Below are 40,568 nucleotides of genomic sequence, written 5' to 3'. Positions count from 1 at the left end.
GCGCACCTCGCTGGCCACCACGGCAAAGCCCCGGCCCTGCTCGCCCGCGCGCGCCGCCTCCACGGCGGCGTTGAGCGCCAGGATGTTGGTCTGGAAGGCAATGCCGTCGATCACGCCGATGATGTCGGCGATCTTGCTGCTGGCGTTGCTGATGCCCTTCATGGTCTCGACCACCTGGCCCACCACCTCGCCGCCCTGCTGCGCCACGCTGGAGGCGTTCACGGCGAGCTGGTTGGCCTGGCGCGCGTTGTCGGCGTTCTGGCGCACGGTGGAGCCGAGCTGCTCCATGGAGGCCGAGGTCTGCTGCAGCGCGCTGGCCTGCTGCTCGGTGCGCGCCGAGAGGTCGTGGTTGCCCTGGGCGATCTCGGCGCTGGCCGTGGCCACGCCTTCGGCGCTGTGGCGCACTTCGCTCACGATGGCGGCCAGCCGCGACTGCATGTCGGCCAGCGCCTGCAGCAACTGGCCGGTCTCGTCGCGCGCCGTGGTCTCCAGCGGCTGGGTGAGGTCGCCGCCCGCGATCTTCTCGGCCGCCTGGATGCCCTGGCGCAGCGGCGCGACGATGGAGCGCGTCACCATCCAGGCCATGAGGGCGCCCAGCGCCAGGGCCACGCAGGCACCGACGCCCAGCAGCACCTGGCTGGCCTCGGCCATGGCCACGCTGTCCTGCTGGCCCGCGGTCAATTGCGTGGCCATGTAGGTGCGCAGCGCATCGAGGGCCTGCAGGTACTTGTCGGCCAGCGGGCGCAACTGCTCGTCCACCAGGGTGGGCACGGCGGGCTCGCCGTTGCGGTGCAGTTCACGGATTTCGGCGAGCTTGGTCTGGTAGGCATCGCGCGTGGCGGTGATGGCGGCCAGCAGCGCCTTGCCCTGGCTGTCCTGCACCAGGGTTTCGATGCGCTGGACCTTGCCCTCGCTGGCGGCGGCCGTGGCCTGGGAGTCGGCCGTGAGCTTTTCCATGTAGGCCGTGTCGATGGCCTTGAGGAAGGCCTCGGTGCGCACCCAGTTCAGGCGCACGTCGGCGGCCCAGTCCTCCACCAGGGAGCGTTTCTCGATCTCGCGCGTGGCGACACGCTCGCCCGCCTCCTTGAGCGCGCCGATGCGCCAGATGCCCGAGAGCGCGAGCACGGCCGTGATGAGGAGGATGACGCCAAAGCCCAGGCCCAGGCGGAGTCCGACGCGGAGCTTGTTGATATTCATGTGGATCAGTACCTTGCGAAGCGATGGAGGAATGCGCAGATGCCTATGCCCTGGGCGGCAGCCGCCCCAGCGCCCGGTGCAGCAGCAAGGCTATGCCTGAACGCGGCGGGGCGCTGTCGGCCAGGCGACAGCGCGCCAGCGCAAAAAAAACCTGCCCCGAGGACAGGTTTTCAGAGGCGGATGCACTGCGTTCCATGGGCCTGCTACTTGATGCCCAGCAGCTCTTCCTTGAGCTTCCAGTCGGCCGGGCTCTGGCCGAACCAGATGGACATCAGCGCGCGGAAGAAGGCCGGATCCTGGAAGGGCTCGGACTGCAGCTTGCCCTTGGCCCAGATGCTCAGGCCCTTGGCCGGGTCCCATTCGAGGGCGCAGACGTCGCCCGGCGCGAAGGCCTTGTTGGCGGCGAAGATGTCGCCCATCTTGATCATGCCCGGGATGATCTTGGAGAGCTCCTGGCGGCTGACGTTGTCCTCGATGCCGCGCGTGAGCAGCTTGCCGAACTCCCCGGAATTGATTTCGCGCACGAAGGTCATGCTCAGGCGCTTGGGCCCGGGGGCGGCGATCAGTTCGTCGAGCGACTTGACCGGGCGCGTGGTGTAGAGGTCGCCCACGTAGACCTTGAACGGGCCCTTGTAGCGGATGCCCGCGCCATTGAGCTGGAGCTTGGTCCCGCCGACGGTGATGGTGTCCTCCACCTTGACGCCGGCAATCTCTACGGCCGCGTGCGCTGCGCCCGTCCAGCACAGGGCTGCAACCAGGGAAAGAAGGGGTAGTACCTTGCGCATAGGGAACCTCACAATAAAAGCACGATCGTGCACTTTCTGCAACCAATTGTGCCGGCTTGCGGCGGCAGGCGCATCAGGGTTTCCCAGGGGGAACGGCCGCGCCGGCGCTGCTGCGGCCGGGCGCATTTGCTACACTGCGCCCATGTTCATCCACCGCGTGTGCATCACAGGTCGCAGCGACCGGGGAGCCTGGCCCTGGCGCAAGCCTGCCTGCCTGAATCGCTGACAGCACGCGGGACACCCCGGCGTGCGCCCCTGGCCCCTGGCGGGCCTGCCCCATGAACTGCGGTGCGCCCTTGTTCCCTTGCGGCGGTGCACCGCTCCCCAGCAGGGAGTCCTCCCCCCGTGATCACCGAACTCGAATTCCAGAGCCTGGCGCGCGAAGGCTATAACCGCATTCCGCTCATCGCCGAGGCCTTTGCCGACCTCGAAACCCCGCTGTCGCTGTACCTCAAGCTCGCCCATGCCCAGGGCGACGGGCGCAACAGCTTTCTGCTCGAATCCGTCGTGGGCGGCGAGCGCTTCGGGCGCTACAGCTTCATCGGCCTGCCGGCGCGCACCCTGCTGCGCGCCAGCGGCTTTGGCAGCGCCGCGCGCACCGAGGTCGTGACCGACGGCCAGGTGGTGGAGTCGCACGCGGGCAACCCGCTGGACTTCATTGCTGCCTACCAGAAGCGCTTCCAGGTGGCGCTGCGCCCGGGCCTGCCGCGCTTTTGCGGCGGCCTGGCGGGCTATTTCGGCTACGACGCGGTGCGCTACATCGAGAAGAAGCTCGAAGCCACCTGCCCGCCCGACACCCTGGGCTGCCCCGACATCCTGCTGCTGCAGTGCGAGGAGCTGGCGGTCATCGACAACCTCTCGGGCAAGCTCTACCTCATCGTCTACGCCAACCCGGCCGAGCCCGAGGCCTATGCGCGCGGCAAGAAGCGCCTGCGTGCGCTCAAGGACCAGCTCAGGTACTCGGTGAGCGCGCCCGTGGTCAAGCCCAGCGAGCACCACCCGGCGCAGCGCAGCTTCGCCAAGCAGGATTACCTGGCCGCCGTGGAGCAGGCCAAGGAGCTGATCGCCGCGGGCGACTTCATGCAGGTGCAGGTGGGCCAGCGCATCCACAAGCGCTATACCGAGAGCCCGCTGTCGCTGTACCGCGCGCTGCGCTCGCTCAACCCCTCGCCCTACATGTACTACTACCACTTCGGCGACTTCCAGGTGGTGGGCGCCAGCCCCGAGATCCTGGTGCGTCAGGAGCACACGGAGCAGGGGCAGAAGATCACCATCCGCCCGCTGGCGGGCACGCGGCCGCGCGGCGCCACGCCCGAGAAGGACAAGGCGGCCGAGCAGGAGCTGGTGAACGACCCCAAGGAGCGCGCCGAGCACGTGATGCTCATCGACCTGGCGCGCAACGACATCGGCCGCATCGCCAAGACGGGCAGCGTGAAGGTGACCGAGGCCTTCGTCGTCGAGCGCTACAGCCACGTGATGCACATCGTGAGCAACGTCGAGGGCATCCTGCAGGACGGCATGACCAGCATGGACGTGCTCAAGGCCACCTTCCCGGCGGGCACACTCACGGGCGCGCCCAAGGTGCACGCCATGGAGCTCATCGACCGGCTCGAGCCGACCAAGCGCGGCCTGTACGGCGGCGCCTGCGGCTACCTGAGCTATGCGGGCGACATGGACGTGGCCATCGCCATCCGCACGGGCATCATCAAGGACGGCATGCTCTACGTGCAGGCCGCCGCCGGGGTGGTGGCCGATTCCGTGCCCGAGATGGAGTGGCGCGAGACCGAACACAAGGCCCGCGCCCTGCTGCGCGCGGCCGAACTGGTGGAGGAAGGACTGGAATGAGCCGCGCCATTGAACACACCCAGCATTGCGCCACCATGGAGGACGTGCGCCGCCGCATCGACGCGCTGGACGACGTGCTCGTGCCCCTGCTGGTCACGCGCGGCGGCTACATGACGCAGGCCGCGCGCATCAAGCAGGCGGCCTCCCAGGTGCGCGACGAGGAGCGCATCGAGGCCATCGTGGCGCGCGTGCGTGCGCGCGCCGAACGCGAAGGCGGCGAGCCGGACGTCATCGAAGCCATCTACCGCAGCATGATGGAGGCCTACATCGCCTTCGAGCACCGCGAGTTCGCGCGCCTGCGCGCCACGGCCACTGTTTCGGACGGGAGCGAGCCATGAAGCTCTTGATGATCGACAACTACGACAGCTTCACCTACAACATCGTGCAGTACTTCGGCGAGCTGGGTGCCGAGGTCGAGGTGTTCCGCAACGACGAGATCACGCTGGAGGGCATCGCCGCGCGCGCGCCCGAGCGCCTGGTGATCTCGCCCGGCCCGTGCTCGCCGCTGGAAGCCGGCATCTCGGTGGCGGCGATCCAGCACTTTGCCGGCAGGCTCCCCATCCTGGGCGTGTGCCTGGGCCACCAGAGCATCGGCGCGGCCTACGGCGGGCGCATCGTGCGGGCGCAGCAGCTCATGCACGGCAAGACCAGCCTGATCACCACCACACAGACCGGCGTGTTCGCGGGCCTGCCGCGGCAGTTCACCGTGAACCGCTACCACTCGCTGGCCATCGAGCGCGCGAGCTGCCCCGCAGTGCTGGAGGTGACGGCCTGGACGGACGATGGCGAGATCATGGGCGTGCGCCACCGCGAGCTGCCCATCGAGGGCGTGCAGTTCCACCCGGAGAGCATTCTCACCGAGCACGGCCACGCCATGCTCAAGAACTTCCTCGATCAAAAATAATAGCTGCCAGCGCTTGCTCCATCAGCGTTTCAGCATAAAAACAGGCTGAAACCGTTGCAGAGCAAGCGCCAGCAGCTATCCCATTGCAAGGTATCTCCATGACCCCCATCACCCCCCAGGAAGCGCTGCAGCGCACCATCGAGCACCGCGAGATCTTCCACGACGAGATGCTGCACCTCATGCGCATGATCATGGGCGGCGAGCTCTCGCCCGTCATGACCGCGGCCATCGTCACCGGCCTGCGCGTGAAGAAGGAGACCATCGGCGAGATCACCGCCGCCGCGCAGGTGATGCGCGAGTTCTCGCACAAGGTGCACGTGCAGGATGCCACGCACCTCGTGGACATCGTGGGCACGGGCGGCGACGGCGCGGGCACCTTCAACATCTCCACCTGCGCCACCTTCGTGATCGCCGCCGCGGGCGGCAAGGTCAGCAAGCACGGCGGGCGCAGCGTCAGCAGCAAGAGCGGCAGCGCCGACGCCATGGAGGCGCTGGGCGTGAACATCATGCTGCAGCCCGCGCAGATCGCCGACTGCATCCGCGACGTGGGCATAGGCTTCATGTTCGCGCCCAACCACCACCCCGCCATGAAGAACGTGGCGCCGGTGCGCAAGGAGCTGGGCGTGCGCACCATCTTCAACATCCTGGGGCCGCTGACCAACCCGGCCGGCGCGCCCAACATCCTCATGGGCGTGTTCCACGAGGACCTGGTGGGCATCCAGGTGCGCGCCCTGCAGCGCCTGGGCGCCGAGCACGCGCTGGTGGTCTACGGCCGTGACGGTCTGGACGAGATCAGCCTGGGCGCCGGCACGCTGGTGGGCGAACTCAAGGACGGCGTGGTGCGCGAGTACGAGATCCACCCCGAGGACTTCGGCCTGCGCATGGCGGGCACGCGCGCGCTGCGCGTGGACAACCCCGAAGAATCCAAGGCCATGCTCTTGAAAGTGCTGCAGGGCGAGGAAGGCCCGGCGCGCGACATCGTCTGCCTGAACGCCGGCGCCGCCCTGTATGCGGCCAACGTGGCCGGCTCGCTGGAGGACGGCCTGCGCCGCGCGCAGCAGGCCCTGGCCAGCGGTGCGGCCCTGGCCAAGCTGCACGAGCTGGTGGTCTACACCCAGAAGTTCGCGGCCTGAGCGCACCCGCCATGGGCCTGCTGGACGCCCCCATCTGGAACGACCCCGGCACCTGGATCGCGCTGGGCGTCTCGCTGCTGTTCATCGTCGTGGGCATCGTGATGCACCGCATCGTCATGAAGGTGCTCCGGGGGCCGGCCTCTGCCGCCACGCCCACCGAGGGCCAGGCGCCCAGCGCGCGCCGTGAACCTTGACGCTCCCCCGGGAGCAAGAAAGCAAGCATGTCTGACATCCTGAAAAAAATCTGCGACGTGAAGGTCGAGGAAGTGGCCGCCGCGCAAAAGCGCGTGTCCTTCGCCGACATGCGCCGCGACGCCGAGAGCCGCGTGCTCACGCGCGACTTCGTGGGTGCGTTGCGCGCCAAGATCGCCACCGGCCAGGCCGGCGTGATCGCCGAAATCAAGAAGGCCAGCCCCAGCAAGGGCGTGATCCGCGCGGACTTCGTGCCCGCCGACATCGCGCAGAGCTACGCCGCGGGCGACGGCGCGGTCAGCGCGGCCTGCCTGTCGGTGCTGACCGACCGCCAGTTCTTCCAGGGCCAGCCCGACTACCTCAAGCAGGCGCGCGCGAGCTGCCCGCTGCCGGTGCTGCGCAAGGATTTCATGGTCGACCCGTACCAGATCTACGAATCGCGCTCCATGGGCGCCGACTGCGTGCTGCTGATCGCCGCCTGCCTGGAGGACGGCCTGATGGCCGAGATGGAGCAGATCGCCCGCAGCCTGGACATGGCCGTGCTGGTCGAGGTGCACGACGGGCATGAGCTCGAGCGCGCGCTCAGGCTCAAGACGCCGCTGGTGGGCATCAACAACCGCAACCTGCGCACCTTCGAGGTCAGCCTGCAGACCACGCTGGACCTGCGCCAGGAGGTGCCAGCCGACCGCCTGCTGGTGACCGAGTCCGGCATCCTCGGCCCGGACGATGTGCACACGCTGCGCGACGCGGGCATCCACGCCTTCCTCGTGGGCGAGGCCTTCATGCGCGCGCCCGACCCCGGCCTGGCGCTGGCACGGCTGTTCGCCTGAGGCGCACAGGCCCCGCGGCGGCGCCGCCGCCGCGTACTATCATGAAAGCGGCTCGCGCAACGCGGGGGCGGAGCCCGGGGCGCAGCGTGGCCGCTCCGTCGTGTGCAGCCAGCGTGAGGAGCCACTTTTGCGCCCAAGTCCCACAACGCCCAACCCGCGGTTGCGCCGCGAATGGGCCTGGCTCGCCGCCCTGTGGCTGGCTCTGGGGGCCATGGTGTGCGCCGCCCTGGTGCTGGAGCACCGCGACACCGAGGCGGGCGAGCGCCAGCAGATCACGCACCAGGCCCACATCGTCCACGAGAACCTGTACCGGCAGATCGACGCCGTCAACCACGCCCTGCTGAGCCTGCGCCAGGACGTGGTGCAGTGGCGCGCCCAGGTGCAGGGGCCGCGCTGGCTCGGCGAGCGGCTGCAGGCCTTCAGCGACGCCATGACCAGCGTGCGCACCTTGAACGTGCTCGACGCCCAGGGCACGGTGATCGCCTCCAACCGCAACGAGCTGCTGGGCGAGAACTTTGCCAGCCGCGACTATTTCCGGGCGGCGCTGCGCGTGGCCGGCACGCCGGACAACCCGCTGATCGTCAGCCCCCCGTTTCGCACGCGGCTGGGCGCCTGGTCCATCAACCTGGCGCGCGTGGTGCGCGCGCCCGACGGCAGCCTGGCCGCCGTGGTGGCGGCCACGCTGGACCCGGAGGAGTTCAAGACCCTGCTGGAGTCCGTGCGCTATGCGCCCGACGTGGTCGCCACCCTGGCGCATGGCGACGGCCTGCGCTTTCTCAGCGCGCCCGCCGACGCGCAGCAGCTCGGCGTGGACCTGGCGCAGCCCGGCACGCTGTTCCAGCGGCACCGCGACAGCGGCCTGCCCGAGAGCCTGTTCGTCGGCCCGCTGGAGCCCGGGCAGGCGCCGCGGCTGACGGCCATGCACACCATCCACCCCGCCGACCTGCAGATGGACAAGCCGCTGGTGGTGACCGTGGGGCGCGACTGGCACCAGATGCTCGCCCCCTGGCGCGCCCGCGCCTGGACGCTGGGCGGCACCTGGCTGCTGGCCGGCCTGGCCCTGGCCCTGGGCCTGGGTTTCACCCAGCGGCGCCGCCGCCAGCTCTGGCGGCGCGAACAGGCGCTGGCGGCGCAGACGGCCACGCTGCAGGCGCGCTGGCAGGCCGTGCTGCAGGCCACGCAGCAGGGCGTGTGGGACTGGGACGTGGCCGCGGGCACGGTGTACTTCTCGCCCGTGTGGAAATCCATGCTGGGCTATGGCGACAACGACATCGGCAACGGCCTGCAGGAGTGGCAAAGCCGCGTCCACCCCGATGACCTGGAGCGCGTGATGGACGATGTGGAGCGCCATCTGCGCGGCGAGACGGCGTACTACGAGAACGTGCACCGCCTGCGCTGCAAGGATGGCAGCTACAAGTGGGTGCAGGACCGCGGGCAGGCCATGGAGCGCGACGCCAGCGGCCGACCGCTGCGCCTCATCGGCACGCACACGGACGTCACCGCGCAGCGCCAGCACCAGGAGACGCTGGACCGGCTCGCCGAGAACGTGCCCGGCGCGCTCTACCAGTACCAGCGCGAGCCCGACGGACGCAGCCACTTCCCCTACGCCAGCCGCGGCGTGGAGGACATCTACGGCCTGCCGCCGCAGGTGCTGCGCGCGGACGCAGCGCAGGTGTTCGAGCGCATCCACCCCGACGACCTGCCGGCGCTCAACGACAGCGTGCTGCAGTCGGCGCAGACGCTGCAGCTGTGGCGCTGCGAATACCGCGTGCGCGTGCCGGGCCGCGGCGAGCGCTGGATCAGCGGGCAGGCACGGCCGGCGCGCACGGCCTCGGGAGCGGTGCTGTGGCATGGCTACATCCACGACGTGACGCAGGCCAAGCAGCAGTCGCTGCAGTTGCAGGAGACCGAGCGCCTGCTCAAGCACCTGATGCAGGAGATGCCCATCGGCCTGTGCATGGTCGATGCTGCCGGGGCCATCTACTTCCGCAACCGGCGTTTCCAGGACTTGTTCGGCTTCGCCGACGACGAGGTGCCCACGCTGGCGCAGTGGTGGCTGCGCGCCTACCCCGAGCCGCAGTACCGCGAACAGGTCATCACCACCTGGAACGCGGCCCTGGCCCAGGCCGGCGCCCAGGGCGGAGAGATCGCGGACCAGGAATACCGCGTCACCGACCGCGACGGGCGCCTGCACACCATGGTCATCGGCGGGCTGGCGTTCGGCGACCACTTCATGGCCACCTTTGTGGACCAGACCGAGCAGCGCGCGCAGCAGGAGCTGCTGCGCAAGCTGGCCTTCATGGACGGGTTGACCGGCCTGGCCAACCGCCGCCAGTTCGACCGCAGCCTGCAGGCCGAATGGCGCCGCTGCCGCCGCAGCAGCAAGCCGCTGGCGCTGGCGATGATCGACATCGACCACTTCAAGCAGTACAACGACCTCTATGGCCACCAGCAGGGCGACGCCTGCCTGCGCGCCGTGGCCGAGGTGCTGCGCGCGGGGCTGGGGCGTTCGCACGACCTGGTGGCCCGCTACGGCGGGGAAGAATTTGTCTGCCTGCTGCCCGAATGCGACCTGGACGGCGCGCGCGCCAAGGCCCAGGCGCTGTGCCGGGCGGTGCAGGCGCGGGGCCTGGCGCACGCCGGCTCGCAGGTGGTGCCGGTGGTCACCGTCAGCATCGGCGTGGCCAGCGAGGTGCCGCACGCGGGCACCACCCCCGAGCAGTTGCTGGCGCGCGCCGACGCGCACCTCTACCGCGCCAAGGCCGCCGGCCGCAACCGGGTGGACGATGGCACGGATACGCTATCATAAAATGAGCTTCCAGCGCTTGCTGGATAAGCGCCAGAGCCCATTTTGACTATGAATTCCACCCCCCCGCCCCGCGCCACCCAGTTGCAAAGCGCCGACCCGGCCGGCTGGCCCGTGGCGCCCGGCTGGCAGCCGCTGGTCGATGGCTTTTTCGCCAGCACGCGCGGCCAGGCGCTGCGCGCCTTTCTGCAGGCGCGCCTGGACGCAGGCGCCACCATCTTCCCCCCCGAGCCGCTGCGCGCGCTGGCGCTCACGCCGCCCGAGGCCGTGCGCGTGGTCATCCTGGGCCAGGACCCGTACCACGGGCGCGGCCAGGCCGAGGGGCTGGCGTTTTCCGTGGCGCCGGGCGTGGCGCTGCCGCCCTCGCTGCGCAACATCTTCAAGGAGCTGCAGCGCGACCTGGGCACGCCGCCGCCCGCCTGGCCTGCGCCCGGCGGCAGCCTGGTGAAGTGGGCCGAAAACGGCGTGCTGCTGCTCAACACCTGCCTGACGGTGGAGGAAGGCCAGCCCGCCAGCCACGCAGGCCAGGGCTGGGAGCAGCTCACCGACGCCGTCATCCGCCAGGTGGCGCAGGGCCCGCGCCCCGTGGTGTTCATGCTCTGGGGCAGCCACGCGCAGTCCAAGCGCGCGCTCATCCCTGCGGAGCGGGGGCATCTGGTGCTGTGCGCCAACCACCCCTCGCCGCTGTCGGCGCTGCGCCCGCCCGTGCCCTTCATCGGCTGCGGGCATTTCGGCCAGGCGCGCGCCTTTAAAGCGCAGCAGGCGGCGGCGGGCGCGGCGCCGCCGGCCGCCCCCGCCCTCAGGCCAGCAGGGCGTTGACGCGCTTGACGTAGGCGGCCGGGTCTTCGGGCAGGCCGCCTTCGGCCAGCAGGGCCTGGTCGAACAGGATGTGCGCCAGGTCGTGGAAGTGCATGCTGCCGTCGAGCTTCTTCACCAGCGCGTGCTCGGGGTTCACCTCCAGCACGGGCTTGGCGTCCGGCGCCTTCTGGCCGGCTTGCTTGAGCAGGCGCGCGAGCTGCGTGCTCATGCCGCCGTCCTGCACCACCAGGCAGGCCGGTGAATCGACCAGGCGCGTGGTCACGCGCACGTCTTCGGCCTTGTCCTTGAGGGCCTCCTTGAGCTGGGCCAGTACGGGCTTGAAGGCTTCGGCGGCTTCATCAAAGGCCTTCTTCTCGGCCTCGTCCTGCAGCTTGCCCAGGTCCACGGCGCCCTTGGCCACGGACTGCAGCGGCGTGCCGTCGAAGTCCTGCAGGTAGTTCAGCGCCCACTCGTCCACGCGGTCGGTCATGAGCAGCACCTCGATGCCCTTCTTCTTGAAGACTTCGAGCTGCGGGCTGTTCTTGGCCGCCGCCAGGGTGTCGGCGGTGATGTAGTAGATGGCCTCCTGGCCTTCCTTCATGCGCGCCTTGTAGTCGGCGAAGGACACGCTGGGCGCGTCGGAGCTGGTGGAGGCAAAGCGCAGCAGCTTGGCGATGCGCTCGCGGTTGCCGAAGTCCTCGCCCAGGCCTTCCTTGAGCACGGCGCCGAACTCGGCGTAGAACTGCGTGTACTTGCCTTCCTTGGCCTTGTCTTCCTCGCTCACCACGTCGGTCACGCCGTCGGCGCCCTCGGCGGGGGCGTCGTGCCGGTCATGCTTGGCCAGGTCTTCGAGCATGGAGAGCACGCGCTTGACCGAGCCGTCGCGGATCAGGCGCACGTCGCGGCTTTCCTGCAGCAGCTCGCGGCTGACGTTGAGCGGCAGGTCGGCCGAGTCGATCACGCCGCGCACGAAGCGCAGGTACTGCGGCATGAGGCTTTCCGCGTCGTCCATGATGAACACGCGCTTGACGTAGAGCTTGACGCCCGCGTGCTTGCCCTGCTGGTACAGGTCGAACGGCGCCTTGGCCGGGATGTAGAGCAACTGCGTGTACTCGGTGTTGCCCTCGACGCGGTTGTGGCTCCAGCTCAGGGGGTTCTCGTGGTCGTGGCTGATGGCCTTGTAGAACTCCTGGTACTGCTCGTCGGTGATGTCCTTCTTGGGGCGCGTCCACAGGGCGCTGGCCTTGTTCACGGTCTCCCATTCGCCGGTCTTGACCATGGCGCCGGGCTCGCCTTCCTTCTCGCTGTCCTTCCATTCCTCTTTTTCCATGAGGATGGGCAGGCTGATGTGGTCGGAGTACTTGGCGATGACCTGCTTGAGCTTCCAGGCGTTGAGGAACTCCTCGGCGTCCTCGCGCAGGTGCAGGATGACGCTGGTGCCGCGCGCGGCGCGCGTGAGGGACTCGACCTCGAAGTCGCCCGTGCCGCCGCTCGTCCAGCGCACGCCTTCCTCGGGCTTCATGCCCGCGCGGCGCGACTCGACGGTGATCCTGTCGGCCACGATGAAGCCGGAGTAGAAGCCCACGCCGAACTGGCCGATGAGCTGGGCGTCCGCCTTCTGGTCGCCCGAGAGCTTGCTCATGAAGTCCTTGGTGCCGCTCTTGGCAATGGTGCCCAGGTGGTCTATGGCCTCCTGCGCGCTCATGCCGATGCCATTGTCCTGGATGGTGAGCGTCCGGGCGGCCTTGTCGAAGCTCACGCGCACTTCGAGCTGGGGCGCGTCTTCGTACAGGGCGGCGTTGTTCAGCGCCTCAAAGCGCAGCTTGTCGCAGGCGTCCGAGGCGTTGGAGATGAGCTCGCGCACGAAGATCTCGGGGTGGGAGTACAGCGAGTGCGTGACCAGGTGCAGCAATTGCGCCACTTCGGCCTGGAAGGAATGGGTTTGTTTGCTCATGGGAAGAAGGGGTGAAAACCAGTACGACAGGGCGCCGCAGCACGAGCGACGCACGCCCGCGTACAGGTAGGGGCGATGCGCAGCGTTTCAAGCACCCGCCGGGCCCACTTGCGCCGCCGCGCCGGTTTTTATCAAAAAGAATAGCTGCCAGCGCTTGTCCGGCAAGCGCTGGAGCCCTTTTCAGCCATCCGCGTTGATGCGCTGGATCAGGGTGCGCAGCACGCCGTCGGCCTTGTCGTTGGCGATCTGACAGGTGCCGGCCGCCGCATGGCCGCCGCCGCCGTATTCGAGCATGAGGTTGCCCACATGGGTCTTGCTGCTGCGGTCCAGGATGGACTTGCCCGTGGCGAACACCGTGTTCTGCTTCTGTACGCCCCACATCACGTGGATGGAGATGTTGGCCGTGGGGAACAGCGCATAAATCATGAAGCGGTTGACGGCCCAGATGGTCTCCTCCTGGCGCAGGTCCAGCACCACGAGGTTGCCGATCTGCATGGCGCAGTGCAGGATTTGCTCCTTGGCGCGCGCGGCGTGCTCGAAGTAGAGCTGCACGCGCTCCTGCACATCGGGCAGTTGCAGGATCTGCGCAATCGTGTGGTCGCGGCAGTAGTCGATCAGGGCCATCATCAACTGGTAGTTGCTGATGCGGAACTCCCGGAAGCGCCCCAACCCGGTGCGCGAGTCCATGAGGTAGTTGAGCAGCACCCAGCCCTGGGGGTCGAGGATGTCCGTGCGCGAATACTGGGCCGAGTCGGCCTGGTCGACCGCCACCATCATCTCGTCGGAGATGCGCGCAAAGCGCGCCTTGCCGCCGTAGTGGTTGTAGACCACGCGCGCCGCCGAGGGCGCATGCGCCTCGATGATGTGGTTGGGCCGCTCGCCCTGGTTGCGCACGGTTTCGGACTCGTGGTGGTCGAACACCAGGTGCGCGCCCGGCACATAGGGCAGGTTGGTGGTGATGTCGCGGCCGGTGATCTCGATCTTGCCGTCCTGCATGTCCTTGGGGTGGACGAAGAGGATCTCGTCGATCAGGTCCAGCTCCTTGAGCAGCACGGCGCACACCAGACCGTCGAAATCGCTGCGGGTCACCAGACGGAATTTGCGCTCGCTCATGGGGATTTCCTTGTTACTGTGAGTTACCAGCGCGCATGGTAGCAAGCGCCGGACCGCCTGCCGGCGGCTGCAGCCACTGCACCAACTGGCGCGCCACGGCGGGGCTGCTGAGCAGGTCCAGGTGTCCCGTCTTCCAGACCACCTGCTGGTGGCTGGGGGCAAAGCCCAGGCAGTGCGCCGGATCGGCGTGCTGGCCCAGCGCACTGCGCAGGGGCACCAGCCCATCGCCCACCAGGCGCTCGGCCGCCGTGCTGCGGCGCGCCGCCAGGGCCGCAGCGACGGTGAAGCACGCCACCCCGGCGGGCAAGGGCGTGGGCGGGCGGGCGTCGGCCAGGCCCTGCGCGGGCGCGTGGGGCGCGCGCACCTGGCCGTGGCGCAGGTCGGTGATGCCGGCGCTGCGCAGGCGCGCCAGGCGCACGAAGGGGCGGCTGTAGGGGGTGCTGCCCAGCAGCACCTGCACCCACTGGCCCGCGCGCTCGAGCGGCGCGCCGTGGTGCGGCGTGCCCAGGCACACCAGGTGGCGCAAATGGCCCAGCCAGCGCTGGCCCGCCTGCGCGCCGTGGTGGCAGGCGGCCCGCGCCACCAGGCCGCCCATGCTGTGCCCCAGCACGCTCAAATCCTGCACGGGCACGGGCCAGGCGGCCAGCAGCGCTTCCAGCGCCTCGGCCAGGCGGTGCCCGTTGTCGGCAATGTGCAGGCCGGTGTTGTAGAAGACGTAGACCGGCGTGTAGCCCAGCGCCTGCGCCAGGTGGGCGCCATGGTCGTGGCCGGCGCGCAGCCATTGCCGGTCGTTCATGCACAGGCCGTGCACCAGGACCAGCACCTTGCCCGTGGCCGCGCCGGCCGCGTGCAGCGCCGCCAGGTCCAGCGCCTGCCCGGCCTGGCGCAGTTGCAGGGGCAGCGCCAGGGGGTTGGCCTCGGCCGCCAGGCGGTCGCCCATGACGCCGTTGAGCGCGGCCAGCACGGCGTCGCGCCGCGCGCTGGAGACTTCGGCGCCCGCCGCCGCGGGCTCGAGCAGGTGCAGCGCGGTCTGCACGCCCGCATCGACCCAGCGCGTCACGCCATGGATGCTGCGGTACACCAGGCCCGTGATGCCGCGCGTGCGCCCGGGCGCGGCAGCGCCCGGCAGGCCCATGCTGCCGAGCACGGACTGGTGCACGCCCTCGACGATGCGCACCACGCCCGCCGTGGCCTCGGTGGCCAGGCGCGCGGCGCCGCGCAGGTCGGCCGTGCGCCAGGAAAACCGGGGACCGAAGGGGGGACGGGACATGGCGGGGGCTGGGGTTTCAGAAGCGTTCATCCGGCCCCAGGTAGCGCCACTGCCCCACAGGCAGGCGCCCCAGCAGCACCCGGCCGATGCGGATGCGCTTCAAGCCCACCACCTTCAGGCCCACGAGCTCGCACATGCGCCGGATCTGGCGCTTCTTGCCCTCGGTGAGCACGAAGCGCAGCTGCTCGGGGTTTTGCCATTCCACCTGCGCGGGCTTGAGCGGCTGGCCGTCCAGGCTCAGGCCGTGGCGCAGACGCGCGAGCTGCTGCGCCGGAAAGGCCGCCTGCACATCCGCGGCCACGCTGCCGTACTGCACGCGCACCAGGTATTCCTTGTCGATGCCGGAGTCCTCGCCGATGAGCTGGCGCGCCACGCGCCCGTCCTGCGTGAGCACCAGCAGGCCGACGGAGTCGATGTCCAGCCGCCCGGCGGGCGCCAGCCCCTTGAGCTGGGCCGGCGTGAAGCGCTGGCCGCTGGCGTCGCCGCTCCAGTGGCTGCGCTGGGAGATGAGCGTGGCGGCGGGCGGATGGCCGTCCTCGGCCTGGCCCGAGACATAGCCCACGGGCTTGTGCAGGAGGATGGTGACCTGCCCCGCCTGCTGGCGGCGCGCCGCCTGCTGCACCGTGACGCGGTCCTGCGGCAGCACCTTGCTGCCCATGGCGGCCACCTGGCCGTTGACCAGCACCCAGCCGCGCGCAATCCATTCGTCGGCCTCGCGGCGCGAGCACAGGCCCAGGTCGGCCAGGCGCTTGTTCAGGCGCACGGGCGCCGCGCCGTCGGCAGCGGCGGCAGGGCCGGGGGCGGCGCGCACGGCGGCGCGCCCGGAAGCGGGGGGCATATTCGGTGGCATGCGCGCATTGTCTCAGCACGCCCGGGGGGCCAGCACGCTGCTGCGCAGGGCGGGCAGGTCCAGCACGCGCAGGCCGCCGTATTCGACACGGATGACGCCCAGGTCCTGCAGGCTGGCCAGCGCCTCGTTGACGCGCTGGCGCGACAGGCCCACCAGGTACGCCAGCTCCTGCTGGGTGATGCGCAGCACCTGCCCGACGCCCGGGTAGAGCACGGGGTTGAACAGCGCGGCCAGGCTGCGCGCCACGCGCGCATCGGGGCTGCCCAAGCGGTCGATCTCGCGTGCGGCGATGAACTGGCCCAGGCGCTCGTTGAGCTGATTCATCACGAAGCGGTTGAAGCCCAGCGAGTGGTCCAGCAGCCAGTGGAAGGTGTCGATCGGCAGGCCTGCGACCACGCTCTTGCGCAGCGCCAGCACGTTGTAGCGGTAGGGCTCGCGCTTGATGGCCGTGCCCTCGCCGAACCAGCCCCCGGGCGGCAGGCCCGCAAAGGTCATGGTGCCGCCGTCGGCGTCGTCGTTGTTCATCTTGAGCAGGCCCTCGACCACGCCAAACCAGTAGGTGACGGGGCGGCCCACGCGGCACACGTAGTCGCCGGCACGCGCATCGCCCACGAGCAACTCCTCCTCGGCGCGCAGGCGCTCGCCGGGCTGCAGCAGGCCCAGCCAGGGAATGCCGGCCAGCTCGTCGGCCGTGGGCTTGCGCCGGCGCCGGTGCAGGGACAGTTCGTCGCTCATGCGAACACCTTATGCGGGAATACCACGAAGCCAAATGTCGTCATAAGGACAAAAAATTTCCAATTCAGGCGACAAGATGGCAACCATACAGGAAGCGCCGCCCCTGTGCGTAGCGCCCCCTGTCCATTCGGAGACTGCGATGCACGAGCTTTCCCCCCCAGCCGCCCTGAGCCGCCGCCGCCTGCTGGCCGGCGCCGCGCTGGCCCTTCCCGCCCTGGCCGCGCCGCCGGCGGCACGCGCCCAGGAGGCGGCGCTGCGGCTGTGCCAGTCCACCGCCCTGACCGGCCCGCTGGGCGACCTGGGCTCGGCCATGCACCAGGGCGCCCAGGCGGCCTTTGCCGCCATCAACGCACGCGGCGGCATCCACGGGCGCCAGATCGAGCTGCAGACGCTGGACGACGGCTACGAGGTGCCGCGCGCGCTCGCCAACCTCGATACCTTTCTGGCCGAGAGCGACTGCTTTGCCCTGTTCAACTGCATGGGCACGCCCATGGTCGAGGCCATGCTGCCCAAGGTGAAGGACAGCGGCATCCCCTTCTTCGCCCCGTTCACGGGCGGGCAGCTCAGCCGCATTCCCGGCGCGCGCCAGGTGTTCAACATCCGCGCCAGCTACGCCGAGGAGGCGGCGAAATGCGTGCAGCACCTGGCGACGCTGGGCATGCAGCGCATCGCCGTGGTCTACCAGAACAACACCTTCGGCCAGGAGGTGTTCGAGGGCGCGCGCAAGGCCATGGAGCAGGCCGGGCTGCCCGCAGCGCGCACCGCCACGGTGGAGAACAACGCCGCCGACGCCGCCGCCGCGGCCCAGAAGATGGCCGACGCCAACGCCGAAGCCGTGCTCGTGGGGCTGGCGGGCAAGCCGGCGCTGGAGTTCATCAAGGCCTTCCGCCCGCTGCGCCCGGGGGTGACGCCGTATGCGCTCTCGGTGCTGGGCACCACGGCCAACGTCAAGGCCCTGGGCAGCCAGGCCAAGGGCCTGGTGGTCTCGCAGGTCATGCCCCTGCCGACCAACACCATCATCCCCGTGGTGCGCGACTTCCAGGCCGCCTGGAAGGCCGCCGGCCAGCAGGCCGAGCCCTCCCACCTGGCGCTGGAGGGCTACATCAACGCCCGCGTGTTCTCCGAGGCCCTGCAGCGCGCCGGCAAGAACCCCACGCGCGCCGCCTTCATCGACGCCACCTGGACACTGCGCAAGATGGACCTGGGGGGCTTCGAGATCAACGCCAGCGTGCCCGAGCGCAACGCCTCGCGCTTCGTCGAGCTCACGCTGGTGAACCGCGAGGGCCGCTTCGTGCGCTGAAAACGGCAGGCCCACGGGTTCCTCCTGTCAGTATTTACCCTGGAATTGTCATTGCAAAGACAAGAGGACGTCAAACTGACTCCTACCATGCCATGCAAGTCTCCACGGCGACACCCGGGCATGCTGTCCCGCGCCAGCCGCCTGCAGAAACCATCATAGGACCCGGAATGAAGACCACGTTCCCGCAACTGCTGCTCAAACACGCCGCCGAACGCCCGGCCGACGCGGCCATCCGTGAAAAAGAGTACGGCATCTGGCAAACCTGGAGCTGGAAGGATGCCGCCACCAGCGTGCAGCAACTGGCCTGCGGCCTGCTGGCCCTGGGCTTTCGCCGGGGGCAGAACCTGGCGCTGATCGGCGACAACCGCCCGCACCTGTACATGGGCATGGTGGCCGTGCAATGCGTGGGCGGCGTGCCCATTCCGCTCTACCAGGACGCCGTGGCCTCGGAGATGGCCTTCGTCATCGAGGACGCCGAGGTCCAGTTCTTCTTTGCCGAAAACCAGGAGCAGGTGGACAAGCTGCTGGAGGTGCGCGAGACCGTGCCCAGCATCGCCCACATCATCTACGACGACCCGCGCGGCCTGCGCAATTACGACCAGCCGGGCCTCATCAGCACGGCGCAGCTCATGGCCCTGGGCGCCGAATGGGCGGCCAAGCACCCGGATGCGCTGTCCAAGGAGATGGCGCAGATCCGCCCCGACGACATCTCGGTGATCCTCTACACCTCGGGCACCACGGGCAAGCCCAAGGGCGTGTGCCTCACGCACTCGGCCTTCATCGCCTCGGCCCAGGGCGGGGTGGAAGTCGATCGCCTGGGCCCCAGCGACAACATCATCTCCTACCTGCCGCCGGCCTGGGTGGGCGACCACCTGTTCTCCGTCGCGCAGTGGCTGGTGGCGGGCTTCACCATCAACTGCCCCGAGTCGGCCAGCACGGTGTCCATCGACCTGCGCGAGATCGGCCCGACCTACTACTTCGCGCCGCCGCGCGTGTTCGAGGGCATGCTCACCTCCGTCTCCATCCGCATGGAAGACGCCGCCCCCTTCAAGCGCTGGCTCTATGCCAAGGCCATGGCGCATGCGCGCCGCGTGGGTTCGAACATCCTCGACGGCAAGAGCGTGGGCGCCCTCGACCGCCTGCTGTACCAGTGGTACAGCCTGGTCATCTACGGCCCGCTGCGCAACGTGCTGGGTCTGTCGCGCATCCGCGTGGCCTATACCGCGGGTGCGGCCATCGGGCCGGACCTGTTCCGCTTCTACCGCTCCATCGGCATCAACCTCAAGCAGCTCTACGGCCAGACCGAGACCTGCGCCTACGTCTGCCTGCAGCGCGACGGCCAGGTGGACTTGAACAGCGTGGGCCATCCGGCGCCGGGCATCGAGCTCAAGATCGCCGACAGCGGCGAGGTGCTGGTCAAGGGCGTGTCCGTGCTCAAGGAGTACTACAAGCGCCCCGACGCGACGGCCGAGGTCATCGACGCGCAGGGCTACTTCCACACCGGCGATGCCGGCCTGATCGACGCCAGCGGCCAGCTGCGCATCATCGACCGCGCCAAGGACGTGGGCAAGCTCAAGGGCGGCGCCATGTTCGCGCCCAACTACATCGAGAACAAGCTCAAGTTCTTCCCGCAGGTCAAGGAGGCCGTGTGCTTCGGCCACGACCGTGACCAGGTGTGCGCCTTCATCAACATCGACTTCGAGGCCGTGGGCAACTGGGCCGAGCGCCAGGGCCTGCCCTACGGCGGCTACGTGGACCTGGCCTCCAAGCCGCAGGTGCTGCAGCTCATTGCCGACTGCGTGGGCCAGGTCAACGCCGACCTCGCCGGCGAGCCCGGCATGGCCGACACGCAGGTGGCGCGCTTTCTCGTGCTGCACAAGGAGCTGGACCCCGACGACGACGAGCTCACGCGCACGCGCAAGGTGCGCCGCGGCTTCATCGCGCAGAAGTACGCCGTGCTCGTGGACGCGCTCTACGCCGGCCGCAAGGAGCAGTACATCGAAACCCAGGTCAAGTTCGAGGACGGCCGCACCGGCAGCGTGAGCGCCACGCTGCAAATCCTCGACGCCAAGATCCATGCGTCCGTGAAGGCCGCGGCCTGAGACACCGGAAAGCACCCCATGACTCAGAAAAAGATCGGCGACGTCATCCTCGACGTCAAGAACATCAGCCTGCGCTTTGGCGGCGTCAAGGCCTTGACGGACATCTCGTTCAACGTGCGCGAGCACGAGATCCGCTCCATCATCGGCCCCAACGGCGCCGGCAAGAGCTCCATGCTCAACTGCATCAACGGCGTCTACACGCCTTCCGAGGGCTCGATCACCTTCCGCGGCCAGACCTTCAGCCACATGAACAGCCGCCAGGTGGCGGAGATGGGCATTGCGCGCACCTTCCAGAACCTGGCCCTGTTCAAGGGCATGAGCGTGATCGACAACATCATGACCGGGCGCAACCTCAAGATCAAAAGCGGCCTGCTGATGCAGGCGCTGCGCTGGGGCCCGGCCGAGCGCGAGGAGATCGCGCACCGCGAGAAGGTCGAGCACATCATCGACTTCCTGGAGATCCAGGCGCACCGCAAGACCCCCGTGGGCCAGTTGCCCTACGGCCTGCAAAAGCGCGTGGACCTGGGCCGTGCCCTGGCCATGGAGCCGCAGGTGCTGCTGCTCGACGAGCCCATGGCCGGCATGAACGTGGAGGAGAAGCAGGACATGTGCCGCTTCATCCTGGACGTGAACGACGAATTCGGCACCACCATCGTGCTCATCGAGCACGACATGGGCGTGGTCATGGACATCTCCGACCGCGTCGTGGTGCTGGACTACGGCAAGAAGATCGGCGACGGCGCGCCCGACGAGGTGCGCAACAACGAAGACGTGATCCGTGCCTACCTGGGCACCAGCCACTGAAAGACACGCACATGGCATTCTTTCTCGAAACCCTGATCGGCGGCCTGATGGCCGGCATGCTTTACGCGCTGGTGGCACTCGGCTTCGTGCTGATCTTCAAGGCCTCGGGCGTGTTCAACTTCGCGCAAGGCGCCATGGTGCTGTTCGCGGCCCTGGCCATGGCGCGCTTTGCCGAGTGGATTCCGCAGTGGACCGGCATGGACAACATGGTCGTGGCCAACATCGCCGCCTTCCTGATCGCCGGGGTGTGCATGTTCGCCGTGGCCTGGTTCATCGAGCGGCTGGTGCTGCGCCACCTGGTGAACCAGGAAGGCGCCACGCTGCTCATGGCCACGCTGGGCATCACCTACTTCCTGGAGGGCCTGGGCCAGACCTTCTTCGGCAGCGACATCTACAAGATCGACGTGGGCATGCCCAAGGACCCGGTGTTCCTGCTCGAATCCATGTTCGAGGGCGGCGTGCTGGTGAACAAGGAGGACGTGATCGCCGCCGGCATCGCCGCCGCGCTGGTGCTGCTGCTGAGCATCTTCTTCCAGAAGACCAAGACCGGCCGCGCCCTGCGCGCCGTGGCCGACGACCACCAGGCGGCCCAGTCCATCGGCATCCCGCTCAACCGCATCTGGGTCATCGTCTGGTGCGTGGCCGGCGTCGTGGCCCTGGTGGCCGGGATGATCTGGGGCTCCAAGCTCGGCGTGCAGTTCTCGCTCACCACGGTGGCGCTGCGCGCGCTGCCGGTGGTGATCCTGGGCGGCCTGACCTCGGTGCCCGGCGCCATCATCGGCGGCCTGATCATCGGCGTGGGCGAGAAGCTCTCCGAGGTGTACCTCGGCCCCTTCGTGGGCGGCGGCATCGAGATCTGGTTCGCCTACGTGCTGGCCCTCGTGTTCCTGCTGTTCCGCCCGCAGGGCCTGTTTGGCGAAAAAATCATCGACCGCGTGTAAGAGAGGAATCCAACCATGTTCTACCGCGAAAACGGCCAGTTCAAGACGACGTACCAGGCCGACCAGCAGATCTTCCCCATCACCCAGGACCGCATCGCCGTCCTGCTGCTGCTGGCCGTGGCCTTCATCGCCGTGCCGCTGCTGGCCTCGGACTACTTCTACCGCGCCATCCTGATCCCGCTGGTCATCATGTCCATGGCCGCCCTGGGCGTGAACATCCTCGTGGGCTACTGCGGCCAGATCTCGCTCGGCTCGGGCGCCTTCATGGCCGTGGGGGCCTACGGGGCGTTCAACTTCTTCGTGCGCTTTCCCGGCATGCCGCTGGTGCCGGCGCTGATCCTGGGCGGGCTGTGCGCCACCTTCTTCGGCATCCTGTTCGGCCTGCCCAGCCTGCGCGTCAAGGGCCTGTACCTGGCCGTGGCCACGCTGGCGGCGCAGTTCTTCAGCGACTGGATGTTCCTGCGCATCAAGTGGTTCACCAACAACTCCGACTCCGGCTCGGTCTCGGTGAACAACCTGCAGGTCTTCGGCCTGCCCATCGACAGCGCCGTGAGCAAGTACCTGTTCTGCCTCACGCTGCTCGTCGTCGTGGCCCTGCTGGCCAAGAACCTGGTGCGCAGCGCCATCGGCCGCGAGTGGATGGCCATCCGCGACATGGACGTGGCCGCCGCCGTGATCGGCATCCGCCCCATGTACGCCAAGCTCTCGGCGTTTGCCGTGAGCTCCTTCATCGTCGGCATGGCCGGCGCGCTGTGGGCCTTCGTGCACCTGGGCTCGTGGGAGCCGGCGGCGTTCTCGGTGGAAGTGTCGTTCCGCCTGCTGTTCATGGTCATCATCGGCGGCATGGGCTCCATCATGGGCGCCTTCTTCGGCGCGGCCTTCATCGTGGTGCTGCCCATCTTCCTCAACCAGTTCCTGCCCGCACTGTTCGGCCTGTTCGGCGTGGAGATCTCCACCGCCGGCGTATCGCACGCCGAGCTGATGATCTTCGGCGCGCTCATCGTCTGGTTCCTCATCGTCGAGCCCCACGGCCTGGCCAAGCTCTGGTCCATCGGCAAGCAAAAGCTGCGCCTGTGGCCCTTCCCGCACTGAGCCTGCGCCTCCCCCTTTCCCCCCGCGCTTCGTCAACCAACCACCACAAGGAGACATCCATGAAGCTATCCAAAATCGTGCTGGCCGCCGCCGTACTGGCCGCCGGAGCCTCGACGCTGAGCACCAGCGCCCTGGCGCAGGCCAAGGAGCAGTTCTTCCCGCTGCTGTCCTACCGCACCGGCCCCTACGCGCCCAACGGCACCCCCTGGGCCAACGGCAAGCAGGACTACATCAAGATGATCAACGCCCGCGACGGCGGCATCAACGGCGTGAAGCTGACCTTCGAGGAGTGCGAGACGGGCTACGCCACGGACCGCGGCGTGGAATGCTACGAGCGCCTCAAGAGCCGCCCCGGCGTGACGCTGTTCGACCCGCAGGCCACCGGCATCACCTTCGCGCTGACCGAGAAGGCGCCCGTGGACAAGATCCCGCTGATGACCCTGGGCTACGGCCTGTCGGTGGCGCAGGACGGCATGGCCTTCAAGTGGAACTTCCCCTACATGGGCAGCTACTGGACGGGCGCCGACATCCTGATCCAGCACATCGGCAAGCAGGCCGGCGGCCTGGACAAGCTCAAGGGCAAGAAGATCGCGCTGGTCTACCACGACAGCCCGTTCGGCAAGGAGCCCATCCCGCTCTTGCAGGAACGCTCCAAGATGCACGGCTTCGAGCTGCAGATGCTGCCCGTGACGGCGCCCGGCGTGGAGCAGAAGGCCACCTGGCTGCAGGTGCGCCAGAGCCGCCCCGACTACGTGCTGCTGTGGGGCTGGGGCGTGATGAACTCCACCGCCCTCAAGGAAGCCCAGGCCACCGGCTACCCGCGCGACAAGATGTACGGCGTGTGGTGGGCCGGCGCCGAGCCCGACGTGCGCGACGTGGGCGACGGTGCCAAGGGCTACCACGCCCTGGCGCTCAACGGCCACGGCACGCAGTCCAAGGTCATCCAGGACATCCTCAAGCACGTGCACGACAAGGGCCAGGGCACGGGTCCCAAGGATGAAGTGGGCTCGGTGCTCTACACGCGCGGCGTGATCATCCAGATGCTGGCCGTCGAGGCCGTGCGCCGTGCGCAGGAGCGCTTCGGCAAGGGCAAGGTCATGACCGGCGAGCAGGTGCGCTGGGGCATGGAAAACCTCAACCTCGACCAGAAGCGGCTCGACGCGCTGGGCTTCAACGACGTGATGCGCCCCATCTCCACGAGCTGCGCCGACCACATGGGCTCGACCTGGGCGCGCGTGCACACCTGGGACGGCAAGAAGTGGAACTTCTCCTCGGACTGGTACCAGGCCGACGAGCAGATCTTGAAGCCCATGGTCAAGTCCGGTGCGGACAAGTACCTGGCCGACAAGAAGATGACGCGCCGCGACCCGGCCGACTGCAGTTCTTGATGGTTGGAGCCCCCTTGCGCAGACACGCAAGGGGGGCTGACGGCTGCATGCAGCAGCCGCCAGCCGCGAGGGTTGCCGTGCAGCCCTCCCGATTGGCAAAGGCGAAGGCAACACCATGGATTCGAAAAACATCGTTCTCAACGTCAACGGCATCGAGGTCATCTACAACCACGTGATCCTGGTGCTCAAGGGCGTGTCGCTGCAGGTGCCCGAGGGCGGCATCGTCGCCATCCTGGGCGGCAACGGTGCGGGCAAGACGACCACGCTGCGTGCCATCTCCAACCTGCTCAAGGGCGAGCGCGGCGAGGTCACCAAGGGCACGATCGAGCTGCGCGGCGAGCGCATCGAGAACCTCTCGCCCGCCGACCTGGTCAAGCGCGGCGTGGTGCAGGTCATGGAGGGGCGCCACTGCTTTGCCCACCTGACCATCGAGGAAAACCTGCTCACCGGCAGCTATACCCGCACCAGCAAGGGCGAGATCGCGGCCAACCTGGAGAAGGTCTACAACTACTTCCCGCGCCTGAAGACGCGGCGCACCAGCCAGGCGGCCTACACCTCGGGCGGCGAGCAGCAGATGTGCGCCATCGGCCGCGCCATCATGGCCAACCCCAGCATCGTGCTGCTCGACGAGCCCTCCATGGGCCTGGCGCCGCAGATCGTCGAGGAGGTGTTCAACATCGTGCAAGACCTCAACAAGAAGGAAAAAGTCACCTTCGTGCTGGCCGAGCAGAACACCAACATGGCGCTCAAATACTCCGACTACGGCTACATCATGGAAAGCGGCCGCATCGTCATGGACGGCGCGGCCGACTACCTGGCGAGCAACGAGGACGTCAAGGAGTTCTATCTGGGCGTCGGCGGCGGCGAGAGAAAGAGCTTCAAGGACGTCAAGAGCTACAAGCGGCGCAAGCGCTGGCTGGCCTGATCACTATTCTTTTGATAGCTGCTGGCGCTTACCCTGTCTGCGTCGGGGCCTTTTTCGACCCAAAAATCCCACACGCCAAGGAGACCCTGGCATGAGCAAGCACTACGACGCCCTGGAAACCCGCACCCCCGCAGAGCGCGAGGCCGCCCTGCTGGCCGCCCTGCCGCAGCAGATCGCCCACGCCCAGCAGGCCAGCACGGCCTTCGCCGACATCCTGGCGGGCGTGGATGCCCGCACCATCACCAGCCGCGCGGCGCTGGCCCGCCTGCCCGTCACGCGCAAGCACGAGCTGCTCGAGCGCCAGCAGGCCCGGCGCGCCAGCACGCCCTTCGGCGGCTTTGCCGCCACTGGCTTCGGCGCGCAGATGCCGCGCGTGTTCGCCAGCCCCGGCCCGATCTACGAGCCCGAGGGCACGCGGCGCGACTACTGGCGCATGGCGCGCGCCATCCACGCCGCAGGCTTTCGCGCGGGCGAGCTGATCCACAACTGCTTTTCCTACCACTTCGTGCCGGCGGGCTCCATGATGGAGACCGGCGCGCACGCGCTGGGCTGCACGGTGTTTCCCGGCGGCACGGGCCAGACGGAGCAGCAGGTGCAGGCCATGGCCGAGCTGCGCCCCGCGGGCTACATCGGCACGCCCAGCTTTCTCAAGATCATCGTGGAGAAAGCGGCAGAAATGGGCGTGCCCCTGCCCAGCGTGACCAAGGCCCTGCTCTCGGCCGAGGCCTTCCCGCCCTCGCTGCGCGACTGGTTCCTGGAGCGCGGCATCGCGGGCTACCAGTGCTACGCCACCGCCGACCTGGGCCTGATCGCCTACGAGACCGCGGCGCGCGAAGGCCTGGTGCTCGATGAGCATGTGATCGTCGAAATCGTGCGCCCCGGCACCGGCGACCCCGTGCCCGAGGGCGAGGTGGGCGAGCTCGTGGTCACCACGCTCAATACCGACTACCCGCTGATCCGCTTTGGCACCGGCGACCTCTCCGCCGTGCTGCCCGGCGCCTGCCCCACGGGCCGCACGGCCACGCGCATCAAGGGCTGGATGGGCCGGGCGGACCAGACCACCAAGGTGCGCGGCATGTTCGTGCACCCGGGCCAGGTCGCGGCCATCGTCAAGCGCTTTCCACAGGTGCAGCGCGCACGCCTGGTCGTCAGCGGCGCGATGGCCAATGACCAGATGGTGCTGCAGGTGGAAACCACCGAAACCTCGGGTGGCCTGGCCCTGCAGTTGCAGGACGCCGTGCGCGAGGTGACCAAGCTGCGCGGCGAGGTCCAGATGGTCGCCCCGGGCAGCCTGCCCAACGACGGCAAGGTCATCGAGGACGCGCGCAGTTACCAGTGACATCCCCCTGAGGCGCTGACGCGCCTTCCCCCTTCTCTCTCCGCGCTGCGCGCTACGGGAAGGGGGACGCCGCCAGTGGCCGGGCCAAGCCCGCTCCACGGCGTCTGCCGATCTGAAGCCCGCCAGCATCCCGTGCGATTGGACGGCGCACGGTGCTGAAATGCTCCTCTATTGATAGCTGCTTGCGCTTACCCAGCGGGCGACAGAAGGCGTTTTGAACAAAAAATCACCAGGTCACTTCGCGCTCGGCGGCGGCGCTGCGGCGCAGCATGTCGAGCAGGGGCGCCGCGCGCTGGCGCAGGTGCACGGGCTCGGGGCGTTCGAGCACGCCTTCGCCCTCACTCTCCTGCTCAGCCTGGGCCAGGGCACGCTCTTCGGCGGCAATGGCGGCCTCGATGGCGGCAATGGCGGCCGGGATCTGCTCCACGGTGACGATGCCGCTCGCGCCCGGCTCCTTGCCCATGATCTGCACGAGCTGGCGGCCGTTGGGTTCGAGCATGATCACGTCGGCCGTGGCACGGGACTTGAATTTGTAGAGCATGGCGCCTCCTGGGAATACATGTAGTCGCGGGTGAAAGGATAGTCCGATTGTGCGCCCCGCTGCGCCGCGCCGTCGGGCCGCGACGCGAGGATCTGGTGCAGCGCCAGCCAGCCGCGCTCGAAACCCAGCGCACTGCCCGCCAGGTACAGGCGGTAGGCGCGCAGCGCCTTGCCGGCCTGCTCGGGGCCGGACTGCTCCGCAAGGATCGCGTGCGCCCGCGGCAGCACGGCCTCCAGCGCGTCGGACCAGGCCCACAGCGTGCGCGCGTAGTGGGGGCGCAGGTTCTCGGTGTCCACCATCTCCAGGCCCGCGCGTGCCAGCGCATGCAGCGCCGCGCTCACATGCAGCAGCTCGCCGCCGGGGAAGATGTACTCCTCGATGAACTCGCCCATCCCCGCTCCGAGCTCGGTGTTGTCCACGCCCGCGGCGGTGATGCCGTGGTTCAGCAGCAGGCCGCCGGGCCGCAGCAGGCCGCGCAGGGTCTCGAAGTAGCGCCCCATGTGCGCACGCCCCACGTGCTCGAACATGCCGACCGAGGCGATGCGGTCGAACGGCTGCGGCTCCTGCAGCGTGCGGTAGTCGCACAGCAGCATGCGCACGCGCCCCTGCAGGCCGAGCTCGGCGATCCGGCCTTGCACATGCGCGTGCTGGTTGCGCGACAGGGTGATGCCCGTGGCCTGCACCCCATAGTGCTGGGCCGCCCACAGCAGCAGACCGCCCCAGCCTGCGCCCACATCGAGCAGGCGGTCGCCGGGAGCCAGGCGCAGCTTACGGCAGATGTGGTCGAGCTTGGCCTGCTGCGCCTGCGCCAGCGTCAGGCCGGGCGTGCGGAAGTAGGCGCACGAGTACACGCGCAGCGGGTCCAGCCACAGGGCGAAGAATGCGTCCGACAGGTCGTAGTGGAACTGCACGTGGCGCGCATCGCGCACCACCGTGTGCACCAGCAGCGAGCGCGCGCGCGCCAGGGCGCGCGTCCACCAGCCGGTATGGTCCTGCGCCGGGTCGTGCGCCAGCAGCCCGGCGGCGGCGGCCATGAGGGCGCGCATGCTGCCCTCCATGTGCACATGGCCCTCGACGATGGCCGCACCCACATCGCCCACACGCCCGCCCGCCAGGGCCAGCAGGGCCCGGCGGTCCGCCAGACGCAGGCACACGTCGGGGTCGGCAGGCCCGAGCCGCCGACCGCCCGGCACCTCCAGCGCCAGGCGTACCGGCAGATCGGCCAACCGCTCATGCAGGGAGTGCAGCAGGCTTTCCATGGCGGAGCATTTTTGATCCGCCGCTGCGCCGCGTCAACACGCCTTGCCGAGGCGCAGCCCGGCCCGCGCCCGCAGCCACCAGGGCGCCAGCGCCCGCCCGTAGAGGATGAAGGCCAGCGCCGCAGCGATCAGCGGCAGCGCCGCGAACACCCAGCCGGTGAGGCGCTCGCCGCCCAGGGCCACGCCCACGAGCAGGGCCACGGCCGGGTTCACGAACGAGTAGCTGCCCGCCAGCGCCGCCGAGGCGTTCTGCAGCAGCCAGAGGTAGGTGTTGAGCGTCACCAGCGTGCCGAGCACCAGCAGGTAGGCCCAGGCGACCCAGGAGCGGGCACTCACTTGCGCCATGGCGCTTGCGGGCTCCAGGACCAGGGCGGCCACTAGGCCCAGCGCGCCGCCCGCCAGCCACTGCGCGGCCGAGGCCATGGCGGGCGCCGGCTGCGACAGGCGGCGCGAAGCGTAGGAGCCCAGGCTCCAGCACAGCGGCGCGGCAAAGGCGAGCAGCGCCCCGGGCACGGAGGCCGAGAAGTCGCCCTCCAGCGCGAGCAGCAGCGCGCCCACAACGCCCAGCGCCAGGCCGATCCAGCTTGTCAGCGGCACCGGCTCGCCGCCCCAGCGCGTCCACAGCGCCAGCCACATGGGCATGGTCGTGACCACCGTGGCCATGAGGCCCGAGCCTATGCCCAGCTTCTGCGCCAGGCCGGTGCAGTTCATGGCCAGGAAAACCATCAGCGCGCCCACCAGCGCGCTGTGGCGCCACTGGGCGGGCGTGGGCAGGGCCTGGCCCTGCCAGAGCGCGACGAGCAGCATCACGGCGCCGGCGCACAGGAAGCGGCTCGCGTTCATGAACAGCGGCGGCATGCTCTCGAGGGCGATGCCGATGGCGAAATACGTCGTCCCCCAGACCACGTAGACGACGAGCAGCGCCAGGGCCACGGCCAGTGCGCGGGGATTTCTGCTGTGCAAACGGAAAAATGTCGGCATACTCGTGAACGGACCGGAAAATCAACGGAATTCGGTTGTTATTCGGAATTTTTACTCACGAAGGTCAACAGTGCAAGCGAATTTTCAGATAGATGACGTTGACGCCAGAATAATTTCGGCGCTGAGCCTGGATGGCCGCCGTCCCTACGCCGAAGTCGGCGCCGAGGTGGGGCTGTCCACCGCCGCCGTGCACGAGCGCGTGAAAAAGCTCCTGGAGCGCGGCGTGATCCGGCGCTTTTCCATCAGCGCCGACCCCGAGCGCGTGGGCCTGAGCTTCACGGCCTTCGTCGCCATCCGCAACGACGGCGGCGCCCACTGCCGTGAGGTCGCCCCGCGCCTGCGCACCATGCCCGAGGTGGTGGAGCTGCACAGCGTGGCGGGCGAGTACGATTTCCTGGCCAAGATCCGCACCACCCATGCCCGGGCCCTGGAAGACCTGCTGTTCCAGATCAAGTCCATCCCCGGCGTGGCGCGCACCACCAGCACCGTGGTGCTGAGCACCGAGCTGGAAGACCGCCCGCTGGACCTGGGCGCCCTGCGCAACCCCTGACCCCGAGAACTGCCCCATGGACACCGTCACCATCTACCACAACCCCCAGTGCAGCACCTCGCGCAAGACGCTGGAGCTCCTGCGGGCGCAGGGCATCACGCCGCAGGTCATCGAGTACCTGCGCACGCCGCCCGAGCGCGCGCGCCTGGCCGCCCTGGTGGCCGCCAGCGGCCAGGGCGTGCGCGCCTTCGTGCGCAGCCAGCACCGCCTGTACGAGGAGCTGCAACTGGGCGCCCCCGGGGTGAGCGACGCGCAACTGCTCGACGCCCTGGCGGCGCACCCCGAGCTGCTGCAGCGGCCCATCGTCGTCACCGCGCAGGGCACGCGCGTGTGCCGCCCCGTGGAGCGCGTGCTCGAAATCCTGCCCGCGCCCGCCGCCCCCGCCTGAGCACCGGCCGCCACGCCCCATGAGCTCCGCCGCGCTGCGCTGGACCGTGCTGCGCCTGGGCACGGCGCAGACCCTGGCCTGGGCCTCGTCGTACTACCTGCCGGCCCTGCTCGCCGCCCCCATGGCCGAGGGCCTGGGCGTGCCGGTGGCCCTGGTGTTTGCCGGGTTCTCCGCGGCGCTGGTGGTGTCGGCCCTGTGCGCTCCGCTGGCCGGGCACGCCATCGACCGCCACGGCGGGCGCCCGGTGCTGCTGGGCAGCAATGCGCTGTTCGCCCTGGGCCTGGCCGCGCTGGCCGGGGCGCAGGGCCCCGCGGGCCTGTTCCTGGCCTGGGGCCTGATCGGCATGGCCATGGGCGCGGGGCTGTACGAGGCGGCCTTCGCCGCGTTGGTGCGCCTCTACGGCCAGGACGCCCGCGGCGCCATCACGGGCATCACGCTGATCGCTGGCTTTGCCAGCACCGTGGGCTGGCCGCTGACGGCCTGGATGCAGGCGCATTGGGGCTGGCGCGGCACCTGCCTGGGCTGGGCGGCGCTGCACCTGCTGCTGGGCCTGCCGCTCAACGCCTGGCTGCCGCGCGCGCCGGCGCACGGGCCTGCAGCGCCCTCCCGCCCCCAGGCGGCGGGCAGCACCGCAGCACCGGCCGCGCCCCCCCTGCCCGGATCGCCGCCCGCGCCGGCCACGGCGCGGCGCATGGCCTGGCTGCTGGCTTTCGTCTTTGCGGCCACCTGGTTCACCAGCACGGCCATGGCGGCGCACCTGCCGCGCCTGCTGCAGGCCAGCGGCATGGCGCTGCCGGTGGCGGTGGGCGTCGCGGCGCTGGTGGGCCCGGCGCAGGTGGTGGCGCGCCTGCTCGAATACGGCCTGCTGCGCCGCATGCACCCCTTGCAGTCGGCGCGCCTGGCGGCGCTGGCGCATCCCCTGGGCGCGCTGCTGCTGTGCGTCACGGGCGGCGGCGCCGGCCTGGTGTTCACCCTGCTGCACGGTGCGGGCAATGGCATTCTCACCATCGCCAAGGGCACGCTGCCCCTGGTGCTGTTCGGCGCACACGGCTATGGCCTGCGCCAGGGCCTGCTGATGGTGCCTGCGCGCGTGGCGCAGGCCGGCGCGCCGCTGCTGTTCGGCCTGCTGCTGGACCGCGCAGGCACGGCGGCCCTGGGTGCCACGGCGCTGCTGGGCCTGGCGTCGGCCGGCGCGCTGTGGGCCCTGCGGCCCGCGGCGCCTGCACCGGGCTGAGCGCCGCGGCGGCCGCAGGTGGCGGCGGGTTCTGCCCGCTGCGTTTTATGATGCGGCTCCAATCCCATACGGGCGGCATGGCCGCCCGGCGAGCAGCAGGCGCACCCCGGCGCACTGCGGCCCCCAGCCCCCTGCAGGAGACGCCCGATGTCCGTGATCCATATCCACCGCCACCACCACCTGGGCCTGGAGGAGGCGCGCCGCATCGCCTTCCTGTGGGCCGAGCAGGTCGAGGAAGAGTTCGACATGGAGTGCGCCTACGAGGAGGGCGATACGCAGGACACGGTGTATTTCAGCCGCTCCGGCGTCAAGGGCACGCTGCAGGTGCAGGGCGACCAGTTCGAGCTGCGCGCCGAGCTCGGTTTTCTCGTGGGGGCCTTCAAGGGCCGCATCGAGCAGGAGATCACGCAGCAGCTCGACACCCTGCTGCACCCGCCCGCGGCCAAGAAGCACAAGGGGCACGCGCACCGCAAGAAATGAGGCCCTGCAAAGCAGCAAGCCCTCGGCAAGAGGGCTTGTGCGGGTGCGGCCGCAGGGCCTGCAAGCGGGGGGGTGACGCGGCCCCCGGGGGCCTTCAGCCGCCCTTTTTCGTGCGCTTGCCGGGGTTCTTCTTGCTGCGCGTGTGCGAGCCGCGCTCCAGGCTCACGCGCTGGCCGCGGCCCGGCGTGGGCAGCGTGACGCCATTGGGCGTCTTGGGCTGGGGGGTGAACTTGCGGTCGGCTTCGGTAACGATCTTGTTGCCCATGGCTTGATCTCTATCGGTCAGGTTGAAAACCCTGTATTAGGCCACAGACCCACTGCGGCGCTGGCTGGCGGCTTTAGCTGAGCGAGCCGATCAGGTCGATGTACTGCTGCTTGGCGTCGTCCTGCGCCGTGCCCTTGAGGTTGTTCCAGGCGTCCCACTTGGCGCGCCCCACCATGTCGCCGAAGCCGGGCTTCTTCTCAGCGTTGTCACCGGCCGTGCCCTGCTTGTACAGCGCGTAGATCTTGAGCAGCGTGGCGTTGTCGGGGCGTTCGCTGAGGTTCTTGGATTGGGCCACGGCGGCTTCGAAGGCGGCGTTGAGGTCGGACATGCAAAGGCTCCTTGCGGGGGGTGGGGAAAGAACGGGGATGCCATCTGCTGGCAGCGTTGTATCTTACGGCCAGGCTTCGTTGAAAATCGCCGCCTGGCGTAGACGAGCACCTCCAATTCCAACCCTCCGATGGCCCCTTCTCCATGGTGACCCGCATTTCCTCCCGCACAAACCCGGCCCCGGGCCCGGCCGCCGCCCCCCTGCCACCCACCCAGCTCGCCATCGACGCGGCCCTGGCCGTGCAAAAGAACGTGCGCCGCGCCGCCACGGGCATGCTGGGCCTGTCGGGCGAGCGCATGAGCAAGGTGGATACCGCCTGGCTGCGCATGGACTCGCCGAGCAATCTCATGATGATCAACGGCGTGTGGACGGTCTCGCCCCGCATCACGCTGGATGCGCTGCGCGCGCGCATCCAGGAGCGCCTGCTGCAGTACCCGCGCTTTCGCCAGCGCGTGGTCGAGGACGCGGCCGGCGCCACCTGGGTCGAGGACCAGCGCTTTGACATCACCGCGCATGTGCAAAGCGCCAGCCTGCCGCGGCGCAAGGGGCACAGCCAGCAGGCGGCGCTGCAGAAGTTCGTGGGCGACCTCGCCAGCCAGCCACTGGACCCGCGGCACCCGCTGTGGCACTTCTACCTGATCGAGGACTTCGTCGGCGACGACGGCCAGCCCAGCAGCGCGCTGGTGGTGCGCCTGCACCACTGCATTGCCGACGGCATCGCGCTGATCTCGGTGACCATGTCCATCGTCGACGGCGGCACCGAGCCCCCGAAGCGCCGCAAGAAGCCCCGCGCCGGCGCCGAGGACTGGATCGCCGACACGCTCATCAAGCCCTTCACCGGCATGACCGTGAAGGCCCTGGACCTCGTGGGCGAGAGCGCGGCCAAGTCGCTGCACCTGCTGCTCGACCCGGAGAAAGCCGTGCAGCACGGCCTGGCGGGCTCGGTGGACGCCGCGCGCCTGGGCTACCAGCTCGTGAGCGACGCCGCGGCGCTCGCGCTCATGCCCGACGACTCGCCCACCGCGCTCAAGGGCGTGCCCGGCTCGGAAAAGCGCGTGGCCTGGTGCCCGCCGCTGCCGCTCGACGAGGTCAAGGCCATCGGCAAGGCGCTCAACTGCTCGGTCAACGACGTGCTGCTGTCCTGCGTGGCCGGCGCCATCGGCGGCTACCTGCGCAGCCAGGGCGAGGACACCGCAGGCAAGGAAATCCGCGCCATGATCCCGGTGAACCTGCGCCCCCTGGAGGAAGCCTGGAAGCTGGGCAACCACTTCGGCCTGGTGCCGCTGGTGCTGCCCATCGGCATGACCAACCCCATCGAGCGCGTGTACGAGGTGCGCACCCGCATGGCGGCGCTCAAGGGCAGCACGCAGCCGCTGCTGGCCTTCGGCCTGCTGGCCGTGGCGGGCCTGCTCATCAAGCCCGCGCAGGACGCGCTGCTGGGCCTGTTCAGCCGCAAGACCACGGCGGTGATGACCAACGTGCCCGGCCCGCGCGAGCCCATCTACCTGTGCGGCGCGCGCGTCACGCAGTGCATGTTCTGGGTGCCGCAGTCGGGCAACGTGGGGCTGGGCGTGTCCATCCTGAGCTACGGCGGCGGCGTGCAGTTCGGCGTCATCACCGACACCACGCTGTGCCCCGAGCCGCAGCGCATCATCGACGCCTTCGCGCCCGAGTTCGCGCAGCTCGCCACCCTCACGCTCATGCTGCCATGGGGCGAGGAGCCCTAGGCCGCAGCCCCCTGGCCCCGGCCCTGGCGCTGGCGCTGCTGGCCACGCCCGCGGCGCGGGCCGAGGTGCTGGAGGAGCACGCGCACGCCCCCTACCCCGTGCACGCGCGCGCCGACCAGACGCTGCGCGCCGCGCTCAACGCGGCCACGCCCATCACCGCGGACGGGCAGCGCTTTCACGGCTACACGCACTGGAGCGTGCGCTGGAACTTCTGGTGGCAGCAGGACGGCGCGGGCCGCTGCCGCATCACGCGCGTGGCCACGCGGCTGCACACGCGCATCCAGATGCCCGAGCTGCGCAGCGGCTCGGCCGCGCAGGAGGCGCAGTTCCAGCGCTACCACCGGGCGCTGCACCAGCACGAGCAGGGCCATGTGCAGTTCGGCCGCCAGGCCGCGCAGGCCATCGACCAGGGCATCGCCGCCCTGCCCGAGGCCCCCGACTGCCCCACACTGGAGCGCCAGGCCAACGCGCTGGGCCAGCGCCTGCTGGCCGAGCAGGTGGCCGCGGAAAAGGCCTACGACCGCCGCACCGGGCATGGTGCCACGCAAGGCGCACAGCTCGATTGATGCTATGGTTTAAATAGCTGCCAGCGCTTTACCCGCAAGCGCTGCAGCCCCAAAACACCTCAAGAATCCAGGCCCGCAACGGCCTGGAACAGCGCCTGGCGCGCCTGGGCGACGATCTGCCCCTTCCAGGCGTCGGTGTCGGTGTAGAAGGCCGCCTTCATGCGCGCCTTGATCTGCTCGGCCAGGGCAGCGTCGGCCTCGGGGTGCAGGTTGAGCCACTGCTCAGCGCGCAGGGATTCGAGCACCTCCATCACCGGCACGGTGCCGTATTCCATGGCGATGCCCGTGAATTCGGCCTGCGGGCATTCGTCGTAGATGGCGCTCCACATCAGGCCCGTGAGGAAGGCCGAGGTGGAGGAGCCGTCGTAGATGGAGGTGACGGGCGTACTGCCGCCGCCGTCCCACCAGCGGCGCGCACGCGCCACGGCGGCCGCGTCGTCGCGCCCGGCGTAGATGCGCTCGCCGTGGCCGTTGGGGCCCAGGCCGGTGTGCAGGTCGATCCAGGCGATGCGCTGCGCCGGCGCACCGTGCGCGCGCAGCACCGGGCGCAGCGTGCGGTGGCTCCAGGTGGGCTCGGTGCCGCCGAAGAACAGGCCCTGCGGGTACTCGTGCTGTCCACGCGTGATGGCGGCCTGCCACGCCGCCTCGCCATGCGCGGCGATGTACTGCTGCACGGCGGCCTGGTTCTCGGCCTCGGGGGGCCAGGCCGCGGGGATCAGCCAATGCGCGATGTCGCGGTAGGCCTCGTTGACGGGCAAGTTGCGGCCAAAGTCCTGGAAGTTGCGGTTCAGGTCCACGTTCTCGTGCGTGACGCGGCGCAGGTGCGAGAAGCCGTAGGGGTTGAGCGCATGCAGGTAGAGCACGGCCACGCCGTGCGCACGCGCCTGGTCGCGCCATTCCTGGTCGTGCAGCGCGAACACCTGCACGCCGCTGCCGCAGTAGCCTTCCACGCCGTGGCAGGCGCTGCTCACGATGAGCAGCTTGTCGGCATCGGGCGGGCCGTCGCGCGCCACGTCCAGGGCCAGGGTCTCGCCATCGCGCCCGCGCAAGGGGTGCACGTGCGATTCGATGGCCAGGCCGGCTGCGGCCGCGGCCTCCAGGAACTTGGTGCGCGCCTCCTGGTAGCTCGCGGAGAAGGCGTTGACAACGGTGGTGTTCATGCGGCGCTCCGGGGCTGGGCCAGCCAGTCGTGGGCCAGGCGCACCCAGTAGGTCGCGCCCAGGGGGATGAGGTCGTCGTTGAAGTCGTAGCTCGGGTTGTGCAGCGTGCACGGGCCCGCGCCGTGGCCGGCGGCGCGGTGGCCGCCTTCGCCGTTGGCGATGAAGCAGTACGCGCCGGGCTTGGCCTGCAGCATGTAGGCGAAGTCCTCGCCGCCCAGCGTGGGCTCCTGCACCAGCACCTTGTCGTCGCCCACGATGGAGCGCATGACGTCGCGCGCAAAGGCCGCCTCGGCGGCGCTGTTGATGGTGGCCGGGTAGTTGCGCACGAACTCGAACTCGCACGTGGCCTCGTGCGCCGCGCAGGTGTGCTCGGCCACCTGGCGCATGCGCCGCTCGATGAGGTCCAGCACCTCGGCCGTGAAGGTGCGCACCGTGCCCTGCAGCTCGCAGAAGTCGGGCACCACGTTGGTCGCTTCGCCCGCGTGGATCATGGTCACCGAGATCACGGCGGTGTCTATGGGTTTCTTGTTGCGGCTGATGATGGTCTGGAAGGCCTGCACCATCTGGCAGGCAATGGGCACCGGGTCCACCCCCATGTGCGGCAGCGCCGCGTGGCTGCCCTTGCCGCGCAGGGTGATCTTGAACTCGCTGGTCGAGGCCATGACCGGGCCGGGGCTCACGGCAAAGGTGCCCAGGGGCAGGCCGGGCCAGTTGTGCATGCCGAACACCGCCTCCATGGGGAAGCGCTCGAACAGGCCGTCGCGCATCATCTCGCGCGCGCCGCCGCCGCCTTCCTCGGCCGGCTGGAAGATCAGGTACACCGTGCCGTCGAAGTCGCGGTGCTGCGCCAGGTGCTGCGCCGCCGCCAGCAGCATGGCGGTGTGGCCGTCGTGGCCGCAGGCGTGCATCTTGCCGGCGTGCTTGCTGGCATGGGCGAAGGTGTTGAACTCCTGCATGGGCAGGGCGTCCATGTCGGCGCGCAGGCCCACACCGCGGCCGCAGGCGCCGCCGTCGCGCCCGTGCACGATGCCCACCACGCCGGTGGTGCCCATGCCGCGGTGGATGGGGATGCCCCACTCGGTGAGCTTGGCCGCCACGAGGTCGGCCGTGCGCTGCTCCTCGAAGCACAGCTCGGGGTGGGCATGGATGTCGCGCCGCAACTGGGCGATGGCGGCGGCCTGGGTGGCAATGGAATCAATGATTTTCATGGTGCATGTCTCCTGGCGTCTCCGGGGCCCGGGGCATGGCTGCGCCCGAAAGCCCGGGTGGCTGCACAGTCTATCCCCGTGCGCTACCGACAGCGGTTGCGGGGTTTATTACCATGGCAGACATGAGCGCTGCCACCCCCCTGCCCCTGTCCACCGTCGTGCGCGGCGCCTGCCCGCACGACTGCCCCGACACCTGCGCCCTGCTGACCACCGTGGAGAACGGCCGCGCCGTGCGCGTGCAGGGCAACCCCGACCACCCGCACACGGGCGGCGTGCTGTGCACCAAGGTCTCGCGCTACGCCGAGCGCACGCACCACCCCGAGCGCCTCCTCACGCCCATGAAGCGCAGCGGCCCCAAGGGCAGCGGCCAGTTCACGCCCGTCACCTGGGACGAGGCCCTGACCGACATCGCCGCGCGCCTGGGCGCGATCGCCGCGCGCGACCCCCAGGCCATCCTGCCCTACAGCTACGCCGGCACCATGGGCCTGGTGCAGGGCGAGAGCATGGACCGGCGCTTCTTCCACCGCCTGGGCGCCTCGCTCCTGCACCGCAGCATCTGCGCCACGGCCGGCGGCGAGGGCCTGGTGCACACGCTGGGCGGCAAGCTGGGCATGAAGGTGGAGTTCTTCGCCGAGGCCAAGCTCATCCTCATCTGGGGCAGCAACTCCATCGGCAGCAACCTGCATTTCTGGCGCCTGGCGCAGCAGGCCAAGCGCGACGGCGCCAAGCTGGTGTGCATCGACCCGCGCAAGAGCGAGACGGCCGAGAAATGCCACGCGCACCTCCAGCTCCTGCCCGGCACCGATACCGCGCTGGCGTTTGCGCTCATGCACGAGCTCATCGTGCACGGCTGGCTGGACCACGACTACCTCGCGCGCCACACCCTGGGCTGGGAGCGGCTGCGCGAACGCGCCCTGCAGTGGCCGCCGGAACGCGCCGCGCAGGTCTGCGGCGTGCCGGTGGAGCAGATCCGCCAGCTCGCGCGCGACTACGGCAGCACGCAACCCGCCGCCATCCGCCTGAACTACGGCGTGCAGCGCGCCCATGGCGGGGCCAACGCGGTGCGCGCCATCGCCAGCCTGCCCGCGCTCACGGGCGCCTGGCGCCACCGCGCGGGCGGCGTGCTGCTGTCGAGCTCCGGGGCCTTCCCCGTGGACCGCGCGGCCCTGCAGCGCCCCGACCTGCTGGCCGGCCGCAGCCCGCGCACCATCAACATGGTGACCATCGGCGACGACCTGCTGCGCGCGGCCTCGCCCGCCTTCGGCCCGAAGATCGAGGCCCTGGTGGTCTACAACAGCAACCCCGTGGCCGTGGCCCCGGACTCGGGCCAGGTGGTGCAGGGCTTTGCGCGCGAGGACCTGTTCACCGTGGTGCTGGAGCATTTCCAGACCGACACCGCCGACTACGCCGACTACCTCCTGCCCGCCACCACCCAGCTCGAACACTGGGACGTGCACCTGGCCTACGGCCACACCGACGTGCTGCTCAACCGCCCCGCCCTGACGCCCCAGGGCCAGGCGCGCAGCAATGCGCAGATCTTCCGCGACCTGGCCGCGCACATGGGCTTTGCCGAGCCCTGCTTTCAGGAGAGCGACGAACAGCTGTGCCGCCAGGCCTATGGCAGCGCCGTGGACTTCGGCCTGCTGCTGGAACAGGGCTTTGCCCCGCTGGGTGGGCCGGACGCGCCGTTTGCCGAAGGCGGCTTTCCCACACCCTCAGGGAAGTGCGAGTTCTTCAGCCAGCGCCTGGCCGACCAGGGCCTGGACGGCCTGCCCGACTACCTGCCCAACCATGAGGCGGCGGGCACATCAAAGCAGTACCCGCTGGCCATGATCTCGCCGCCGGCGCGCAACTTCCTCAACTCCACCTTCGTCAACCTGCAAAGCCTGCGCGCCATCGAGGGCCGGCCGCTGCTGGAGATCCACCCGCAGGACGCCGCCGCACGCGGCATCCAGGACGGCAGCGTGGTGCGCGTGTTCAACGGGCGCGGCAGCTACCACTGCCACGCCCAGGTGTGCGAGCGCGCGCGCCCCGGCGTGGTCAACGGCCTGGGCGTGTGGTGGCGCAAGCTGGGGCTGGACGGCACGAACGTGAACCAGCTCACCAGCCAGGCGCTGACCGACCTGGGCGCGGGGCCGACCTTCTACGACTGCGCGGTGCAGGTCGAGGCGGCCGCCGGTTACTCATGAAACCATAGCTACTCGCGCTGATCTGGCAAGGCCTGGAGGCCAATTTTCCTTCAAATCAGCCCGGGGGCACCACGCTCTGGTCAATGGCCCCGAACAGGCTTTGCCCGTCCTTGCCCTTCATCTCGATGCGGATGGTGTCGCCGTAGCGCATATAGGGCGTGCGCGGCGCGCCGTCCTGCAGGGTCTCCAGGCAGCGCTTTTCCGCAATGCAGGAGTAGCCCTTGGCCGCGTCCTGGTTGCTCACCGTGCCGCTGCCCACGATGGAGCCCGCGCGCACATTGCGCGTGCGGGCAATGTGGGCGATGAGCTGGCCGAAGTGAAACGCCATCTCCGGCCCGGTCTCGCACATGCCCACGCGGCGCCCGTTCCAGGTCGATTGCAGCGTCAGGTGCACGCGCCCGCCCTTCCAGGCCTCGCCCAGCTCGTCGGGCGTGATGGCCACCGGGCTGAAGGCCGTGGCGGGCTTGGACTGGAAAAAACCGAAGCCGCGGGCCAGCTCGGCGGGAACGAGGTTGCGCAGCGACCAGTCGTTGGCCAGCATCACCAGGCGCACGCCTTCGAGCGCCTGCTCGGGCGAGGCGCCCAGACGCACGTCGCCGGTGACCACCGCGATCTCGGCCTCGAAATCGATACCCATGGCCTCGCTGGGCACGGGCACGTCGTCGCAGGGGCCCAGAAAGTCGTCGCTGGCGCCCTGGTACATCAGCGGCTCGGTGGCAAAACCCGGCGGCAGCTCGGCGCCACGCGCCTGGCGCACCAGCTCCACGTGGCGCGGGTAGGCCGAGCCATCGGCCCACTGGTAGGCGCGCGGCAACGGCGCCATGCACTGGCGCGCATCGAAGGGGAAGGCGTGGCGCGCCCGCCCGGCGTTGAGGCTGTCGTACAGGTCCTGCAACTGCGGCGCGAGGTAGTTCCAGTCGTCCAGCACCTGCTGCAGGCGCTGGGCGATGCCGGTGGCGTAGTGCGCGTGCGACAGGTCGCGCGCGACGACCACGAGCTGCCCGTCGCGCGAGCCGTCCTTGTAGGTGGCGAGTTTCATGGCGTGCCCTGCGGGGGAATGCGGGCGCGGCACCCGGCGCCCGGCGGCGGTGGCATGCCCGTCATGCCACGAGAGGCGCGATTCTAGTACCCTTGGGCCTGTGCCCGCGCGCCCCCGCCCCGCCCCCCGATGATCCCGCTCCGCCCCCTGTTCGCCATCAGCGCTGCCGTGCTGGCCGCGCACGCCCTGGTCCTGGGCTGGGTGGCCCTGCCGCTGGCGCACACCCAGGCGGCCACGCCGCTGGTCTTTCACACCCGCAGCCTGGCCCTGCCCGCGGCGCCCGCGCCCGAGGCGGCGCCGCCAGCTCCTCCCCCGCCAGCCGCGCCGGCGCCCCGGCGCGCGCCGCGCCC

Annotated in this window: 38 protein-coding genes and 1 pseudogene; 24 read left to right on the top strand and 15 right to left on the bottom strand. The window is 69.6% G+C overall.

Features of this window, described 5'->3' with window-relative positions; all coding sequences use genetic code 11:
- Together CGR01S_RS15575 and CGR01S_RS15570 are read right to left on the bottom strand one after the other, a co-directional pair.
- A partial coding sequence (locus tag CGR01S_RS15575; RefSeq protein WP_042429423.1) for a methyl-accepting chemotaxis protein occupies positions 1-1,197 on the bottom strand: 1,197 nt, incomplete at its 3' end.
- A gap of 203 nt (positions 1,198-1,400) precedes the next feature.
- A complete protein-coding gene (locus CGR01S_RS15570) occupies positions 1,401-1,982 on the bottom strand; it encodes a chalcone isomerase family protein (protein ID WP_052382588.1) in 582 nt (193 codons plus the stop codon).
- A gap of 345 nt (positions 1,983-2,327) precedes the next feature.
- Between CGR01S_RS15570 and trpE the strand changes: the two genes are divergently transcribed.
- The 8 genes from trpE to CGR01S_RS15530 all read left to right on the top strand — a co-directional run bounded on the left by trpE (position 2,328) and on the right by CGR01S_RS15530 (position 10,511).
- A complete protein-coding gene (gene trpE, locus CGR01S_RS15565; RefSeq protein ID WP_042429420.1) occupies positions 2,328-3,827 on the top strand; it encodes an anthranilate synthase component I in 1,500 nt (499 codons plus the stop codon).
- Positions 3,824-4,165 (top strand): chorismate mutase, encoded by a 342-nt coding sequence (locus CGR01S_RS15560; protein ID WP_042429419.1) that lies wholly within the window; start codon positions 3,824-3,826, stop codon positions 4,163-4,165. Before trpE ends, CGR01S_RS15560 begins: the two co-directional genes overlap by 4 nt.
- On the top strand, positions 4,162-4,731 hold the full coding sequence (locus CGR01S_RS15555; RefSeq protein WP_042429417.1) for an aminodeoxychorismate/anthranilate synthase component II: 570 nt from the start codon (positions 4,162-4,164) through the stop codon (positions 4,729-4,731). Before CGR01S_RS15560 ends, CGR01S_RS15555 begins: the two co-directional genes overlap by 4 nt.
- A gap of 98 nt (positions 4,732-4,829) precedes the next feature.
- The gene (gene trpD, locus CGR01S_RS15550) at positions 4,830-5,864 is read left to right on the top strand and encodes an anthranilate phosphoribosyltransferase (protein ID WP_042429415.1); all 1,035 of its coding nucleotides are present in this window, start codon (positions 4,830-4,832) and stop codon (positions 5,862-5,864) included.
- Between the two features lie 11 nt (positions 5,865-5,875).
- The gene (locus CGR01S_RS15545; RefSeq protein WP_042429412.1) at positions 5,876-6,058 is read left to right on the top strand and encodes a hypothetical protein; all 183 of its coding nucleotides are present in this window, start codon (positions 5,876-5,878) and stop codon (positions 6,056-6,058) included.
- A 27-nt stretch (positions 6,059-6,085) separates the two neighbouring features.
- The gene (gene trpC, locus CGR01S_RS15540) at positions 6,086-6,886 is read left to right on the top strand and encodes an indole-3-glycerol phosphate synthase TrpC (protein WP_042429410.1); all 801 of its coding nucleotides are present in this window, start codon (positions 6,086-6,088) and stop codon (positions 6,884-6,886) included.
- Positions 6,887-7,013: 127 nt separating this feature from the next.
- Positions 7,014-9,695, top strand: a complete 2,682-nt coding sequence (locus CGR01S_RS15535) for a diguanylate cyclase (protein ID WP_042429407.1) — start codon at positions 7,014-7,016, stop codon at positions 9,693-9,695.
- 48 nt (positions 9,696-9,743) lie between these two features.
- Positions 9,744-10,511 carry a uracil-DNA glycosylase gene (locus CGR01S_RS15530; RefSeq protein ID WP_042429405.1) on the top strand — a complete coding sequence of 256 codons (768 nt, stop codon included), beginning with the start codon at positions 9,744-9,746 and terminating at the stop codon, positions 10,509-10,511.
- Here CGR01S_RS15530 and htpG read toward each other — a convergent pair.
- The 5 genes from htpG to CGR01S_RS15505 form a co-directional block, all read right to left on the bottom strand.
- Positions 10,492-12,444: a molecular chaperone HtpG gene (htpG, locus tag CGR01S_RS15525; RefSeq protein ID WP_042429401.1), complete on the bottom strand. Its 1,953-nt coding sequence runs from the start codon at positions 12,442-12,444 to the stop codon at positions 10,492-10,494. The genes CGR01S_RS15530 and htpG overlap by 20 nt on opposite strands.
- A gap of 180 nt (positions 12,445-12,624) precedes the next feature.
- A complete protein-coding gene (locus CGR01S_RS15520) occupies positions 12,625-13,557 on the bottom strand; it encodes an exopolyphosphatase (protein WP_042429399.1) in 933 nt (310 codons plus the stop codon).
- A 13-nt stretch (positions 13,558-13,570) separates the two neighbouring features.
- A complete protein-coding gene (locus tag CGR01S_RS15515; RefSeq protein ID WP_042429396.1) occupies positions 13,571-14,827 on the bottom strand; it encodes a lipase family alpha/beta hydrolase in 1,257 nt (418 codons plus the stop codon).
- 16 nt (positions 14,828-14,843) lie between these two features.
- On the bottom strand, positions 14,844-15,665 hold the full coding sequence (locus CGR01S_RS15510; RefSeq protein WP_084690750.1) for a pseudouridine synthase: 822 nt from the start codon (positions 15,663-15,665) through the stop codon (positions 14,844-14,846).
- A 24-nt stretch (positions 15,666-15,689) separates the two neighbouring features.
- The gene (locus tag CGR01S_RS15505) at positions 15,690-16,412 is read right to left on the bottom strand and encodes a Crp/Fnr family transcriptional regulator (protein ID WP_042429394.1); all 723 of its coding nucleotides are present in this window, start codon (positions 16,410-16,412) and stop codon (positions 15,690-15,692) included.
- A gap of 139 nt (positions 16,413-16,551) precedes the next feature.
- On the opposite strand from CGR01S_RS15505, the gene CGR01S_RS15500 reads away from it, so the two are divergent.
- The 8 genes from CGR01S_RS15500 (at position 16,552) to CGR01S_RS15465 (ending at position 26,303) form a co-directional block, all read left to right on the top strand.
- Positions 16,552-17,712 carry an ABC transporter substrate-binding protein gene (locus tag CGR01S_RS15500; protein ID WP_042429391.1) on the top strand — a complete coding sequence of 387 codons (1,161 nt, stop codon included), beginning with the start codon at positions 16,552-16,554 and terminating at the stop codon, positions 17,710-17,712.
- Between the two features lie 167 nt (positions 17,713-17,879).
- A complete protein-coding gene (locus CGR01S_RS15495) occupies positions 17,880-19,814 on the top strand; it encodes an AMP-dependent synthetase/ligase (RefSeq protein WP_042429387.1) in 1,935 nt (644 codons plus the stop codon).
- An 18-nt stretch (positions 19,815-19,832) separates the two neighbouring features.
- A complete protein-coding gene (locus CGR01S_RS15490) occupies positions 19,833-20,618 on the top strand; it encodes an ABC transporter ATP-binding protein (protein ID WP_042429384.1) in 786 nt (261 codons plus the stop codon).
- An 11-nt stretch (positions 20,619-20,629) separates the two neighbouring features.
- Positions 20,630-21,559, top strand: a complete 930-nt coding sequence (locus CGR01S_RS15485; RefSeq protein WP_042429381.1) for a branched-chain amino acid ABC transporter permease — start codon at positions 20,630-20,632, stop codon at positions 21,557-21,559.
- Between the two features lie 15 nt (positions 21,560-21,574).
- Positions 21,575-22,651, top strand: a complete 1,077-nt coding sequence (locus CGR01S_RS15480; protein WP_042429377.1) for a branched-chain amino acid ABC transporter permease — start codon at positions 21,575-21,577, stop codon at positions 22,649-22,651.
- Positions 22,652-22,710: 59 nt separating this feature from the next.
- Positions 22,711-24,039 carry an ABC transporter substrate-binding protein gene (locus CGR01S_RS15475; RefSeq protein WP_042429374.1) on the top strand — a complete coding sequence of 443 codons (1,329 nt, stop codon included), beginning with the start codon at positions 22,711-22,713 and terminating at the stop codon, positions 24,037-24,039.
- A gap of 115 nt (positions 24,040-24,154) precedes the next feature.
- A complete protein-coding gene (locus CGR01S_RS15470; protein WP_042429371.1) occupies positions 24,155-24,964 on the top strand; it encodes an ABC transporter ATP-binding protein in 810 nt (269 codons plus the stop codon).
- A 91-nt stretch (positions 24,965-25,055) separates the two neighbouring features.
- Complete coding sequence (locus CGR01S_RS15465) at positions 25,056-26,303, top strand: phenylacetate--CoA ligase family protein (RefSeq protein ID WP_042429368.1); 1,248 nt, start codon at positions 25,056-25,058, stop codon at positions 26,301-26,303.
- Between the two features lie 226 nt (positions 26,304-26,529).
- Here the strand turns inward: CGR01S_RS15465 and CGR01S_RS15460 are convergent, their stop codons facing one another.
- From CGR01S_RS15460 to CGR01S_RS15450, 3 genes are read right to left on the bottom strand one after another with little or no spacing between them, the layout of a single operon-like run.
- Positions 26,530-26,844 carry a DUF1840 domain-containing protein gene (locus tag CGR01S_RS15460; RefSeq protein WP_042429365.1) on the bottom strand — a complete coding sequence of 105 codons (315 nt, stop codon included), beginning with the start codon at positions 26,842-26,844 and terminating at the stop codon, positions 26,530-26,532.
- The gene (locus tag CGR01S_RS15455; protein WP_042429362.1) at positions 26,805-28,103 is read right to left on the bottom strand and encodes a class I SAM-dependent methyltransferase; all 1,299 of its coding nucleotides are present in this window, start codon (positions 28,101-28,103) and stop codon (positions 26,805-26,807) included. Before CGR01S_RS15455 ends, CGR01S_RS15460 begins: the two co-directional genes overlap by 40 nt.
- A gap of 33 nt (positions 28,104-28,136) precedes the next feature.
- A complete protein-coding gene (locus CGR01S_RS15450) occupies positions 28,137-29,084 on the bottom strand; it encodes an EamA family transporter (protein ID WP_042429359.1) in 948 nt (315 codons plus the stop codon).
- Between the two features lie 70 nt (positions 29,085-29,154).
- Here CGR01S_RS15450 and CGR01S_RS15445 point away from each other — a divergent pair, with 70 nt between their 5' ends.
- The 4 genes from CGR01S_RS15445 to CGR01S_RS16790 all read left to right on the top strand — a co-directional run bounded on the left by CGR01S_RS15445 (position 29,155) and on the right by CGR01S_RS16790 (position 31,736).
- A complete protein-coding gene (locus CGR01S_RS15445) occupies positions 29,155-29,634 on the top strand; it encodes an Lrp/AsnC family transcriptional regulator (RefSeq protein WP_084690748.1) in 480 nt (159 codons plus the stop codon).
- A 16-nt stretch (positions 29,635-29,650) separates the two neighbouring features.
- Positions 29,651-30,022 carry an arsenate reductase (glutaredoxin) gene (arsC, locus tag CGR01S_RS15440; RefSeq protein WP_042429356.1) on the top strand — a complete coding sequence of 124 codons (372 nt, stop codon included), beginning with the start codon at positions 29,651-29,653 and terminating at the stop codon, positions 30,020-30,022.
- Positions 30,023-30,041: 19 nt separating this feature from the next.
- Positions 30,042-31,256: an MFS transporter gene (locus CGR01S_RS15435; protein WP_042429354.1), complete on the top strand. Its 1,215-nt coding sequence runs from the start codon at positions 30,042-30,044 to the stop codon at positions 31,254-31,256.
- A 147-nt stretch (positions 31,257-31,403) separates the two neighbouring features.
- Entirely contained in the window at positions 31,404-31,736 is a 333-nt protein-coding gene (locus CGR01S_RS16790) for a polyhydroxyalkanoic acid system family protein (protein ID WP_042429351.1), read from the top strand.
- Positions 31,737-31,830: 94 nt separating this feature from the next.
- On the opposite strand, the gene CGR01S_RS16875 is transcribed toward CGR01S_RS16790, so the two are convergent.
- Positions 31,831-32,001, bottom strand: a complete 171-nt coding sequence (locus tag CGR01S_RS16875) for a hypothetical protein (RefSeq protein WP_169742463.1) — start codon at positions 31,999-32,001, stop codon at positions 31,831-31,833.
- 73 nt (positions 32,002-32,074) lie between these two features.
- Positions 32,075-32,329, bottom strand: coding sequence for an acyl-CoA-binding protein (locus CGR01S_RS15425; RefSeq protein ID WP_042429348.1), 255 nt, complete (start codon positions 32,327-32,329; stop codon positions 32,075-32,077).
- Positions 32,330-32,472: 143 nt separating this feature from the next.
- Here CGR01S_RS15425 and CGR01S_RS15420 point away from each other — a divergent pair, with 143 nt between their 5' ends.
- Together CGR01S_RS15420 and CGR01S_RS15415 are read left to right on the top strand one after the other, a co-directional pair.
- Positions 32,473-34,056 carry a wax ester/triacylglycerol synthase family O-acyltransferase gene (locus CGR01S_RS15420; RefSeq protein ID WP_042429345.1) on the top strand — a complete coding sequence of 528 codons (1,584 nt, stop codon included), beginning with the start codon at positions 32,473-32,475 and terminating at the stop codon, positions 34,054-34,056.
- Complete coding sequence (locus CGR01S_RS15415) at positions 34,038-34,622, top strand: DUF922 domain-containing Zn-dependent protease (RefSeq protein WP_042429342.1); 585 nt, start codon at positions 34,038-34,040, stop codon at positions 34,620-34,622. Before CGR01S_RS15420 ends, CGR01S_RS15415 begins: the two co-directional genes overlap by 19 nt.
- A 59-nt stretch (positions 34,623-34,681) precedes the next feature.
- Here CGR01S_RS15415 and CGR01S_RS15410 read toward each other — a convergent pair whose 3' ends face one another.
- Positions 34,682-35,782: a M14 family metallopeptidase gene (locus tag CGR01S_RS15410; protein ID WP_042429339.1), complete on the bottom strand. Its 1,101-nt coding sequence runs from the start codon at positions 35,780-35,782 to the stop codon at positions 34,682-34,684.
- Positions 35,779-36,990 carry a M20 aminoacylase family protein gene (locus CGR01S_RS15405; RefSeq protein ID WP_042429336.1) on the bottom strand — a complete coding sequence of 404 codons (1,212 nt, stop codon included), beginning with the start codon at positions 36,988-36,990 and terminating at the stop codon, positions 35,779-35,781. The genes CGR01S_RS15410 and CGR01S_RS15405 overlap by 4 nt, the downstream gene beginning before the upstream one ends.
- A 113-nt stretch (positions 36,991-37,103) precedes the next feature.
- Here CGR01S_RS15405 and CGR01S_RS15400 point away from each other — a divergent pair, with 113 nt between their 5' ends.
- On the top strand, positions 37,104-39,179 hold the full coding sequence (locus CGR01S_RS15400; protein ID WP_042429333.1) for a molybdopterin-containing oxidoreductase family protein: 2,076 nt from the start codon (positions 37,104-37,106) through the stop codon (positions 39,177-39,179).
- Positions 39,180-39,234: 55 nt separating this feature from the next.
- On the opposite strand, the gene CGR01S_RS15395 is transcribed toward CGR01S_RS15400, so the two are convergent.
- Positions 39,235-40,218, bottom strand: a complete 984-nt coding sequence (locus CGR01S_RS15395) for a fumarylacetoacetate hydrolase family protein (protein ID WP_042429330.1) — start codon at positions 40,216-40,218, stop codon at positions 39,235-39,237.
- 129 nt (positions 40,219-40,347) lie between these two features.
- Between CGR01S_RS15395 and CGR01S_RS15390 the strand changes: the two are divergent.
- Positions 40,348-40,568: pseudogene (locus tag CGR01S_RS15390) on the top strand (hypothetical protein); the annotation flags it as partial.

Origin of the sequence: Comamonas granuli NBRC 101663, from assembly GCF_000739995.1 — a bacterium.
In the GTDB taxonomy this organism is placed as follows: domain Bacteria; phylum Pseudomonadota; class Gammaproteobacteria; order Burkholderiales; family Burkholderiaceae_C; genus Simplicispira; species Simplicispira granuli.
The sequence above is the reverse complement of the archived record's forward strand: the minus strand, read 5'-3'. Positions and strand labels throughout refer to the sequence as shown.

Excerpts from the sequence above, each read along its gene's own strand:
- trpD (WP_042429415.1), top strand. The coding sequence starts at position 4,830 with ATGACCCCCATCACCCCCCAGGAAGCGCTGCAGCGCACCATCGAGCAC.
- CGR01S_RS15420 (WP_042429345.1), top strand. The coding sequence starts at position 32,473 with ATGGTGACCCGCATTTCCTCCCGCACAAACCCGGCCCCGGGCCCGGCC.
- CGR01S_RS15460 (WP_042429365.1), bottom strand. The coding sequence starts at position 26,844 with ATGCTCTACAAATTCAAGTCCCGTGCCACGGCCGACGTGATCATGCTC.
- CGR01S_RS16875 (WP_169742463.1), bottom strand. The coding sequence starts at position 32,001 with ATGGGCAACAAGATCGTTACCGAAGCCGACCGCAAGTTCACCCCCCAG.
- CGR01S_RS15425 (WP_042429348.1), bottom strand. The coding sequence starts at position 32,329 with ATGTCCGACCTCAACGCCGCCTTCGAAGCCGCCGTGGCCCAATCCAAG.
- CGR01S_RS15405 (WP_042429336.1), bottom strand. The coding sequence starts at position 36,990 with ATGAAAATCATTGATTCCATTGCCACCCAGGCCGCCGCCATCGCCCAG.
- CGR01S_RS15410 (WP_042429339.1), bottom strand. The coding sequence starts at position 35,782 with ATGAACACCACCGTTGTCAACGCCTTCTCCGCGAGCTACCAGGAGGCG.
- trpC (WP_042429410.1), top strand. The coding sequence starts at position 6,086 with ATGTCTGACATCCTGAAAAAAATCTGCGACGTGAAGGTCGAGGAAGTG.
- CGR01S_RS15505 (WP_042429394.1), bottom strand. The coding sequence starts at position 16,412 with ATGAGCGACGAACTGTCCCTGCACCGGCGCCGGCGCAAGCCCACGGCC.
- htpG (WP_042429401.1), bottom strand. The coding sequence starts at position 12,444 with ATGAGCAAACAAACCCATTCCTTCCAGGCCGAAGTGGCGCAATTGCTG.
- CGR01S_RS15475 (WP_042429374.1), top strand. The coding sequence starts at position 22,711 with ATGAAGCTATCCAAAATCGTGCTGGCCGCCGCCGTACTGGCCGCCGGA.
- CGR01S_RS15435 (WP_042429354.1), top strand. The coding sequence starts at position 30,042 with ATGAGCTCCGCCGCGCTGCGCTGGACCGTGCTGCGCCTGGGCACGGCG.
- CGR01S_RS15500 (WP_042429391.1), top strand. The coding sequence starts at position 16,552 with ATGCACGAGCTTTCCCCCCCAGCCGCCCTGAGCCGCCGCCGCCTGCTG.
- CGR01S_RS15395 (WP_042429330.1), bottom strand. The coding sequence starts at position 40,218 with ATGAAACTCGCCACCTACAAGGACGGCTCGCGCGACGGGCAGCTCGTG.
- CGR01S_RS15470 (WP_042429371.1), top strand. The coding sequence starts at position 24,155 with ATGGATTCGAAAAACATCGTTCTCAACGTCAACGGCATCGAGGTCATC.
- CGR01S_RS15495 (WP_042429387.1), top strand. The coding sequence starts at position 17,880 with ATGAAGACCACGTTCCCGCAACTGCTGCTCAAACACGCCGCCGAACGC.
- arsC (WP_042429356.1), top strand. The coding sequence starts at position 29,651 with ATGGACACCGTCACCATCTACCACAACCCCCAGTGCAGCACCTCGCGC.
- CGR01S_RS15520 (WP_042429399.1), bottom strand. The coding sequence starts at position 13,557 with ATGAGCGAGCGCAAATTCCGTCTGGTGACCCGCAGCGATTTCGACGGT.
- CGR01S_RS15555 (WP_042429417.1), top strand. The coding sequence starts at position 4,162 with ATGAAGCTCTTGATGATCGACAACTACGACAGCTTCACCTACAACATC.
- CGR01S_RS15515 (WP_042429396.1), bottom strand. The coding sequence starts at position 14,827 with ATGTCCCGTCCCCCCTTCGGTCCCCGGTTTTCCTGGCGCACGGCCGAC.
- CGR01S_RS15450 (WP_042429359.1), bottom strand. The coding sequence starts at position 29,084 with ATGCCGACATTTTTCCGTTTGCACAGCAGAAATCCCCGCGCACTGGCC.
- CGR01S_RS15545 (WP_042429412.1), top strand. The coding sequence starts at position 5,876 with ATGGGCCTGCTGGACGCCCCCATCTGGAACGACCCCGGCACCTGGATC.
- CGR01S_RS15570 (WP_052382588.1), bottom strand. The coding sequence starts at position 1,982 with ATGCGCAAGGTACTACCCCTTCTTTCCCTGGTTGCAGCCCTGTGCTGG.
- CGR01S_RS15485 (WP_042429381.1), top strand. The coding sequence starts at position 20,630 with ATGGCATTCTTTCTCGAAACCCTGATCGGCGGCCTGATGGCCGGCATG.
- CGR01S_RS15510 (WP_084690750.1), bottom strand. The coding sequence starts at position 15,665 with ATGCCCCCCGCTTCCGGGCGCGCCGCCGTGCGCGCCGCCCCCGGCCCT.
- CGR01S_RS15415 (WP_042429342.1), top strand. The coding sequence starts at position 34,038 with ATGGGGCGAGGAGCCCTAGGCCGCAGCCCCCTGGCCCCGGCCCTGGCG.
- CGR01S_RS15480 (WP_042429377.1), top strand. The coding sequence starts at position 21,575 with ATGTTCTACCGCGAAAACGGCCAGTTCAAGACGACGTACCAGGCCGAC.
- CGR01S_RS15400 (WP_042429333.1), top strand. The coding sequence starts at position 37,104 with ATGGCAGACATGAGCGCTGCCACCCCCCTGCCCCTGTCCACCGTCGTG.
- CGR01S_RS15530 (WP_042429405.1), top strand. The coding sequence starts at position 9,744 with ATGAATTCCACCCCCCCGCCCCGCGCCACCCAGTTGCAAAGCGCCGAC.
- CGR01S_RS15465 (WP_042429368.1), top strand. The coding sequence starts at position 25,056 with ATGAGCAAGCACTACGACGCCCTGGAAACCCGCACCCCCGCAGAGCGC.
- CGR01S_RS15560 (WP_042429419.1), top strand. The coding sequence starts at position 3,824 with ATGAGCCGCGCCATTGAACACACCCAGCATTGCGCCACCATGGAGGAC.
- CGR01S_RS15490 (WP_042429384.1), top strand. The coding sequence starts at position 19,833 with ATGACTCAGAAAAAGATCGGCGACGTCATCCTCGACGTCAAGAACATC.
- CGR01S_RS16790 (WP_042429351.1), top strand. The coding sequence starts at position 31,404 with ATGTCCGTGATCCATATCCACCGCCACCACCACCTGGGCCTGGAGGAG.
- CGR01S_RS15455 (WP_042429362.1), bottom strand. The coding sequence starts at position 28,103 with ATGGAAAGCCTGCTGCACTCCCTGCATGAGCGGTTGGCCGATCTGCCG.